Source organism: Mycoplasmopsis citelli, from assembly GCF_900660645.1.
Lineage (GTDB): Bacteria > Bacillota_I > Bacilli_A > Mycoplasmatales > Metamycoplasmataceae > Mycoplasmopsis > Mycoplasmopsis citelli.
In genome coordinates this window covers 115,343-173,013 of the sequence record NZ_LR215036.1, presented here as the reverse complement: position 1 = coordinate 173,013, position 57,671 = coordinate 115,343, and the positions used below count along the sequence as shown (strand labels likewise).

Below are 57,671 nucleotides of genomic sequence, written 5' to 3'. Positions count from 1 at the left end.
ACATTTAATTTTTCGTATGCAAAACTTACCACTTAAGCTTAAGTCAACATCAGCACATACTATTTGAGATTTAAAAACAAATAAACAACAAATAGCTAATGATATTCAATTTAATGAAAAAGAATATATTTTGGATTATAAGAGTCTTTTAAATAAAAGTGCAATTGATAAAGTAAAAAATGGTGAGTACAAAAATATTAAAATCGAATCAAATATAAAACCAAAAGAATCAAAAAAAGAAAAATTAAATGCTAATCCAAAAGATTTAGAAAAAATTAATGCTTTAAAATCGCAAAATGCACAACTGAAAAATAGTATTGATTTTTATCAAAAAAACTTAGAAGAAGAAATCAATATTGAATTAATTGATCATTTAAATAAATTAATTCAAAGTGCAAACGAAAATATTATAAAAAACCAAAAAGAAATTGATGCATTAACTAAAAACGATGAGCATTATGCAAAAAAAGACTAAAAAATTAAAAATTGTTTTTATTTTTAGTGTGTTTGCAAGTTCTGCATCTGTTGTTTCGTGTTCTTACATCCCTGATATTGCCAAAAATACTTCAAATCAAAGCCCTTTAAACTCTAAAAAAAATCCACCAATTTTAAATGATAGCGATCAATATAATGATATTTCAAAAGATTATCCAATTGAACCACAACAAGAAAGTAAAAGTATTTTAATTTATTGAAATAAATTACAAAAGCTTTTTAATGAACAATATGATGAAAATTCATTGAATGTAATTGAAGAATCTTTAAATAAAAATGAACCAAGAATTATTGAACAATATCAAAATCAAAAAAATATTGTCGATGAATATGATAAAGAATTTCAAAAATTACCTAAAAAAACACAACAACAAGCTCTTTATTATGAAGATATTGTAGATTTTTTAAATCTTAAAGAACGATTATTTATTTACAATACAGATCAAGTTCAAACAGATTCAAAAATCAAACAACTTGAGCAAATTAACTTAAAATATCCACCTTTAATAACAATTTTTATTCCCTTAACGCAACTTGTACTTCAAAATGAAATTAATTTGAAACAATTAAATTTATTTAAACAAATTATTAGTTGAATAAAAAGTCTTAATGAATTTTTTAAAGACTCAAATAAAAGCGTCGATGAACAAATAACTAACCCACAAACATCTTCACAATTAAATCAATTAAAAGAAGTTTTCAATAAACTCTTAAAAAAAATTTCTCAAATGCTAAGTCTAAATAATTATTTATCTTTAAATGAACCAGATGCTATTTTTGTTGGACAAAATTTAGCAGACTATTACAAAGCTTTTTATTTAGATTTATTTAAATGAATTTCACAAGATTTAAATGAGCTTTATTACTATATTTTTAAAGAAAAAAACTTTGAGTTTGATGATTTATGACACCAACAAGGAGATTTAATTAATAAGCATATTTTAAAAGAGAATGTTGCTTTAAAATATGTGGAATTTAATCCAAATGATTTTGAAAATAAAGCAAGAGCATATTTAGAGTTTTTAAAAACAATTAAACTCATTAAATTTGCTAATTAATAACATTTATAACTTAAATAATTACAATTCAAAATACCAATAATAAGAAATTAAATATTTCAAAAATAAACCAAAGGAATTAAATTATGGACTGAACAATTTGATTATCAATTGCATTCTTAATTTTTTGTGCAACTGGTTTAAGAAGAAAGTAATATGGAACATTCACTAGGGGAATTAATTTGATTAGTTATCTTTGTGATTATTTATTGAATTATAATGATTATTCAAATATATAAATTAAAAAAACAAAAACAAACATTTAAGTCACTGAAAAAGTGATGCAAAATATGCATTGTGTTATTTTTTATTTTATTACATAGTGCATTATTACAAAAATTAATAACTTATTAAGGAGATTTTATGATCGAAACAATTAAAGCATTATTTGCTGATAACGACGTGTTTAACAACACTCTTAATGCGATAGGAACCAAAACAACCAGTTACCTTCCGGTTATTTTTCAATGAATTGGAATAGCTTTAGGAATTTCAATTGTTTTATGAGCAATTATTAGCTTTTTTAGATACAAATGAGCTCCAGATGAGAAAAAACCATCAGTTGTATTAAGTATTAAAAAATCGGCCCTTGCGATTTTAATTATTTTTGCGTTCGCTTCTTTAGCAGGTCTTATTATTGGTGGTTCAAAAAATTTAGGAACATCAATTGGATCAAGCATCCAAATAAAACCATAATTTATGAGCTTCATAATTAATACAATATTTGCTCCACTTTTATGAGGTCTTTGAAAGGTCTTTATTGTAATTCCTTATTCAATTATTGGATTTATGTCTAATATATTTAATAAAATTGGAGTGGAATTAATTATAAGGTTACTTTTTGGAGATCAAGCATTTGAAAATGGAGTTTTTAAAGTTCACTATATTTATATTTTAATGGGAATTTTAGCTGGAATTACATTAGTTTTAGTGTTGATGATTTCACTAATAAAAACTCTTTTCGATAGCAAAAAAGGTAATGAAAAGCAGATTAGTATTTATAAAAAAATTATTCCAGTTATTATTTCTATTTTTGTTTTTCCAGCTTTAACTTTTATTTTATTACTGATTTTATTTAATGTGCAATCACTTTTATATATTGTATTTTTTGGTCCAAATGCAGCTACAAATTTTGATTTAGGAAGAAGTGTCTTTTTATCTCTTAAGCCTGCAGAACTTGATCATTCATATTGAGAATCAGTTGCAAATGATAATTATTTTGCTTATGGACTTATTTATAACTTAAATAGTTATGCAATTACAATGGTTGTTTTAGCAGTAATTGGTATTACCATTTTACTGCAACTACTTGTACTTTCAATTTCACTTGTAACTCATTTATTATCTACAGTAGCATTATTTTTCTTAAATCCAGTTGTTAGTGTTTCAAGGTTTTATGATGAAGATAAGTTGTATAACAAATGAAAAGATATGTATTATAAAAAGCTTTCGATAATCTTTTCATATAATTTTGCACTGAATATGTTTATCTTAGTGATTGGATTTTTAAATAATATTGATTTTGGAGCAAGTAGCTTTTTAACTTTAGGAATTATCAAACTAATTTTAATTGGTGGAGCCTTAGGTGGAGTTCAAGTTTTAATTGGTGATATTAGTGAACTTTTTGGAAACCGTGAATCAGTAAAATCAGGTTTTAGAGTTGCACGTGATATTGCAAACGGAGCAAAACGAACTGCTTTTGCAGTTGCTGGTGGTATCGGACTTGCAAAAGGTGCAACTCAAAGATTTGGACAACTTGCAAAAGGGGTAAAAAACTCTACTGTAGGAACAGATTTGCAAAAATCATTTTTAAAATCAGAACTTAAAAAAGGAAATATTTCAAAACTTCAGTATAACAAACAATTAGCTGAACACAAAAATAATATAAAAAGTCAAAAAGCAGAAGATCCAAATTACAACCACAGAGTAAGAACTGGAGTAGGTGGATGAATTGAAGATACAAGTAGAAGTATAACCGCAAAAGCACAGACATTATTTGCAAAAAGAGCAGATACACAATATCAAAAAGGAAAAATTTCTAAAGAAGACAGAGATAGACGTATTTCAGAATCAGTTGATGTTATTGATAGAGCAAAAGCAAGAGATAAGCACAAATATAATTTAATAAAAGGTTACAATCAAAAACAAAATTACTCAGAAAAAAATCATTTAAATAATAAAGGAAACAAAAAATAATATGAAATTACAAACTGATAAATTTAAAAAATATAAACTTTTAAGAGTTTGAAAAAACTTTAATATTTTTGATGCAGTTCTTCTAGTTGTAATTCTTTTTATTGCTGGTGCAATTGCTTATTATTCTCCAGTTTCAAATTTAATTAAAATTGTTATTTTTGCTTTAATAGTAATTGCTAGTGGTCCTTTGTTTATAGAAATTCCAAGTAAAAATGCACGTGGTTATATTGTTTTGATGTGAATTTTCTTTTATTTAGTAAGAGTTAAAAAATACAAAAAACAAAATAAAACAATGTACAACACAAAAAATTTAAATACATTAAAAAAGCTTGAAGATAATATTTTTGAAATTAATTATTTAAATGGACTTTTTAATTTAAAAACAAAAACAAAAGCAATGGTAATTGAAGTTTTTGGAAAAGATATTACTGTTAATAAAGTAGAAGAACAAGAAGTTTATTTACAAAAACTATCTGATGCTTTTACTGCTATTAATACGAAAATTTTTATTGTAAAAATTCCTAAGTTTCTTTCAATGACTGCAAATGAACAAAATTTAGCAAAGGTTAAAAACAATAAATATTTTGAAAAGATTAAATCTGAATGAGAAAACGATTTAAAAACAGTTGATAATTTTCAAAATGTTGATAAATATTATATTGTTATGATTAATGCTGATAAAGACAAATTAAAACAAGAATTATATTCAATTCAACTTAATTTACATCGAGCAGAAATTGAAAGTGAGATTTTAACTAAAAGAAAATTAATAGATTTTTTGAATGATTTATATTTATTTGGAAACGATCTTAGTGAAGAAAATATTGAAGAAATTATGAAAAGTGGAGATTTAGAAAAATTCTTTACTTATGAAAATATTACTTTTAAGGATAAATATTTTCTTACAAATAAAACATATAATTCAGTTCAAAGTATTGCATCTTTTCCTTTAAAATTGCCTCAAAATTGAATCGCTGAAACATTTAATAGCAATTCAACAATTATATGAAGTTTAAACCCTTTAGACGATAAGAAAAAAGATAAGATTTTAAATACTGTAGAAACTAATATGGCAGTTAATGCAGAAAGTATTTTTAATAAAATGTTAAAAAGAAGACAACAAAATAACCAAGAAGCTTTAGAAAATGTTTCTGAAGCAGTTGCCTCTAATAGTGAGCAACTTTTTGAAAGTTCATTAATGTTATGAAATCGTGCGTTTGATTTAGATACTTTAAAAGCACAAGAAAAACAAAATGAAATTAACATTAAAAAATGAAAAGGAGTTGTTAATAATTTAAGATATCGTCAAATTGAAGCATATTCTGCATTAGCACTTAAAAATACTGATATGCTAAAAGAATACACTGAGCAACTTAGTGGAAACATCGGTTATGGTTGAGTATTTTCAAATCAATATTTAAATGATAATAACTTTTCGTTGCTTGGATTTTCTATTTTTAATAAAAATGCTCCGGTGTTTTTTGATCCGTCAATTAAATCTGCAAAAAGAATTAACCAAAATATGTTTGTTCTTGGAACTAGTGGAAGTGGAAAAAGTACATTTTGTAAGAAATTGCTTGCTCCACGGGTTGCGATTAATGATAAAGTCATCATTTTAGATCCTCAAGGAGAATACAAGAAAACAATGAATGCTTTGGGTGGAAAAACCATTAAATTAGGGGTTGCAGAAGATTTACGTTTTAATCCACTGCAAATTATTAAGTTATTTAATCCAAAGCAAGATCCTTCGTATTACACCAATGTAGATATACAATTACAAAATGAAGAAGTTTTAACATTAAATGAAGACTTCATTAGAGAGTGATTTAGTTTGCTATATCCACACTTTGAAGCACTTGATATTCAAATTATTGTTTCATCTCTTAAAAAAGTCTGAGAAAAATTTGGTTTTTTTAATTCTCAAAGTGATATTACTAAATGAGATAATAATCAATATCCGCTTATGAGTGATTTAATTAATGAACTTAAAAAAGTTAATAAAAATGATTTATTTTTTCAAAATACAATCAGAATTCTTAAGACCTTAGAACTAGATTTTCAAGCAAATGGACGCTTCAATAAGCTTTATAATCAATATACTAATATTGATTTAAATGATAATTTAATTGTCTTTGATACTTCCGCACTAATGAATCAAAAAATCGAAGTAAAAAACAGTTCATTTTACTTGATTATTTCATTTATAAAAGGTATAATATCGGAAACATACAAGAAGGATTATAGGGTTTGATTATTAATTGATGAAGCACATAAATTTATTGATGAAAATTCCATTTCTACTTTAGATTTTATCTATCAAGTAGTTAAAGAAGGTCGTAAATATAATTGCGGAACTATTATCACAACACAAAATCCACAAGATTTTACTAAAACTGAAGCTATTAAAGCTAAAGGTCAAGCAATTTTAGAAAATTGTCAATATTCAGTATTTTTAAAACTTACTCCAACTTCAGTCGAATCGGTAAATGCTCTTTTTGAAGCTAGTGGTGGGCTTAGTGAAACAGAAAAAAATTTTCTTGTACACGCTTCAGTTGGACAAGGAATTATTTCACTTAATTCAAGTTCTCGAATTGCAATTGATACTTACTATAATGATATTGAAAAAGAACTCTTTTTTGAAAGTGGAGACTTAAGAAAATATGAGTAATGTTCAACAAGCAAAAAATACTCTTAAAAAAGTTCAACAACAAATTCAAAAACTTAAAGAAACAAAAAATAAACAAAAATTTAATCGTTATCGCTTTAGCGGCAGAATTAGCGATCAAAATGATGCACTTAAATTTGAAAAATGAAGAGAAAAATTATATTCCAACAATATTTCTCTTAATTCTGAGTTAACTAATGCTATCATTAAATATATTGATGACCAAGAATTTGATGATACTATTGATGTAGTTAAAGAACGTTTACACGATTATTTAAGGAAAGCAGTTTATGCTGGAACTAAATCAGTTCATAATAAATTAAATCGACAATTCAAATATCTAAATGCAAGATTAGATATTATTGATCAAAAACTTAATGCACTAATGAATATTTTGCTTAATAAAGTCGATATTAAAACAGTTAATGCAGAAAATATTCAATCAAATTTATATAATGAATTTTTTACTTTTATTAAAACTAAAAAAATGATTGATACAATCATTATTGAAGCAGAAAAATTAGATAAAAGTGAAGAAGAACAATTAAGTTCATATTTAAATAAAAATTATTCGATTATGTTGGATAAACACGAAAATAATTTAGATTTGAAAGGAATGCATAAAAATGAAAAAAATAAATAAATTCTTACCATTAATAGTAGCCCCCACTACTATTTTTTCTATTATTGGAGTATCAGCAATTGGAAATTCTGAAAATGGGGTTTATGAAACTACTTTTGATGAAATTATTAGTAGACAAAATAAAGAAAACACATCTTTTGATAAATGGAGTCTAAGTAATCATTTTTATGATGAACGTAATAATATAAATTGAAAAACAATTGCTAAAAATTTATTTGTAGGTACAGACTTTATTTTTAAAGGAGAAAAACATAATAAAACAAATATATTTAAGCCATCAAATTACACTAAATATTATTGAGATCCGTTTGATGCTTGATATCCTTATGGAACATACGAAGAAAGCAGAAACAATATTTTAATAGCTAATAATTTAGCAGAAAACATGGATGCTTTAGATTTTTTAAATGAGCTTAAGAAAAGCGAAATAAAATTAAATTTAGCTGTCCAAGATTATAATGGAAATTTGAGAAGCCAAAACATCAAACAAATATATTTAAATTATGATTTTAAAGAACTTGAAAATAAAATTAATAAGCTTAAAGAACAAAAGAGAAAAGATTTTAACTTTACAAATACTAATAAAGTACTTATTGATTATTTTAAGCTAAGTTATAATGTTGATTTTATACATGAAGATTATTACAGAAATCAATGAACAATAGGGAAACCAATAGGACAAGGTAATATTTTTATCAAAAATTTCTGATTTAACATTGATATTGGATTAAAAATAAAATCTACATACAAAGATAATTTAAAAAATTATGATGTACTAAAATTAAAAGAAGAATGGGATAAATCTAATTTAAAAACAATTAACTCACTTGATGTTCCAACAGATGTTGGAGCTAATTATGGGGCAACTAATTATAAGCTATCTTCTGATGATAAATCAAATAAGGAGTATTTAGAAGAAGAGTTAAATAAATTTGCTTTTTATAAGAATACAAATCAAAGATTAAATGGAGCTTTTCAAATTGAATATGAACTACTATCAGATAATCAAACATTACAATTATATGTGATTTATTACAATTTATTGTTTCTAAAAAAAGAAAAAATAGTTTTGAAGAAAATAAAACTAAATTTTCAAAATACAAGTAAATTTAAGCAAAAAGATATCGCAAGTCGTTTAAGAATTGTTCCTAATCAATTTTTAGATTTAACTAATATATACTCACGTCAATTAGTCCCAGATCAACCAATTCGTGTAGAAAATGATCAAGCAATTTCTGATACATATGGAGGAACTTGAATTTATCATGCTCCAGCTAAAATTACTTTTCAAACTACTGAACGCGAAGATGAAGAGCTATACATCAATGGAAATAAAGTTGATGTTTTAGATAAAAATTTTGAATATGATTTAAATGATCTTCGAGGAGCTAAAAAGCAAAAAGATGAAGACCAAGAGAAAACAAATCAATATACTATTGAAGTAGTTAAATATGATAAAGCAAATGCCAATGGTAACAATCAAAGAGAAATAAAAAGATATAAAGTTGTTTTAATCATTAATTCTCTTGGAGCGGATTTACAAGGGAAATGATATGCTTGAAACCCTGAAATTAACCCTGAGCAAAGAGAATTAATTGAGCCATATTTAAAAAATGAACGTGGAGAAGCTATTTTAGATTCACGTGGAAATAAACTTAAAAATCCTAAATATGATCCATTAATCAATCCTAAAACAGGAACTAAAGAAGAAATTTTATGAGTTGATTATACAGGAAATAATAAACTCCCAGATAATACTAGATTTTTACAAGATCCTTTAAATTCGAATGGAGATTTTTTAAATAATAATAGAATGTTTGGATTTATTGCTAGTGGAGCAGTTGTAAATAAAGGGATTAATATTACTTCAAATATTAAAATTGACGAAGCACAACGCTTTAGAATTAATCCATATAACAAAAGCACTTTTACTACTACTGGACAAGCTAATGTAAATATTATTAATAATGATAAAGATTATTTTAGCAGTAGCGGAATGTGACTTTATACTCTTAGAGATAAAGGGAATATTGATACATATAAACTATTTTATATTAATAATGATAATCAACCATACGCTAAGTTTAGTGATGTTTATCAAAATGCACAAGTGAAACCATTTTGAAGTACATATCACGGAAAGCACTTACAGAAATTTTTAATAGATAAAAAACTTGCAAGCGAAGATTCTGTTAAAAAATTAAGCTATGAGCAAGTTATCAATTATTGAAAATTATATATAAATTCAACTTATCGTCAAGTAATTGGAAATGAGAGAAATAACCCTACTTTAAATAATATTAAAAATACATTAGAAGCTGGACCTTTCGTTGATCATTTTTTTAAAGATAAAGATTCCAACTACACTATACCAATAAATAAAGATAAAATAAAAGAATATGCTAAAACTCATACATTTAAAGAATTTGAAAAACTAACCCCTGAAGAAAAGAAAAACATGTTTTTAAATGATAATCCTTTTTTTAAAGAATCTTTAGATAAAATTGATTTTATAGTTAATAAAAATGAAATCAAACCAATTATTGATTATAAAAATACAGGATCAGAACATGTATGAAATTATGAAAATGGAGAAGATACAACCTTTGTTAAATGAAAAGAAGATGTAGATTTTGAATCTAAAACAAACAAAGTTGCTATTACTCCTAAAATCTTAAAAGGATACTTAAACTCTTTATTTGAAAACGTTGCCTCATATGAAGAAGCTTTAAATGATATTGAAGATGATTTACTGCTTGATTTTAAAAATAAAGATAAGGTTAAATATAACATCGAAAAAACCTTTGATAATAAATTAAGATTTACCTTTAGAGTTAAGGAAGAGTTTTATAAAGATTACTATATACCACGGGACCAATCAGTTTTATATTATCAAAATGAAAAAATAGATCCTAATTATAAAAGTGATTTAATTAATGTGTTTGCAAACTTTAATCTTAAAGAAATTAATTTAAATGGAATAGCAAGTGTCAAAGAAGCTAAAGATTTTATTAAAGAACAAGTTGTTAAAGCTATGGATAAACGCTTTAGTATTGATAAAGATTACTTAATAAATAATTTAGATTCAGTTGCAAATCAAGCAACCGCTAACTTATCAATTTTAAAAGAACCGGTTTATTTTAACTTAAATTTAAGTGCTAATACCGATAAAGTAAATCAATTAATTGGATTTAAAACTATTAAAATTTTCAATAGTGTTGCAAATAATAAAATACCACGTGAAAGAGATTTAATCAATTATGCAGTAAATAATCAATCATTTTCAAGTATCAATACTTTAGAAGAAATAACTCAAAAAATTATCGAAAATCTTAATAACGATTTAAGAGTTTATGGGATAAACTTTAATGATTATTTAACTTTTGAAAACTCACAAGATATTTTGAAACTTATTACTCCTAAGAAAATCAATAAAATAAATTTAAAAATTATTCCTTTAAATAAGCTTTTAAATGGTGCCAAAACCATTGAAGTTATTAATGATAATACTAATATAAATTCGTCCCCTGACGTTGATGAAAACGGGAAACCAATTATTAAAGAAATTGATTATAAAAAGCTTGCAGAAGAGAAATTAAAGCAAGACCAGGAATATATCAATAGTCGAAATTTTCCTGAAGAAGCAGAAGATTTTAAAAATAATCAAATCAAAAATGAATGAGAAATTGGATATGTTAAACCAAAAGGCGTTGAAGAGATTTTTAAAAATCTTCCAGGATTAAATGGTGGATCTATTAGTATTGAAAATACAAATGAAAATCAAACATTCATTCAAAAACATCCAACTTGATTTATTGTAATAATGATTTTAACCGGAATTATTGTAATATTACTATTGATTGCAATTTATCAAAGATATATTCGTCCACCAATGAAATAAGAAAAAACAACATCATTTTGATGTTGTTTTTTACATCCCAAGAACAGGAACTTTTGGTTTGTGTTGTTTAATTTCTTCTTCGTTATCTTCTTGCTTTTCTACATTTTGATCTTCTAAATACTTTTGATAAAGTAAATGATTGTCTTCGCTATCTGACTCTTTTTCTTTATATCTTTGATACTGTTCTTCTATAATATCTTCATCTGTTCTATAGTCATAATATTTTCTATATCTTTGATAATTTTTCGATTCTTCTGGGGTCATTTGAGTTGTATATTCGAAATCATTATAAGCTTTTATATCAAAGTTAGGGTCCAATTTATCCTCGACAATATTATATTTTTTTGCATATTCTATTCATTCTTTTTTCATTTTGATTCATATTCGTCTGATATTTTTTTATTATTTTTTAACCAATAATCAATAACGTCTTTACTTTGTTTTCTTAAATCAACAAGCAGATTTATTAAATCTTCATTATAATATCAAGCTATTTTTGGGTCCAAAAAGTTCCCGTGGTGTTTTACTGTTGAGAAGATAATTTCACTTTTTAAAGAAGGTTCTTTAGTGTTTAATGTTATTTTCTGATATGTTGCTTTAGCATCTGCATCTTCGACAAAATTGTAGTATAACATTGAAATAATTTGTTTCACGTCTTCAAAATTCAATTGATTCAAATTATTTATTTCACTTTCATCATATAACAATTTAAATTCATCTTTTTTCATTACCATAATATTTGATGTGTCTGCTAAGCTTTTTTCTCCATCTCTATTGATAAATTCATGTTCAAAATTAAATTTAGTTCTTGCTTTTTTATCACCATTTTCCAATGTTATTTCAGATGAACGAATATTTAAAAAGTAAACATTATTTTTATGATAAAAAACAACTAAAGGACGATTATGAGGCCATTTAATTCTCTTTTTAAAATTAGAAGGTTTTAAAATTTCAATACCATCATCTTTAAAAGATACTGTGCGAATTTGATCTGAAATTTCACTGTTTATTCTTAAAAATATTTTTCACATAATAATAAAATTATATCAATTCCAACTTATCATTTTGACAAAAAAGCATTAAAAAGATGCTTTTTAAAACATTTTTGGACTATTTTTATCAAATCTTCTTATAATATCAACTATGCAAAATTCTAGTGAAAAAAATATAAATTTTATAATTAAAGCAACCGAAAAAGCTTTTTTTGAAGACGAAAAAAAGTTTCTGAATTCACAAGAACGCATTAATTTAGGATGAAATGTTCATCAAATTAAAACTAGAATAATTAAAACATCTGTGGGAATTCTACACCTAAAAAGATACTTTTATATAGATAAAAAAGGTAAATATCACTACTATCAAAATCCTAATTTTGATATTCCTTATAATAAAAATATTGATGATACAGTAATTCAAAAAACGATAAATTTGAAAAAAGAAGGCAATTCCAATCGTGCAATTTGTCAATCTGAATTTAATAATATGATTAGTTTGCAAACAGTTACTAATATTACAAAAAGCCAACAACAAATACAAAAAATTAATTTTAAATGTTCTTCTTCTCTTAATGAAACCCTTTATTTAGAAGTAGATGATACCTTTTTAAATCTCAGAAATAATCATAATAAAGTCAGTAAAAATCGTGCTAGAGTTTTAGTTTTACATAAAGGAAAAGACAAAAATAATAAAATTATTGACAAAACAACTGTAGTTAAAATTGATTTAGTCAACTCAAATAATAGCATAAATAAAGAATTTATTAATGCTATTAAAAAGGTAATTTTTACTCATTATGCTAATAATTATAAGCAAATTGTAATGTATGGTGATGGAGCTCCGTTTATGAGAAGGCTTGCTAAAGCACTCAATGCAGAGTATATTTTAGATTGATTTCATGTGGTTCGCAAGCTCTTTATACTCTGTGGATTTGACAAATATAACACCGAAAACAAACGTCTTTTTATGAGTTTTTTGATTAAAAATCACCAAAGTTTATTTCAATTATTAAGAAAATTATTAATTAAAGGAGAGTGAAAACAAGTGATAAATTTACTTGAAATTGAGTTCAAAAATAATTGAGACAAAGTATCAAGTAAGAAGAAAAAACTCTTTGAAGATTATAAAAAATACCTTAAAAATAACGGTGAATTTATTACAAAGTATGAAGAAAAATATCATATTGGTTCTCACACAGAAGCATTTATTTCTCATCAAATTAAAAAACACGGAACGAAAAAATTTTCTATTTATGGAATAAATTTTTTTAAAACAATTTTAATTTCTAACCTTAAAGATAATGAAAATTTGATTTTTCTTTAATTAATTTTTGGGAAATTTTAAATGTTAAAATTGCTATTTTTTAAAATTAAATTAATCAAAAATAACGATTTTTTGAAATTTCATTGAATTTACTATTAATTGTCAAAAAATATCTATAAATAAAAAGTGGGCATTTTTTTAATAAAAGATTTTTCAGTTTCAATATACATAGTATATTGGATTTTTTAAAAATTACGTTTTGCATAACAATTTTATGCACATTGAATTTTTTGCATAAAAAATATTTTGATTTTATGACAAAAACAATTACTAAAGTAATTGAATTTATATTTGCTCTGTGCGGTAAGCACTTTTTAAGCACCTTTTCCTGCTTTAAAGCATGGCGTGCACGCGCGCGTACGCCATAGGGGGCTCAAACCATTATTTTATGCAAGACAAAATTTTATGAAAAAAAGAACAATTTTTTAGATTGTTCTGTTTTGAAGTTGTATAATTAGATTGCTTAAAGAGATGTATGTACGCTCTTACCAACTGAAAATATTTATCTATCAAAAATTTTATTAAACATAAAAAATCTAAAAACTCAAACTAGTTTTTGCATAAATTAAAAAGCCTCAAAAAATTTTGAGGTTAAAAATTATATTTAACAATTTTTCTAACAAAATTAAACTTTTTTACTTAAAATATGCTTTTATTTGAGCTTTTTCTACAATTAAAGGATCTAAATTTAAATCAGGGTTTTCATAAACAATTTTAATGCCATTTTTTTGGGCCAAACTAACAATGTTAATACAATCATAAAATACATTAGTTTCATTTAACCGAGAAGAAATAACTTCTCCAATAACAATTACTTTTAATTTGGTGTAATTGATGACATTAATTAATGGTTTATCAATTTGATTAACATATAAAGCTGTTGGAATGTTAAATTGGTAATTGGATTTAATTTTTTTACGTAATTTCTTATAATCAAATAAATTTTTATACGCATATACTAAATACGTTGGTGAAGTAGTTGAATCCACAATGGGTGATTTTAAAAATACTTCTTGGGAGATTTTAACCATATTAGAGCTAATAGGAATTTTAGAAGGTTGATAATTTAACGAATTTTTGATATTTTGGTACCAAGAATCTTCAAAAAGATAATTTAGATATGGGATTTTTTGAAATAATTTTAGATATTTTGGATCAAAGTCTCCAAAATCAATTTCTTTAACTGATAAAATCGAATCACGATTACTTTTGTATACTTTGATTTTTCGCTGGGTGAACCTAAAATTTTCATTATTATTAATCCGGATGTATTGATTATAATGAAAAAGAAAATCCTTAAATTCATCACTTAAAAACACTCCAGGTTTTAAGTTGATATATTGATCTGATTGGTTTCGATTATTTAAAATATTAAATAATGAATAACGAATTTTATCTAGTAATTCTAAATTTGTATGTTTTGGATTATAGGGTTCTTCTAAAACAAAAATAGTTCCAGCAATAAAGTATTTTGTTAGTAAAAAATTTTTATTAAGTTGCTTAACTCGCTCAAGGAGTGATAAATATGCTGAATTACTTTTTTTATTAAAAACAAAATAAATAAACCCATCTTGAATGTTAATATAAGAATTTTTATACGGAATTCCAAAATGTTTATAAATAGAAATAATTTCTAAAGGTTGAATTTCATTAACATAAAAATATGGTTTAAGTGCTAGTGCTAAAATAACCTTTTTTTGAATCATGTTATTAAGTTTCTTTTGATTATTAATAAGTTGGCTAGCATCTTCATTGCGATATACCCGATTTCGATTTCAAATAATTGAACAGCGAAAATATCCATCATTTTTCGCTGTTATTTTTAATACATAAACTGTTTTATAATTTAACAGCTTATCAAGTCACAAGATTTGTTTTTCAAAAAAAGTTAAATTCAGTGCATTAATCATCTCTTTGTTTTGATCAAAGCGAATAACTAAATCGCGTTGAAATTCAGGGCTAAGCGATAAATAATCACTCAATTCTTTAGCGGCTTTTTGGTTTAAAAAGCTTAAAAAAGTCTCAGTAGAAATATATTTATAAGTGGTAAATTCACTTCTTTTACTATCAAAAATAGTGGACATAAATAAATATTTACCCGAAAAACGCAATACCCGCTTATTGATATTGTCAATTTTAAATAAAATCACTCCTGAAAAAGATCTAAAGTAATATAACACTAAAATTAAAAATGCAATAATAGCCCCTAAAATAAAAAATAAAAAACCGAAAATTGAAATTAAAATAATTGCCATTATGATGAAATAACTTGAATTGAAGGGTGATCTTTATTGAGCGTTTTTTCTTTTTTATCTTTAACAAATCGCACTACAATTTCACTTCCTTTAACTTCAAGCACCTCTCCTTCTCCAAAAGTAACATGTGAGATAATATCTCCAACAATAACTTTATTTTGTTTTTTCTTATCTGGTTCATTATTACTTGAAATTGCGATATCAAAATTTTTATGTAAAATGGTTTCATCTAAATCAATTCCCATTTCTTTAATAAATCGAGATGGAGCTTTAGGGGTATCGCTTCCAATTAAATGTCCACGAGAATCGCTAATAAAAAGATTTTTTCTGGCTCGAGTAATAGCTACATACGCAAGTCGACGCTCTTCTTCAATTGGAGAATTATCGTTATTTAAATAACTAAGTCCTTGTTCTTTATTGTCAATAACTTTAATACTTGGAAAAATTCCTTCAGTAAGCCCAACGACAAAAACATTATCAAATTCAAGTCCTTTAGCTGAGTGAATGGTCATTAACGAAACATAATTATTACTATTATCTCCTTCATCAGTAGCTGAAAGCAGTGAGACCATATTTAAATAATCACCCAAAGTTCCTTTAGGATTGTGACTTTCTCAGTTTTTAATTGATTCAATTAGCTCTTTAACATTATCAAGGGCAGAGCCACGGATGTTTTTATTATTTTCAATGTGTTCATAATAATTAATTTCTCGTAAAAATCAGTTTAAAATATCGCTGATTTTTTTAGTTTTAAGCCCATTTTTTGCGGTGATAATGGTTTTTAAAAATGGATATAATTTTTCTTTAATGAGTTTTTTAGAAATAGGTAAATTAGCAAAATCTTTAACAAAAGTTTCAAAAATTGTTTCTCCCCGATTAAGAGCGTATTTTTTAATGGTATTTAAAGTAGTTTCTCCAATTCCGCGAACTGGAACATTAATAATACGCTCAAGGGCAATATCTGAACCATCATGAATAACTCTTAAAAAAGCAATGGCATCCTTAATTTCACTTCGTTGAAAAAATTTCACTCCATTAAAGATTTTATGATTGATATTTTCTTGAATGAGAGCCTCTTCAAAAGGACGAGAATAATAATTAGCTCGATATAAAATAGCAATATTTTTAAGCTGATTTTTTTGTTTTTTAAGTTCGTTAATTTTTTGAACTACCCAACGAGCTTCAGCTTCAACGTTAAATCCATGATAAAACTCAATATCTTGTCCTTCGTCATTTTGAGTAATTAAATTTTTATTATAACGCATTTTGTTATGTTGAATTAACTTATTAGCTGCATCAAGAATTTTCTTAGTTGAACGATAGTTTAAATCAAGAACCACAGTTTTTGATTTAGGATATTCTTTTTCAAAATCTAAAATTAAATTAACTTCAGCTCCCCGTCAATTATAAATAGTCTGGTCTGGATCTCCAACAATAGTTAAATGGGTTCCATCTCCTACAATTTTTTTGATAATATCATATTGCATTTTTGAAGTATCTTGAAACTCATCAATTAAAATATACGAAAATTGTTTTTTATAATGTTCAGCAACATTAGGGTGAGCAATTAATAATTGGTGGGCTTTAATGATTAAATCATCAAAATCCAGTGCCCCTTTTAGTGCTAATTCATCTAAATATCCTTGATAAACTTTCACAATTGGTTCATCAATTTTAAAATTTAAATTTTCTGCAAACTGATAAATATCATAATTTTTATTTTTAGCTCAACTAATGTATTGAACCATATTTTTATAACTTACTACTTGAGTAGTGATTCCAAAACGCTTATATAATGATGATAAAATTTGATTTTTATCTACTTCATCTAAAATTAAAAAGTCATTATGATACCCCAAAAGGTGAATAAAACGACGTAAAATATTGCTACAAAGTGAATGGAAAGTAAAGATTTTTAAATCTTTATCATCGTATAAATATTTACTAATACGCTCTTTCATCTCATTACATGCTTTATTAGTAAAAGTTACTGCCAAAATATTGCTTGGAGAAATTCCTAAATCATTAATTAAATAAGTAACTTTTCGAGTTAAAACCTTAGTTTTTCCACTTCCAGCACCAGCAATAATCCGCAAATGCGAATCAAAATACTCAACTGCCTCTCGTTGAAATTTATTTAAATCACTTAATACATCATTTTTCTTTATGTTCATATCTGTTACCTTTCATCACTTTTAAAGTATTCAAATTTGGGTAATTCACAATAATAAGGAATTAATTTTAACTCTTGGGGTTTAATGACAGCTTTATATTTATTAATTACTACTCGAGTGTGAGTTATTTTATCGATAATGCTTAAGCGTTTTTTATTGATAATAATGGAAATATTAGTAATAAAATGCAATAAAAATCAATAACTAATTAAAACCGCAACAATATTTTGTTTAATTTGGTTTCCAAAAGTATTTTTTAAATTCGGAAGCTTGTTTAAATCAAAATCATTAACTTGAATCAAAATCATAAATGTACTAAAAACAATAATTCAAAAACCACCGTTAAATAAATTACGAATTAAAAAGGTTTTTAAGCTAATGTTTTGATTATTCAAATTAATCATCTTTAAATTAAAAATGCTTTGAAATAAGGTTTGCTTATTAAAATATAGTGGAATAAATATAAAATAAAGGGCTATTCAAACAAGACAAAGGAGAAAACTTCCATAAAAACGAAAAGATATTTTTTGAAGTTTTTCCACATTTAACGGAGCAAGAAAATAAAAAATAAAAATAATAACTGCCAATGAGATTAAAAAATCAAGTAAGTTGCAAATAAATCTTCGTCAAAAACCTGAATTTTCAAACATTTTATTCTAACTCACTTAAAATTTTAGCTTTTACTTTTTTTAATTGCGAAATTTCACTTCGCAGCAAGTTTGTTTCAATTGATGCTTTGAGCATATAAACATTAGATTTTTCAAATTGCTCAAATTCATTGGTATTTTGAAGTTTCTGGAGCGTTGCTTCATGTTTTTGGACTAACAACATACTCCTTTTTTCTTTAATTTGTTCTTTAGATTTAAAATTTCGATACACAAAGGTCGTTGAATTAAGCAGTCCATACATGATGATTTTAAAATAATAATATTTAGCATACATGATTTCTTGAATAACTTTAAGATTATGAAATTTGATATGGTTTTCAATTTTTTGAAAACTTTGTAGTTCATTTTTAATGTTAAGCCAAACATTAGCTCCATAATATTCACGAATAATTCGTTCATTAATGTATTTATAAGTATTAGCACTAAGGAGCAACATATAAGTAACTTCCACACATAATTTTGAATCATTATGAATAATTGGTTTATATTTAATTAATTGATCAGTTAGAGATTTTTTAAAAATTTTATTAAAAATAAAGGGGAATGAATACGCAAGTGCTTGCTTATTTTCATTTAAGTTCACCACTTCATTAGTACTTAAACGATGGGCCGGTTTTCAATTAATTGACCCAATAATTCGGGGTTGAAATTCAATTACATCAGCATCATTTTTAAGCGTAAGTTTAATTAAGCTATCAACATAATAGCGTTTAATAGTTGCATCTGAATTTAATACATAAAGATAATTTCCCTGGGCAATCCGAAAAGCACTAATTAAATTATGTTGATAAGATTTTAATTTACTATTAAAAATAACAACCAGTCGCTGCTTAAAAAAGCTTTTATGTTTAGCAATAACTTCAAAAACCTGCGGTGTTTGCGAGTCTTTATTAAGACACAAAATTACTTCAAAATCTTGATTATCTTGCTGGGTAAGTCCTTGTAAATACCAATCAACAGCTTTAGCAGATTCACTAACAAGCGAAATAAGTGATATTCTCATTTTACCCCCCTTTTTAGCTGTATTATTATATACATATAATAATTTTACCACATTAGCAATATTTACTTGGTAAAGCAAAACAAAAGCAATCAAAATGATTGCTTAATTTTTTAAGTTTTACTTGCGGCTTTTTTAGATCTGAATTTAAAGTTATTTTGTCCAGGGATGCTACGAGTGTAGCGACACTGAGGAAAATTCTTACATCCAATAAATTTTTGACCTTTTTTATTACGACGTTCAATTAAAATTCCATTATCTTCAGGACAAGGTTCTTCTAAAATTACTTCTTCAATTTTAGAAGCTTCCATACTTTGTTGAGCTTGTTCAAATTCTAAGGTAAATTTATCCCAAAAATCTTGCATAACAGAATCTTTTTTAAGCTTATCTTCAGCAATTTCATCAAGTTGCTCTTCAACACTAGCGGTATAAGATTCATTAATAATTTTTGGAAAAGAACCAATTAGTTTATCTAAAACTAAAATTCCAAATTCAGTTGGTTTTAAAGTATTTTCAAAAGTTTCAACATATTCACGATCTTTAATGAGTTTAACTGTTGAAGCAAATGTTGAAGGTCTTCCTACTTTAATATTATCAAGCTTTTCAATTAACGAACCCTCATTGTATCGTGGAGCTGGATTTGTTTGGTGTTCTTCAAAAACAAATTCTTTAATCTCAATAACATCTCCTTCTTGATATTGTGGATCAACATCACTAATCGGAGGTTCATTATCAATAATGTAATATCCATCAAAGTCAACTTTTGAAAAGGAATTTTTAAAAACATACTCACTATTTTCATAAGTATATGAAAAAACTTTACGAACCGGTTGTTTAATTAAACTACGCATGGTAATTTCTCAAATAAGTTGATAAATTTTAACTTCTTGATCGCTCATTTGTGGGTATAAAGCTTTTGCTTTTTCAGCAGTAACGCTAATATCTGTGGGTCTAATTGCTTCGTGAGCATCTTGATCGCCACTAAAACCTTTAATTTCGCTAGCTAAATAATTTTCTCCATATTTAGCTAAAATATATCCTTGTGCTGCACTGACAAAAGTTGCACTTAAACGGGTTGAATCAGTTCTTGGGTAGCTAATTAATCCACCGTCTCCATATCCTTCGTAAAGCTTTTGTAAAGCAACTTGAGTACTTTGAGCTGAATATGGACTTTTTTTGTAAAGTACTGATTGCTTGAGCGGTTCAACTTTAGCAAGTTTTCTTTGAGAATACTTAACTTCAACAACATTAAGGGTTTTTGGAGCTGTTTCAAAATGTTTTTTTATTGTTTCTAATTCTTCATTAAAAATTCACTCACGTTTTTCTGAAGGATTATTTAAATTAACATAAGTGGCTTCATTAACATTATCAGCAAAAAGAGCACGCAATTTACTGTAATATTCAGGAATAAAGGCTTCAATTTCTCGTTCACGATCAACAACTAATTTTAAGGCAATTGATTGAACTCTTCCAGCACTAGGATTAGTTGGTGAGTTAAAAATTTTGTTTTTCATTAATGAACTAAGTCTAAAACCAATGATCCGATCAAGCATGCGGCGAGCTTTTTGAGCTTCTACAAGTGGTTGATTTAACTTTTCTGGATGCTCAAAAGCTTTTAAAATGGCATCTTTAGTAATTTCGTTATATTTAACACGAAAATACTGATCTTCAATTTTAAAGTAGCGAACAAGATGTTCACCAATAGCTTCCCCTTCGCGATCAGGGTCAGTTGCAATATACACTGTTGCAGAGTTTTTAATAGCTGCTTTTAGTTTTTTAGCAACTTCTCTTTTGCTTGAATCAAGTGAATATTCAGGTTCTCAACTTTCTAAGTTAATTCCTAGTGAAAAACGACCTGATGTTTTTAATTTTAAAATGTGTCCTACACTAGCAATTACTTCAAAATTATCTCCAAGGTACTTTTTAATAGTAGCAACCTTGTTTGGAGATTCGACAATAACTAAATTACTTTTTTCCATCGCTTAAAATATTACATTAATTTTTAATTAAGCAAAAAATAAAAAACAATATCAAAATTAAACTAAGCTTAATTAAATAAAATATATTAGCAATTATATTGTTTAATATTGTTTAATTTCGTTCGTCATTTGGTTGTTTATTAAATCTTAAATATTCTAATTTTTATGTTCATTTATTTATCTTATTTAGGACAAATTAACGTTTCTACTTTTAAAGGAAAATGATAAAATAAATAAAGAGTATTTTTTATATACTCCTTGGCTAATTAGCCCAATTTAAGACCATAAGGAGAAAACATGTCAAAATATGAAATTATGATCATTGTTGACCCTAAAGCTGATTTGGCACTAGCACAAAAACTTCTTAAAGAAGTTTTTGGAAAAAATGTTGAGAAAGCACAAAAGCTAGAACGCACTGAATTGGCATATAAAATCAACAATGCTCAACACGCTCAATACTTACTTGCTGAAGTTCAATCAGAACCTTCATTAATTGCTGAATTCACTCGTAAAGCTAATATTGTTAAAGAAATTTGAAGATATTTAGTATTAAACCTTGATACCGAAAGAGGTTATGGTAAAGAGTTTAAAAACGTTGGAAAAAACAAAGTTGATCCGCGTGTTACCAAAAACCCAAAAGGCGATATTCCATTAAGCGAAGAACCTAAAAAACGTGTATATAAAACCGTTAAAACACCAACAAGCAAAGAATAATTTTTCATTTTTAAGGATCGTATATGTATAATAAAGTTATTTTAATTGGACGTATTTCAAGTATTAATGAACTCAGACAAGGAAACAGTGGAAATAACTTTTTATCCTTTCGTATTGCTGTAAATAAAAACACCAGAACCAATACTAATGATGGTGGTACAAATTTTATTCCTTGTGTAGCTTTTAAAGCTAATGCAGATTTTATTAACAAATATTTAACTAAAGGTTCATTAGTTATGATTGATGGTTCAATTAATGTAAATGATTATCAGGATCGTAACGGAAACAAAAACACCAGCTTTGATGTGATTGTCAATTCAATTTCACCACTAGAATCTAAAGCACGACGGGAAGAATTAGCACAAAAGAATTTTAATACTAATTCATCTCCAAGTAAAAATGAAATTCCAGTTCAAACGCCTGAACAATACCATGAATTTAACAAAGATAACAATTATGCATTAGATCAAATATTAGATAAACCCGCTTCATCATCAACTATTTTTGGTGATGATGAAGATTGAGAATAGGAGAAAAGGTATGGCTTTTAACCCAAAACGTAAAAAAGGATTCGCTCCAAGAAAAAAATTCTGTGAATTTTGCACCGAAAAAATGCCTTATTTAGATTATAAAAACGTTGAGCTTTTATCTAAATATGTTTCAGCTAATGGACAAATCAAATCTAAATCAAACACTGGTGCATGTGCAAAACACCAACGTAAATTAGCAACAGCAATTAAAAGAGCAAGATTTATGGCTTTAATGCCTTACACAGTTGTTAGAGTAAGAATGCAAAAAAGTGTATAAGAAAATTCAGCTAATGCTGAATTTTTATTTTTCTTATTTAATATAAAAATGTAGATAAAAAACACTTACTAAAAATTAGTAAGTGTTTTTGTATGAAAAATTAACGAATTTTAAAGAAGAATTTATTAATTATTGCCGAGTAAAGAATATCGCGAGCTGAATCTTTTGCTATTTTCCCACTTGCTGTATCTAATTTAAAGTTCTGATTTTCAACTTGAGCTAATTTTGCACTTGTAGGATCAGCTACTGCTGTTCTATTAACAATACTTTGTCCGCCAGAGATAGGGAATAAAGGCAATCCTCCAAAAGCACCATTACTACTAATATTTAATCAAAGAGTATTTTTAAAACGACCGTTTTTATTAAAGATGTTTTCATCTATTGTTGAATAAATTTGGTAAACTCTACTTAATTCTGATGGAGTAGGTGTATAATTTGCTACATTTGAAGGGAATTTTGCAACTAATTCTCTTACAAAGTTTGCATCAGCAACTTTTAAATTTGTATTATTTCTCAAAGTTTGTAAATTGGTTTTAAAATTACCTTTTTTAATTGTATATAAACCATTTTCAGTTCATGAATTATAAAGATAAACTTTTCGTAAAACAGGATCATAATCAAAATTAAATGAATATAAATTAAAGTTAACTCCGGTAGGAAGGCGATCATTTGGTGTTGCAAATCAATTTCTACCATCATTTCAAATGTTTGATTTACCAGTATCTGAAGATCTTAAATCATTATCATAACGTTCTGGCGTAACTAAAGATGATTCTTTTCTTCCTTTGCTAGGAAATCCAGTAACAATTCCACCTTGCAATTGTAAAAATGAAAATCCTTTTTCATTATCATCAGGGAAAATAATTAATCGTTCATTATCTTTTGAGGTAGTTAGCGAAATATTATAAGTAATTGGGATTGATGTTTGATTGTCAAAATCAAATCCATATTTAGTGGTAGTGTCACGATTATCATTATCTAAAACTGCAGTTAGTCTATTATTAGTTACTTGTTGTCTATTAACAGTTTTAGTGGTGCTGGTGTAATTTAAATTTGCTAAATTTGGATCAGTTGTAGTTTTAAATGAAGTTAAATAAGCATCATTTGGAGTAATTACATTTGTATTTAAATTGGTGCTTACATTAGTACTATTGTTAGCATTTAAATCAAAAATAGCGGCTTTCATTTTGTTATACACTTTAGTGATAACTTGAGTTTTAATGGTTTGATAATTAGCATCTTGAGCATTAGCTACTTGCGGGATATTTCAACCAGCTTCATCTACATCAATAACCTCTACTTTAGCATTAATTCCAACTTGATTTTGAGCATTAGTAAAAATGCTTGAAGTTCCGCTAGTAACTGCTACAGTATCAAGTGTTTTAAAAGTCATTACCACTTCTTTTTCAACTTGTAATTCTCCTATATCAGTAGAATTTGATTCATATGAATACACAATTTTAGCCTTTAATGATTGACGATCAACTTCATTTTCAGTTGGAGCAACTAAATTAAATCATCCATTTTGATCATATTTTTTAATGTAAACCTTAAATTTAATTGGTGAATAAATTGATTTTAAATCATTTTGATCTTTAACATCTTTTTTGGTGTAAGCAAATTGCTCAAACATTGCTAAAAAAGCATCATTATTATCTATTTGCACTAAATCGTTATTATTTCCAGTTGCATGAGAAGTAAATCCATTAAAAGTTTGTGTAAACTTTTTGCGGGTAATTTCATCTTTAGCAATAACAACTTTATATTTATGATCAAAATTTCCATCAAGAGCAGTATCAAGCGGAAGCAATGGATTGGTTTTGTTTGGATTATTATTTAATTGATTAAGCAATAGTTGCTTATTAGCAGGTTGCTTAATTCAATCCTTGTATTCAGTAATTTTATTTAATAAAGTTTTTAAGGTTTCATCTAAATTATTGGTTTTATTTAAGGTAGAAAAAGACACACTAGTATCAACACTATTTAAAATAGTTTCAATTCCTTGTTTAAAGGTATTAAAAGCATTTTTAATAGCATCAGTATCAGAAGAACTATCGTCATAACGAATGGTTTCGAAAATATCTGCAAAGACATCTTTAAGCGGATTTTTTAATAATGCATTGCTTACTGCTAATTTAATACTATCTTCTAATTGAACAAAAGTGTGGTTAAATTCCTCTAGTGATGTAGCAAAGCTTGCTATTGATCCAGAATCATTTTTTGTAGCTAAAGCAGTGTAAATTGTATTTAAAGTATCGAATTTATTTTTGAAAGCATCATACTCATTTTCAAGTCCTTCAATTTCGTTATATTTAAATAAATTAACGTTTTGGCCTGCAACGTTTTGCTTAAGTTCGTCTAATTTTTGAATTAATTTTACGTAAAATCCTGCTTGTCCAGCTTGACCTGCTTGCGGAGCAGGAGCAAATTTTTGGGCAAATTTTTCTTTAATAGTATTAACAAAAGTATCAATAACACTTTGATAATTTCCGTTAATTATTCCAACTAAAGCATTGATTTTACTTGAATAATTTTCAATACTATTAAAATCAACATTTAAAGCAGTTTCAATGGTATTTTTAAGGGTTAAAATTGGAGCATATTCAGTATTTGTGATTTCTGAGCCAGCACGCACAGTAGTTTTTGACGCAGCAAAATCATTAAAGTAATCTAAAACGCTAGTTTGGATATTTTCGACAGTATTGGTTGCTTTGGTATATAAATCAAAAATTTGCAAAGAAGCTACTGATTTTGCATTTGCTAAATACACATTAACTTCTGAATATGAAAGATTATCTTTAGTTTGAATTGCATTATTTAAATCAGTAATAGCTTTTTGTTCAAAGTTATCAACATAAGTAGGAGCTACTTGATTAACTGCAAAGTTATTTTTAGTGCTATCAAAGAAGGTTTTAATTTCATTATCAGCAGTTAATTGTTCTTGGAGTTGATCTTTTTTAGCAGTAATTAAAGCATTAATGTTATCTTTAATTGCGCTGATAAGTTGTAATTTAAATGTTTCGTCATTATCAACTTTATTTAAGGTTGCTTCAGCACCACTTTGGGCATTATTTATTAAATTAGTTATTTCAGTAAATTTGCTAGTTACTGCATTATTATCTAAATTTGAATCTTGTAAAGCAATAAAACTTTGAGCACGTGTAAATTCTTTTTGTAAATTAATTGCGTTTTCTAAAGCGTATTTAATGAGTGAATTTTTTATGCTAGCAGGTTCTCCAGCTGGAACATCGCTAGCTTTTCTAAAGTATTTATTAAATAAATCTTGAGGGGTAATTTGATTAGAATTATATTCATTTAAAAAAGCATCTAATTTAGTTTTAATTACATTTTTAGCTAAAGTTGGTAATGATAATTCACTATCATACTCATTTTTAATCTCTTCATAATTAGTTAATAAAGTCAATCTAAATTTTTGAGCTTCTAATTCTAAAGCAAGATTTTCAATTGATTCACTTCCGCTAAGAGACATTTTTGAACTATCTCCAAAATAAGTTTTGGCTTTATCTATAAGTGCTTGAGCTTGAGTTTTAGCATCGCGAAGCAATGGTTCATTACTTATGATTTTATTATTAAATACATTTAAATCGTAAGCTTTAGTAGCAAGTTCTTTAAGTAAATTGATTTTTTCTTCAACAATATTAACTTTAGCTCGAATAGCATTAAGCTCTCCACTTTGATCTGGTGCAGTAGTTAAAGTATTTTGAGTATTGTTTAAATTGTCCAAAGTATTTAAAAAATTGGTTAGTTCATTTTTTAAATCATTATGAACAAGTGGAGTAAATGTTTGATTTTTTAAAGTTTCAATTTTATTATGAGTAGCTACCCGATAAGTATTTTTAGTTAAAATATGAGCCTTTAAATCTCCTATTTCTTGAATAATTTTATCGCTAAGTTGCGAATATTGATCCACATTTTTAGCATTTGCAGAAGTAAGATCAAATAAATCATTAACATTGTAAGGATTTCCTTGAGAACGTCCAAGAGTAGAGTTATTATATGCATTTGCTCGAGGAACGCTGTCTCAAACTAATAATAAAAGCGATTTTAAATCATTAGCAGAAGTTAAAACGTTATTATTAGCTAAATTATTTGCATCTATAAGCACATCTAAATTAGCACTAGTAATATTTTTGTACAAGTTTGCTTTTTGTGTTAAATTATTGATTTTTTGTACTGATTCTTGTGAATATTCATCATTTTGAGCTGCGGTCTCAAAGTTATTTAAGTAAGTATTTATTTCATTTAATTTAGTTAATCCAAGTTGGCCATCAACACTACGTAAATTAAAGTTATTATTACTCAAAATATCTCTAATTTCTTGTAATTTACCTGCAAGTTGATCTGAGGCACTTAATTTTAAGGTTGAAAAGTGAATTTTATTACTTAAATCATTGTAAAAATCAATATTATTTGCTGATCCTGAAGGTGTTTCTCTAAAATAACTACTTTTAGCTTCTGTTATAAAGTTATTAATTTTTTGCGAATAACTATTGATTAAATTTGAATTATTGTTAGTTAAAGCATCAAGAGTATTTTTTGCATTAGCCACATTTTTAGCTAGAGAAGCAATTGCAGGGACTTCATTTTTAACTTCATTAACTTTATTTAAAAGTGCTATTAAGTCATCTCGAGATGTGCTTGTTGTTGCTGAAGTTTTAGTAGTTGATACAAAGTTATTTAACTTGGTATTAACTTCACTATCATAAGTTGCACCTAAAGCATTTTCAAGCGATTTTACAATCCCTAATTGTCCATTTGAAAGATCGTCATTTTCTAAAGTAGCAACAATATTTTCACGAATTTCTTGAATTTCTACTTCTTTAAGGTAAACCTTATTTAATTCTTCATATTTAGTATTAATTTCGCTAAAACCATCTGAAGCAATTGGTAGCGAAGCATCAACGGCGTTTTTTAATTGTTCAATTGATAAAGTTTGTGAATTTGCACGAGTTGGGTCTTTAGCAATATAATCCGCTACACGTTTTTGTAAGGTAAATAAATCACTAAAGCGTTCAATTTTCCGATTTATATCCATTACATCTTCAAGTGATAAAATCGCTAAATTTAAATTATTTTTAATGCTACTATCAAAAGAATTTGATGAATTTTTAGCTTTAATGTGAAGATCAGAGGTTCCAAAATTAGCTGAATTAGCAGTAGTTGATACGTCTTTAAGCTTATTTAAAGCTAAATCCTTTTGATATGCAATCTCAAGTTTAGTTAAATAAGCGTTAATATCATCAGTATCAACATTTACTTTTTGAGCATCAGTTTTATCTCTTGCGTATGCTTCTTTAGCTGGAGCAAAGTAAGTATTAAAATCATAACTTGGATTTGAAGTTATAAGAGCATCTGCATCAGCTTGCAATGCAACTTGCTTAGCATCAACAGAAGTAATTGCTTGATTAAACAAATTGAACAAGTTGGCTTTTTTATCTTTATAAAGTTTAATTTTAGTAACAAATTCAGCTTTTTTAGCTTGAATTTGTTCAATGGTTAAATCATTATTAAAAATAATTGCATTGCTCTCTTGGAAAATTAAATTAATTTCATTTTTAAGTGGAGCATAAATTTTTCAATCTTTATTTTGATCTAAAACATCTTTTAATTGTTGATAAACATCTAAAAACTCTTTTTTAGCTACTATAATCTCTTTAGCTTTATTTAAAGTTTGGATTTTAGCAACAATTTGTTCATTACTATCTGAAGATAATAATTCATTATTTAATAATAAATTAGAAATATAATCAGCTAAAGCTTGTGTTGGAGCTTGGTTATATAAATTATATGAATTTAACAATTCTCCTGAAACATTAGCTAAATTAAGTAATAACTCCATTTTATTTGCTGCTTCAGTTGCTTTTTGGAAGTTTAATTGCGATTTTTGAACCGTTGCATAATTATTGACTTTTACTAACGAACGAGCATAATTTTCATTTGCTCCACCAGCAGTGGTATTTTTAGTAGCTTGAATAAGTTGATTTAATTTTTCAACTTTCTCTTGCTCATAAGCAAGCAAAATTTCATCTCCTCGTTGAAGTAGTTGTAATTTTGCATTTTCAAAAGCTTCTAAGTTTGGAATATTACTTGGATTGTTTAATCTTTTTATTAAATCATCAATATTTTTAATTTCTTCATTTGCACGTTTTATTGAAGTATTTGTTTTATCACCAGTAAAAGGTGCTGAAGTTTTTTCTCCAATAATTGCAAGTAAACGCTTTTTATTTATTTCCGCTTCAAATAAATAAGGGGTAATGCTAATGAGATCATCAGCTTTAGCAATAGAAGCATTTGAATTTTGTTGATTTGAAACATCTTTAGCTTCTTGGAGTAAATCGTTGTAATTTTTTAACAGTGCTTGAGCTCCTGGAGAAGATAAATCATTTTGATAATTAGCCGCAATTTCGTTTTTAAGTTGAGCAATTTTTTGTTCAAGTAAAATTTTAGTATCTGCTTCATTTAACTCTTTAAGTGCCTTTTGTAACGCTTTTTGAGCATCAATAATTTGATCTGGAGTTGCATCTGGATTGTTAAAAAGTGGTTCAAGAGCAGCACGAGCTTTTTCAACAGAATCAATATAAGGTTTAAGTACTAATGAATTTAATCCTTTTTGCTTTTCTAATAAAGTTGTTTGAGCTTGTTTATCAAGTAATGAAAGTTTTCTAAAATCATTTCCAGTATCACTTAAGTTTTTTAATTTTTTAGAAATAGTTTCAATATCTTCTTCTAATTTTGCATTTCCACTTCCGGAATTAATTTCGCTACGCATTTGGTCAAGTTTGCTTTTATATTCGTTATATAAATCAATCCGTTTTTGTTCTTTATCTGTTGGAAGATAATTGTCATTATTATCCGAAAAAACAACTTTTAAATAATTGAAAGTAAAATTAGAATCATTTTCAGCTTGAGTTTGCTTGTTTGCATTAACTAAGTTTTGTAACTTAATATCATATATTTTAATTTGCTTTACTAAATTTGCACTTGGAATAGGATTAAAATCTTTTGTCATTGGAAGAGATTCTTCATTTAATTTTTCAGCTTCATCAATAACAGCACTATTAACTAAATCATGTAAATTATTAACTGTTTTTATTTTTTGGTCCATTAATTCAATTAAGATTTTTAAATCCTCTTTCAGTAAAGTTCTTAAAGTTTCATTTAAAGTATTTTTAACTGAATTTAAAAATGATACTGTTACTGAATTTGAATAAGTTTTAGTGACTTGATTGTGTAATTCTAACAACTTAGTTTTAATACCTTCACTAGTAAAGCTTAAATTATTAACTTCATTAATTTGGGTTTCTAAAAGTTTTAATTCATTATTTAAGTAAGTTAAATCTTCAAGTTCTTTAACTTGATTTTTGTAATAATTAAATAACTCATTGGCTAAGCTTTTAGCTGGTAAATTTTTATTAATAATTGTATCAATTTGTGATTTAACATGAGTTGCTTTAGTTGGAGTAACGATGTTATTTGTTTTAGCGTTGTTAACTTTTGTTTTAAGGTCACTAATAATTTCGTTAGCAAATTTTAAAGCATAAAATTCACTAAATAAGTTTGCTTTAGCACTAATTAACTCTTTTTTATTGCTTAAAGCAAGTACTTGAGTAATTAATTGTGAAACCATTTCTTTGTTAAATCTAAGCGAAGAATCAAATTTATCCACATAAGTATTTAACTCAGAAATAACTTGCTTAATTTCAGCAACAGTTTTTTGAGTATCAGAAATTTGTTGATAAAAGGTAACTACACTATTGTGAATTTGGTTAATATCAGCCTTAGAAAGAGCAATATTTAAATTAATTTGAGTTGAACTAATGAACTTTTTAACATTTTCTTTTTCAGCTTGAGAGTAAGCTGCATTATTTTCATAAGGTTTTATTAGTTTTAAATATTGCTGAATTTCGTTAATTTCACTTTGAGAATTTTGTAAAACTTCTTGAAGTTTTGAGACTTCTTTTGTAGTATCTTGAGAAGCAATTTGTACTTCATTAAGTCGAATATTATCACTAATAATACGCGAATAAAGTGGAGTTAAGGAGCTTGAAACATCTTTTTTAAGTCCTTCAAAAGGTAATGAATCAAGCTGAGCAGATGTTCCTTCTAAAAGTTTAATAAATGGAGCTAAAATTTGATTTTGTAAAACTACCAGTTTGGAAATTTCTTGAGAAACATTTTTTAAATATTCTTGTTTTTGTTTACTGGTTGCAGAATAAAGATCTTCAAGAAATTTAATTGACTGATCTTTTTTAAGTTGAGTTAGTTGATTTTTTAAATCAAGTTCTCTAATCCGACCTTCTTGATTGGCAAGAATTTTATTTCAAAAAACACTCGGTTCTTCATCTTGAGCTTGAACTTTATCAAGATTTTGAATGTAAAAATCAAATGCACTTGCTTGAGCTTGATCTAAAGCCACTAATTTTGCTTCTAAATTCATCTTTTTGCTAGTTCATGAATCTTTTGCTTGATTATAAGCTTGAAAAACTTTGTCTTTTTCATTTTGGGGAGCATCAATATATGGAGCATATAGTTTAAATAGATTTTCTCCTTCAAGGAAATTTCCAAATACTGTTGAATTATTTACTGATTCATTTGAATGAATTAGAAATAAAGTTGCACCCAAACCAATAACAGCAGGAACTGCTAAAGTTGATGATAAAACAAAAGCTTTAGCTAATTTTGTATTTTTAATTTTAAGCATGATTTCTCCTTATCTTAGTGTAGTTTGAATTTGATATCAAATTTTTCAACAACATTCATAAAATCTTGATATCCAACTCCACCTTTTCCTGAATTAGCTGTATCTTTTTCAACATTTGCATCAGCGGCTCATAATGAAGAACCTCTTAAATTATCAAAAGTTAAACTTGCAAGATCTCTAATTCGAATTTTACTCATTACATAATCTCAAAATTGCGGTTCATTAGCTGTTGGTGCTCCGGCAGCTTTTCCAGCTGTAGTACGCTTATAAATATCAACATGCCTAAGAACATCAGCGCTTCCAAGCGAAATATTTTGCACCGTAGATGAAGGGTCTTTATCAAAGCGATTTAAAATCTGCCAGGTAATAACCATAAGTCCAGCTTCTCTAGTGCTTCCGGTAGTGCTAAAGACAGGAATTCCGATAACTATTGGTAAAAATAATAAGTTTTTACCTTGATCGACGTTTTGTTGATATTGGTATTGATAATCAGTTGTATAGTGATGAGTATTTCGATCATTTGAAGAAAGTAAACCATCTAAATAATTATTTCCATTTTGATGCTGTAATCCAGTATCTGAAGTAAAGTTTGGATTTAAGGTTTTTCAGAAAATAGTACTTCCAGCTTGACTTCAACCTTTATAAGGTCCTGATAATTTAACTTTAACTCTAAAATTAGGTGAAGAATTGGTAGTATTTGAAGCAGGTGCATCAATTGGATCATTAACTCCTTCAGTAAAGTAATATTTATTATCTCTAATTAATTTTAATGTTGAATATTTGTTAAATACACCAAATAAACGTACTGGAGCTTGCAAGTTGTTTCATCCAGCTTGATCAGCAGTAAATAAAGTTTCATTTAGTTTATTAGTATCTTGAATATTTTCTTTATGAATAATAAATTGATCTAAAGTTTTAAAGTTAATTCCGACATTTTCAAACTTGATTCCAAAGTTAGTTACAGTTCCAAAAGCACTATCATTATTATTTAATGAAGTTGGCTTAGTAAATCTAAAGTATAAATTTACAAATCCACGTTTTATAGACGGATCAGCAGTTAAACGACTACGTACATACTCAGAATTTGGAGCTGTATCTTTGTAAAGGAACACCTCAACATTACTTGTATTAAAGAAATTATTTGTTCCTTTAAGAATGTTAAATTTATCAAATAAATCCCCTAGCATTCCGCCACCATTAGCATTAATTTGCGGATTAATTTTTTTAGCTGAATGCATAGTTCCATCAATTTCAATGTTTTCTTCAGTGATTTGTGGATCTTCAAGTTTTTGTTTAAAGCTTTCTAGCGAAGTATCGTCCTTAGGAGCAATATCTTCATAATTTAATGTTCCATTTTCTGATTTGGTTAAATAATCAAAGAATAAGTTAGTATTATTTATATCTTTAGTTCAATCAAATAACTGTAATGCAAATGAAAAGCCACGACTTATAGCACTATAAATATCAATATCACTAGCATTTTTTGGTAAATTAGCGAGTGTATTTTCACTTTCAATTGAAGGATTTGCAATTTTTGCATATTCATTTTTAACGGCACTAAATTTATCATCTGCAGCAGGTAAATTAGGAGCTAGTTGAGTTTGTGAAGCAATAAATTGTAAAATATTGGCAATATTTGCTCTACCAGCAAATCCAGTGACTCCTTCAATAAATTTATGAAGAACTTTTTGTAAGGTATCATTATCATTTGCACTTGTTCCAAAAACAATTTGATCTAGTTTTTCTTTGGCTTTAGCTATTGCTACAACAATTTCTTTATATTTATTAAAATAATCAGTTCTTTGAGTTGTTATATTAGTTGGGGTTCCGTTAGCAAAGGAAACACTTCCTTCACTTGTTTCGTTTCGAATATCATTTGAAGAATTATTACTAATATTTACAAGATCATTTAAATAATCAGTAATTTTAGTAGTTAAACCAGCAGTTTCGGAGTTTGTATTTTTTAAAGCAAAACGAACATTATGATCTTGTTGAGAATCAGTAAGTTCATTTTTAATTCTTGTAAAGTTACTAATTCCTAGTAAAATCGAAGGAATCGATTTAATTGAAATAAGATTTTGATAATAATTAAAGAATTCATTAGCCACATTAGTAAGCTTGTTAATAATATCATCTGCGTTATTTTGAGCAAGGAATGTTTTAATATTTGCATCAGATTCATTTGCTTTTTGAGCATAACTTTGAGCGTTAGTATGTAAAGCATCAGCTGCGTTAGGGTTAGCTGCGTTATTAAAATTATCAAGTTCTGCTTGAGTTATTCCAGTGACTTTAAGAACAAATTCTTTAGAAGCTCCATTAGTATTTGCGGCATTTAAAAAAGTGTAAAACTCATTGAATTTATCTTTGTATGAGTTATAACGATTAGCTTCTCATTTAAATAAGGCTAACTGTTGGTCGGTAAATTTAGTTTGAGCTGTTGCTAAAGTATCGTTAAAAGTTTCTAGTTTTTGTGCTGTAGAAATATCAACATTTTTAATTGAGTTTATTGCTATATTCTCGTAATCTTGTAATTTCGGATTGCTATTTGGATTTGGATAGTTATTAGCTAAATATTTATCAAGCTGTAAGTGTAATGCTAAAGCTACTTTTGCTTTATCACTTTCAGCTTTTAAAATCTCATCTAAAGCTCCATTATTTGAATTATAAAGTTCTGAAGCAAGTCTTAATTTAGTTTCTTCGTTGTGATTATTATCATTAAGAGCAACTGTAGCTTCATTTATTTTTGTTTCTAAAGCAGTATATAAATTCTTAATATTTTGTGGTTCATAATTTGAATTTGAGGCAATTTTCGCTTTATATGAAGTTAAATATTCTTGAGCTTTATGAATATTTGCTTGGAGAATTTTTGAATTAATAAACCCAATATTAAATGAACTATTTGAAGAACCAGTAATATATTTTTCAAGTAAATTAGCATAATTTTCTTTAGTTTCAAGTGAATTATTAGCATTTAACTCATTAAATGGGGTATTTAAAATAGCTGTAAGCGGAGCTTTTGCTTGAGCGGTTAAATAATCATTATTTGATGGAGTGGTAGTTAAATTATCAAGCTCATTTTGCTTGGTTGCTACTTGGGTTGCAAAATTTAATCTTGCAATATATGTGTCTAAAAGGAAAATATTATTATCTAAAAGCGAAGAATCTTTTTGAGTGTAATAATATCCAGTTGCTTTGGTTATTTCAGCATCTAATTTAGCTATTGATCCAGTAACATTAACATTATTTGCGATATTAGTCATTGCATTAACTGTGTTTTTGGCAGTTGTTGCTTGAGCTACTAATTCAGCTAATTTTTTGTATTTTTCAAAGAAAACATCAATTTCAATTGCATTTCGGATTGCTTCATCAATTGTTGCTACATTATTAGCGTTTTTAATTTGCTCAGCTTGGGTGTGGAAAAAGTCATCTGCTTTTTCTTTTAATGCTGTAAATTGCGAATCAACATTAGTGGTATTAGTGGTAAATAACTGCTCAACTTCAGTAACTTTAATCCCCTTATCGTTAGCATTATTTTTATAAAGTGTCTCTAAGGCATTTTTACGAGCTAAATATAAATCATAAGCATTTTGAAACTCATTAACTAAAGTAGGAATAAGTTCAGTTTCAAGTTCGGTAGCAGTTTTATTATTATCCGGAATGCTTTTTAAAATCGCATCAGCAAGTTCTTTAGCATCACTCTCAAATCCATAATTAGCTCGCATTCCGGTTTTATATTCAAAATTATTGTAATTATTAGTACTATCATTTAGAACTTGATTTTGAATGTTTAATTTATCTTTTTGGAGATTAATTAATTTTTCAAGCGAATTGAGTGTATTTTCAACATTAAATATTTTTCCTTGAGTTACTGGAGTTTGGTTTAACAAATCAATTAAATGATCAAAATACCCTTCCATTTTTGACTTACCATCTTGTGGAGTTCCATGCGTTCCAGTTCCTGTTGCATATCCATGAGTTGAAGTTGTAGCATCAGGAATATTTGCTTTATCACTTTGAACTTTTGCATAAACGACATTGAATTTATTAAATAGAGCGATTTTATCTTCAAGTTCTTTTTCTTTAGAAATTAATTCTACTGGAGCAATGGTTAAATATGAGTCTTTATAAGCACTATAAGTATCTGAAATTGAATTAATTAACGCCTGTTTTCCAGTATCGCTAGCAGGAATGTTAGAATTTGCGGCAACTAAATCTTGAGCTACTTTAGTTTTAATTGCTAGATTTTTAAGATTTTCTTCTTTAAATTCAATTTCACTTAAAGCATTATCAATAGCTACTAAATCTGCTTTTTGAGTGACTGCACTTGTTTGACTTAATAATTGCTGTAATTTTGCATCGATTTGATCTTTTAATCCTGAATCAACACTAGCTAAAGCATCAAGTTTTGCGTCAATAGCAGTTTTATATTTTTGGATTTTATCACTTTCAGAAGCTTTTGCATCCTCAAGGGAAACTACATCAAAATATAAATCTCTAAGTTCATTTCGAAGTGAAATAATACTTTCAGAACTTTTGCTATATAAAGTAGCTTCATCAGCATTTTGATATTGCGAAACTTGTTGTAATTTGTTAAATAAAGCATTATTTGGATGAGTATTCATTAATATTTGAATATTTTTTTGGTTTGGATTACTTTTTGAAGTAGTATCAAAATAATCAAAAATAATTTTAAATTGTCCAATTAATGAAGTAAGTGAAGAAACTTTTTGGTAATCTCTACGAATTTTAAGTAAATCAGCTGGTAAATTATAAGAATTAACAGTATTTTTCAGTGCGTCTTTTCACGAAATTAAAATTCCTTTTCATGAGTTGCTGTAATTATTTTGAATCTCAGTTGAATAATTATCAAAAACATTAATTTTGCTAGTTAATTCTTCAGCACTTTGAATAAAACTATCTTTTGTATATGCTAGTGGGAGTTCATCTAATTTTGCGAGCAATTGAGCTGTTAAAGTGGTCTTTTTACCGCTGTTATCAATAATATCTTTTAAATTCTCAAACTCAGCAAAAACATTATCTGTGTGAGTTGAATTTCTTAATCCATCAGCAGTTTTACTAGCGTTATAATCATTTTGTAAGGAGCTTTTAAGAGTAAGGGCATCATTTCATGCTGTATCAATAGCATTTTTAATTTGCTGCTCTTTTTGAGTGGCAAAATCAATATCATCTCTAAGAGTTGCTAAATTAGCATTTGTAGCGTAAAACTGTGCAATTTTAACTTTATAATCAGCTATTTTGGTTTCAAAAACTCTAATTGCATCATCAAAAATAGCACGATTACGTTCATTTGCTCCATATACTGCTTCTAAAGTTTTGATATTATTTTCAGCTTGAAGACGAGTTGGGGTTTTAGATAGTTCAGCTCCTAAAATTCGAGTTTTAAAATCAATTACACTAATACTATCTCCAAAATGAATTAAAGTATTATTTGGTTCATTTGCAGTACCACTATTTGGTTTATCTAAAAGAGCTTTGCGTAATGTTTCATAAGCAATTGGATTATTAGTTTGATTAAGTGTTTGTAATTTATCCGCACTAGCTTTAAGACTTTTAGCTAATTTTAAATAGTTTTTAATGTTATTTTCAAGTTCATCTACTTGAGCTTGGGTTTTGTTATTATCATTTATTAAATTTTGTGTTACTGTATTAATACTTTCAATTGAAGCGTTAATTTCTGTGTAAGGACTTTGCGAAATATTGGCTCCAGTAACTTTATTATCTTGAATTTCTTGATTAGTTTTTCTTAAAAGGGCCACCGAAATAGCCAAGGCTAATTCTTGATGTTTTTGCTCTAAATCATTTGCTTTTTGAGCAATTTGGCTTTTATCAAAATTAGGATTAAATAAAGTGTTTAAGAAAGTATCAACTTCAGTATTTAAATTTTTAGCACTATTAAATTGATTTTCAGGTTTGAAAGTTCCATAATCATTATTTTGTGTTTCATTAATTAAGTTTTTAAGAGCATTATTTTTAACTTCTAAATCTTTTGCATCTTCAACTACATCCATTAATTTAGCAATTTCACTATTGATATTATCTCTTTGTTCGTTAGTTAAATTTGTATCTGTAAGTTGTTGCTGATAAGTAGATAGTTTATCTAAAATTTTCTTTTGCATTGGAGTTGGAACTCCATTTAATGAATATGGTGCAAAAATTTGGTTAATTAAATTAAAATTGTCTTTTAAAGCTTGAGTACTTTGGTATTCAGCTTGCTTTTCTTTATAAGCAGCAATTGCATTATCCATTTGGCTAATTAAATTAGCAACATCAACATTACTTGAAGCATTATCTAAAGCTTCCAAAGCAGCTACTTTAACTTGATTAATTCTAAGAGCTTCTTTTTCTAAGAAAGTTTGCTCCGCTTTTTTCCCTGATGAAGAAGCTATTGTTATTTCTCCAGAGGCAATTTTTGCTTCTAATTGTTTAAATGCTTGAGCATTTTTAGCGAGATTATCTAATCCTTTAGCTATTTGTAAAAATTTATCTTTTTTCTGATCATCAGTTAAATTAGGGTTTTGAGCAGTAATTTGAGCTTGTTTTCTTAATTCTAAAGCTTGTTCTTGTAGCTTTTTCCCAAATGCTGAGGTAATTTCTCCACTATCAGTGACAAAAATTGCATTAATTGCTTCTTTAGTTTGAGTAAATTTATCTAAAGTGTCTTGCAACCCTTCGCTAATATTAGCTTTTTGGAGTTCTTGTTGATATTGATCAATTAAAAATTGTAAATCTTCCCTAATAGCAGTAGAATCTGAAGGAATTAATAATATAGCTTTAGAATTTAAAAACCTTAATTTATCTTTAATTTTTGCATCAAGATTATTTTCTTCTTCAACTAAAGGTTTGGAAATGTTATATCAATTTCTAAGTTCGATTCGATTAATTTCTCTAAGTTCATTTGACTTAGTTCGTAAAGTTTCGTTTAACTCTTTAACTGAAACATTGCCATTTAACACTGTTGTTACTTGATTTAACATTTGAGTTAAATCACTTTTATTAACATTTTTTCCTTTGTTAATCGAATTTAAAATTTGTTCGCTTAATTTTTTAAGAGAATTTTTAAATACACTTCCAAGTAAGACATTATCGTAAATATTGTTATAAAGATTATTTAATTTTTCTAAATATTGATTAATACTTTCAAAACTACTTTCTAAAATATCACTTAATTGTGTTTGGAAGTTTTGAGCATCTTCTGGACTTAAATTTCGCTCAGCAACATAAGTGATAGTTTGATCTTTAATAGTTGTAGCTAAATTATCAATATTTTTAATAGCAGTAGTTAAATTAGTTGCTTGAGCAATGCTATTTAAAAGATCTCCTTCACTTTCAGAAGGATTTTCTTGGATTTTTTTAACTTGCTGATTAACTAATTTTTTAACATTATTATCAAAAGAGGACGCTTTTAAGACACTTAATACTTGTGATAAGTTTACAAGTAATTTATTTTTATCGGGAGTTTCATCAATTAAAGTTTTTAGTTCATTATTGACTAAATCATTTAAATATTCAATTTCTTTAGCTTTAGTCACTGCTAAAGTTGGAGCTGAATTTAATGCAATACTTTTATAATTATCAATTCGGTTTAAAGAGTTATCTTTTAAATGATTATTAAGATCTAAAATATTAATCTCATTACGTACCCGAATGACATTTTCTAAGAAATTATTTAAAATTTTAGTTTCTTCAACTTTGCTTTTTGCAAGTTTATTAATCATTTTATCGTATACTTGTTCATATTCGACAATAGCATCACGTGAATATTGTGGTTGAGCTAGTAAAGATAAAATTTGATCAATGGTTGAAAGTAGTACACTTTTTTCTTGAGTACTAAATAAATTTGGAGTGTTTTTAACAAGTTGTTCGTGGTTGGTTCAAATTTTAGTTTCAAGTTCAAGAGAAAATTGATTTTGCTTTTCAATAAGAGGATCAACAATCTCATAAAACTTTTGCAAAGCAGCTGCTTTATTTTCGGGATTTTTTAAAGCACTCAGAACTTGATTTTTTGCTGAGCTAACTGCATCTTGGAAATCAACATCCTTAACTAAAGAATAGTATTCTTCAATAAGATTCTTTTCTTCGTCCGAGTCTTTAGCAATATTAAGCAGTGCCTTAGGCCTAGAGTGCCTTAGTTCATTTCTTTGTTCAATCATTTTTGAAATACTTGAATTTGGATTTAATAGTAATCGTTTAGCAAAATCCACTTCTAAAGAAAGCTTTTTAATTTGTTCATTTTTTAAATCTTCTTGTGAAAGATTGCTTAAAAGATTTTGAGTTTTAATTACTTGATTTTGAAGTTCCATAAAAAAGTAACTTTGTTCACGAGAAACTGGTTGCGATTTATGCAATGATAATAAAGTACCCACAGACACAAGAGCTGCGGCTGCTGTTACACCACTAGCAATCGCTAATGTAGCGATTGCTTTTTTTGGATTTTTCATAATACACCTCAAAAATTATTTATATAATGATTTAATTAGCACTTTTTAGTGCTTAAATATTAAAAATATTATTTTTATAATGATACCACATTTAATATAAAATGGTGTTATATCTGCCCTAAAAACCTTGTTTAAATTAGTTTTTTATATTTTTTACAAAAAAAAAAAAAAAAACAGTCATTATTATTTGAAATTAATAGACTTAAAATTACAATAAATAAAATGATTTTTAATTAAAAAAGTAAAAAAATTATCATAGAGTTATAGAAGATGTATATTATTTGAAATAATGATGTTGTATTGATTAAAATCAAGAAATTAAAATAGCAAGTAACTTTCTTATTTTTGATTAATATAAGATATTTTTGTTCATTTAATTTTCAATATCAATAATTTCAGGTTTAAGATAAAGTTTAGGTCTTATTTTATCTAAATTATTAATAGATTTAGTAAAATCTTTAAGATTTTTATCAACACTTTGGAATTTATACCAATGATTTCTTTATTATCATTAACTCCTAATAAAATAAGATGTCCGCCGATGCGATTATTAAAAGCACACACCGTATCATAAACATCTTTACCAATTTGATTGTAAGTACTTTTAAATTCCATATCAATTTTTTCACCATTTTTAATAAGCTCTATTAATTCTTCTTTAGTTATGATATTTTCTTCTTTGGCTGTTTATTTTAATTTAGTTACTCTAGCTTTCTTATTTGCATACTAAAAACTAAAGAAAAAAACAAAAAATGGAAAAATTTAAAATTTTCCATTTTTTAATTAGTAAAAAATTTTATTAACGATTTCTAATTTTAAATCAAAATTTATTAATTGAAGCAGAATAAAGGGGACTGCGAGCTGAATCTTTAACAAGTAAAATATTTGACATTCTGCTTGTAAAAGGATTGGAACTATCTACTCCTCTAAGTTCAGTACTTCTAGAATCGCTAGAATTGCTTCTATATATTGGACTTTGTCCACCATTTAAAGGGAAAATAGGAGCAGTTCCTAGTGATTCATCTTGAGTTAATGGTAAATTATGTGAAGTAATATCATATGAATTACCTAAAAAGAATTGTCGAGGATTAGCGGCTGTAATTGCTATAATCCGAGCTAAATCTTTTGGTGTGGGAATATAATTAGGAATAACTTTGTAATTATTAGCTATTTGTTGCAAGAAATCTTTATCAGTTTTTCGACCTGCACTATTAAATTGTTGTGCAAATTGTTCTATTTTATTACCGAAGGAATTTGGATTAGGTAATAAAACAGTATTTTCTAATCACGAATTATAAAAATAAACTTTTCTTAAAACTGGATCATAATCAATGTTAAAGTTATAAAGATATAAGTTAATTCCGGTAGGAAGCTGATTTTGTTCAATATTTCAATAATCTGCACGTCCACCGTAAACAAAATAATCTCCACCTTTAATTTTTGAATCGTATGCTTGGGGGGTAAAATCGTTACCCTGTCCGTTACCCTGTGTGACTAATCCTGTTAAGTATCCACCTTGAATTTGCAAGAATGCAAATCCTTTTTCATTATCAACTGGATAAATCCGTAAGTATTCATCTTGTTTAATAGTACTCAATGAAGTGTTAAATGTAACAGCGATATTATCTTGATTTTGGAAATCAAAGGAATATTTGCTTCGTTTGTTTTTTAAATCATTATTTAAAAAGGCACTAATACGATTCGAAAGTCCTCCTCCAAGCGAATCAACATTATCTAAATCAGGATTGTGAGATCCATTAGTATAAATTTCACTACTATATTCAGTTGCTTTTTCTTTTAAAACTCCATCAGCATTAGTTTCTGTATAAACAGAATTTCCTAAATCAAAAATAGCTTCTTTCATTTTGTTATACACTTTAGTAATAACTTCATTTCGAATTTGTTCATAGTTAGCTGCTTGTTTATTAGCTACTGTAGCAATATTTCAACCCGCTTCATCAACATCTAAAGCTTCGACTTTAGCTTTATATCCAAACTTTGAATCAACTCCAGTTGCTGGAGTAAAGAAAACACTAGAAGTTCCATCTGGAATTTGGGCTATATCTAAAGTTTTAAAGGTTAAAATAACATCTCTTTCGGTTTTTAGTTCACCGATATTGGTTACATTAGATTTATATTCATAAACAAGTTTAGCTTTTAATGAACGACGATCAACTTCGGCTTTATTTGGTTCATCAACATTTTCAAATCAATTATTTGGATCAATTTTTTTAAGGTAAACTTTAAAAGTTACCGGTGAAAAAATTGATTTAACATCACTATTATTATGAATATCTTTTTTAGTGAAAGCAAATTGATTAAACATCTCTAAAAAGTTATCATTATTATCAATACGGACTAAATCTGCACTTGTTGGGTTTGCAGTGGCATTTAGGTTAGCAATTTCGTTGAATCTATCGATAAATTGTTTGCGAGTAAATCCATCTGCAGCAGTAATTACTTTATATTTTTTGTTAAATTGACTTTGAGCAATAATGCTATTTTCAGTTGCTGGAAGAGGGTTAGTTTGGTTAGGGTTTGTATCAAGCTGAGTAAGAAGCATATTTTTATGGTTTTGATCTAAAATTCAATCTTTCAATTCATATAAATGACTTAAAATCTCAAACATCTCATTTGCGTTATTAGAATTTTGATTTAAATTAGCAAAATTAAACCCTGAAGTAGGAATTTGAGTTACAGCAATTACTTTTTGATTTAAAGATGCTCTAAACATTGAAAAAGCATCTTTAATTTGCTGAGTATATTGATTATTTTCATCATAAGAAACAGTATATAAATCAGCAAAAATATCTCTAAGTGGATTTTGATCTAAAATAGCTCTAGTAGTGGTGCGAACATTATTTTGAAATGCTACATATTTTTGGTTTAAATCATCCAATTGAGTTGCAAAAGTTGATAGCGAAGTAGAATCATCTTTGTCTTTAATGGCATTATAAAGAGCATTTAAACTTTCAAATTCACTTTTAAGCACATTATATTGGGCTTCTAAACTTTCGATATTATTGTATTTAAAGTGATTATCAGTTTTTCCATTTATTGCACGTTTTAAGGGGTCTAAAGTATCAAATAATTTTACATAAAATCCAGGTTTATTATTAGCTGAAACACTTGCAGGTTTAGGATTGAATTTTTGCAAATAATTTTGCTTAATAGCACTAACAAAATTATTAATTACTTGTGGTGCATTAGCATTAATAGCTTCAATCATAGTATTAATTTTAGTAGTGTAATTATCAACAGTAGTTAAATTTTGACTTAAAGCAGTAGTTACTAGAGCATCCAGATTTAAAAATGGTGCATATTGAGCTTGAGAAATTCCCGATCCGTTTCTAACGGTGACATTAGTTGGGTTAAAGTCATTAAAATAATCAATATAAGTATTTTTAATTTTTAAAACTTCATTTTTAGCTTTATCATATAAATCAAAAATTTGATCATCAAAAACTGATTTTGCATTTTGAAGAACAATATTTACTTCTGAATAAGTTAAATTAGCTTTATTATTTTTAGCTTCAGTGACCTTAGTAATTGCTAAATCTAAGAAATTAGGAACATATGGGTCTGCAGAGTTATTTTTATTAAAGTTATTATCCACATAATCTTTAAGTTGATTATCCAATACTAATTGACGATCAAGCTGATCGCGTTTGGCACTAATAAGTGCTTCAATTTCATTATTAACTTGATTATAAAGTTGAATTTTAGTAGCTTCATCATTATTAGTTACTTTATTGACATTAATTGGACCATTGACATTTGCTAAAGTATTAGTAATTTGTTCAAGCTTACTTTTTACTTCAGTATCATCAATATTATCATCTTTTAAATCTAAGTAAGCTTGCGCTTCAGTGTAAGCTTTTTTAAGATTGATCGCATTTTCTAAAACGTACTTAATTAAAGTGTTTTTAGCACTTGCAGGCTCACTTGCTTGAACTTCATTAGGTTCTCTAAAATAAGTTCTAAAGAGTTCTTGAGGAGTTTTAGTGTTATTATCATAAGCATTTTTAAACTCAGTTAATTTTCCTTGAATAACTGCTTTTTCATCAACACTTAAACTTTTATCATTTTGGAATAAATTATTAACAATTTGATATTTTGATAATAAAGTTAATCTGAAAAATTGGTCTTCAAGATCTTGGGTAATTTTTGCAATTGATTCATCTCCGCTAGCAGACATTTTAGTAGTGTCGTTATAATAACCTTCAGCTTTGGTAATTAAAGCTTGAGCTGCTTGTTTAGCTTGAGTAACGGTATTATCATTAGAAATAATTTGACTATTTAACACACTTAATTCATAAGCTTTAGTTGCAAGAGTTTTTAAATCATTAAATTTAGTTGTAATAATGTCAACTTGAGCTTTAATTTTATTTAATTCTCCAGTTTCATCTGGGGTAATAGTAAAGCTAGTTTGAGCGTTGTTTTGAGTTTCTAAAGTAGCTATAAATGTGAGTAAAGAATCTTTAAAAGTGTTATGAACTAATGGAGTAAAGGTTTGGTTTTTGATTGCTCGAATTTTAACATCAGTAGCTTTACGATAAATGTTTTTAGTTTCAATTTCTGCTTGTTTTTGAGTAATTTCACGAACGATTTTTTCACTTAAAGTATTATATTCTTGATCAGTTTTAGTGCTTTGTGAAGCTAAATCAAATAAATCACTAACGTTATATTCATTTCCTTGAGTTTTCCCTAAAGAAGCATTAGCTTGAGCATTAGCAGTTGGAATACTATCTCACACAAGTTGAAGTAGTGATTTAATGTCAGTGGTATTTGTTGCTTGGGAAGCATTAACTCACTCAGTTACTTTTGCTAATACAGTATTATCAATGTCGATAATAGTTTTAAAAGAGGTGGCTTTTTGTACTAAAGTGGCTATTTTATCGGTTGCTTCTTGAGAAAAATCATCATTTTGTGCGGTTGTTTCAAAAGAAGTTAGGTAATTATTTAGTTCATTTAGTTTATCAATCCCGCTTTGATTGTCAATATTTCTTAAATTAAATTCTGTAGCGTTAGTAATTTCACGAATTTCTTTTAATTTAGAAACAAGTAAATTTGCTTGAACAAGTTTTGCGGTAGTAAAAGTGATTTTGTTTTTTAAATCATTATATATTGGATTATTATCTTCATTACTATCACGTAAATAAACACTTTGAGCTACGTTAATAAATCCTCTAAGTTTTGCTGAATAATAATTAATAATTGGCGAATCATCATTATCTAAGGCATTATTAAGCTCTTCTTCGGCATTAAATTGTGCTTGAGCTAATTGTGCAAAAGCAGTTACTTCTCTTTTTGCTTTTTGAACTTTTGCTAGTAGCTCATTTAAATTATTTTGATCAGGAGAAATTATTGTTTCTCTTTTAATAGTATCAACAAAAGTATCAAGCTTCTCTTTAGCAACTTGATCGTAATTATTTCCCAATCCATCATTAGTGAGTTTTACTAGTCCATATTGCCCTTTGGTTAAATCAGTGTTTTCTAAAGCTAAAATAATTTGATCTCTAAGTGTTTCAATATCAAGTTTTTCTTTATTAAAAACACCAAGTAATTCATCGTGTTTAGAAACTAAATCATCATAATTAGTATCAGAAGAAGGAATGGTACTATTAAAAGTTTCGGTTAAAAAAGATGTTGAAAGAATTTGTAAATCACTACGAGGTCCATCATTTTGAACTTGATCAATGTGAGATGCTACTCGCTTTTCAAGTTCAAATAAATCAAAAAAGCGTGCAATCTTACCAACAAGATTTTCCGATTCTTCCAAAGTTAAATTCGGATTATTGAGTTTATTTTTAATAAAATTGTCAAAACTTGTTCGTGCAACTTTTGCTTTATTATGTAAATCAGTATTTCCAAAATCTGCTGCAGTTGCAAAAGTTTCTAAATCTTTAAGTTTATTTAGAGCTAAATCTTTTTGGTATGCAGTTTTAAGTTTTGCTTCGTAAGCATTAATATCACTAGTATCAACATTTTCTCGTTGAAGTTCACTTTTATCGGTATTAAAATTAGTTTTGGCCACTTGATAATAAGTATCAAAGCTATATGTTGGATTGCTTTGTTTGATTTTAGCAACATCCGCATCTAAAAGGGCTAATTGTTTTTCAATTTTACTTACCGCTTGATTAAAATCTTCTAATAACCTTGCTTTAGTTCGAGTAAAAGTATTAATATTTGCACTTAATTCAACTTTTTTAGCACGAATTTGTTCAACAGTTAAATCATTATCAAAAATAATTGAATTAGTTTGTTCTTTAATTGATGAAATTTGACGATTTAATTGAGCATAAATTTTTCAATTACTATCGCTAGATAAAATTGAAGCAAGAGAATTGTATTCATCTAAATATTCTTTTTTAGCCGCAATAACTTCTTTTGCTTTAGTTAAAGTAGTAGTTTTATTCTCAATTTCTTCTAAAGTATCAGTAGCTAATAATTGATTATTTAATAATAAATTATTAATATAACCAGCTAAAGATGTGGTTGGATCTTGATTGTAAAGGTTATAAAAATCAAGCAATTGTGAACTAATGCTAGCTAAAGGAAGTAGTTTTTCTAATTTTTCTGATGCTTCGGTTGCTTTTTCCAAAATTAATTCTGATTTTTTAACAGTAGCATAATCATTAAGATGCTCTAATTGTTCTTTATAACGAGTGTTTGCTTCAGTAGTTTGATTTTTTGCTGTTACTTGAATTGCTTGATTAAGATTTTGGATTTTATCTTGCTCATAAGCAAGTAAAATTTCATTTCCCCGAAGTAAAAGTTGAGTTTTTTCATTTTCAAATGCTTCTAAATTAGGAATATTATTTAAATCATTTAACCTTGCAACTACTTCATCAGCATTTTTAATTTGTGCATGTCCTGCGTTAATTGCATCTTTAGTTTTAATTCCGCTATATTGAGTAGAATTTTTCTCTCCAATAATTGTAAGTAAACGTTTTTTGTCTGCTTCTAAATCAAACAAAACAGGGGTAATTTTAATTAGTTCATTAGCTACATCAATTGTTTTGTTACTTTTTTCAGGATTTGAAACATCTTTAGCATCTTCAATAAGCTGTTTTAAGTGTTTATTTAACGCTTCGGAACCTGGTGTATTAATTCCGTTAGGGAATTTTTCTTCAATTACATTTTTTAAATCATTAATTTTTTGATTAATAATAATTTTTGTATCAGCTTCATTTAACTCTTTAAGAGCTTGATTAAGTTGATTAATTAAATCTTGAATTTGATTATTGGTTGCATTTGGATTTTCAAAAAGTCCCTGTAATTGTGAACGAACTTTTTCAACTGCATCAATATAAGGTTTAAGTGCAGCGGAGTTTTCGCTTTGTAATTTTCGATTAATAGTTTCTTGAGCTTGTTTATCTAAATTTGAAAGTTCTCTAAATTTTCCGGCTGTATTGGTTAAATTTTTTAATTTAGCAGTTATTTCTTCCAATTTTTTTTCAATTTCTGGATTTCCATTCCCTCTATTAATTGCGTCTCTAAATTCGTCAAGACGTTTTTTGAGATCGTTATATAAATCATTTCTCTTTTGCTCATTTGGAGTTAGAACGTAATTATCATTATTATCCGAAAAAACGGTTTTTAAATAATCATAAGTAAAATCAGAAGTTCCTTCAGTTAGAGTTTGATGATAAGCATTAATTAAATTTTGTAATTTTAAATCATATTGCTTAATTTGCTTAATAATTGTAGCTGTAGGAGTTGGATCAAAATCAACTGTCATTGGGAGAGAAACTTCATTGAGTTTTTTTGCTTCAACTAAAACTGCTTCATTGGCTTTATTATCTAAGTTTCTAAGCAATTTCATTTGCTCATCCATTTGGTCAATAAGTTGTTTTAAATCATCTTTTAAAATTAGTCGTAATGATTCGTTAAGCTTATGGTTAATTGGTGCTAAAAATGTTGAAGTAACATTATTTGAATAGGTTTTAATTATTTGATTTTCTAAATCATTTAATTTTTTTATAACATCATCATTGGTAAAATTTAGTTCCTTAATTACTTTACTTTGATTTTGAATGAGTTTTAATTCATTATTTAAGTATTTTAATGCATCTAATTCTTTACTTTCGGAGTTATAGTAGGCAAAAAATTCATTTGCTAATTCTTTGTTTGGGATTTTTTTAGATAAAATTAAGTCAATTTGCGAATTAGCAATAACTGCTTTACTTTCAGAAATTAAATCATCTTTTTGTGCATTAGTAATTTTTTCTTTAAGTTCAAGTAATAATTCATCGACAAATTTAAGTGAATAAAATTCACTAAAAAGATTCGCTTTAGCACTAATTAAAGCATTTTTATCACTAATATTAAGAGTTGTGTTAATTAATTGAACAATTTTTTGTTTATTAAAATCAAGTGAATTTGAAAATTCATTAACATATTGAGTTAATCCACGAATAACATCTTTAATTTCGCTAATGCTTCTTTGTTGGTCTGAAATTTGTTGATAAAAGGTCACTAAATTATTACGAATTGAATTAATATCAGCTTTAGTTAAAGCAATATTTAAATTAATTTTTGTTGATTCAAGAAATTTTTTGACATTATTTTTTTGTGTGTCGCTATATGTGACACTTTCAGTGTATGGTTGAATTAGTTTTAAATACTGATTAATTTCGTTTATTTCCACTTGTGAAGAATCTAAAACTTCTTGCAATTTATCCACTTCTTTATTTGTATCTTGCGAAGCAATTTGAACTTCATTTAACCGGATATTACTGCTAATAATTCTGGAATATAGGGGTCTTAAGGAACTAACAACATCTTTTTTAAGTCCATCAAATAAAATATTATCTACTTTAGTTGATGTTCCTTGTAATAAGTTAATAAATGGATCTAAAATTTGATTTTGATTAACCACTAATTTAGAAATTTCATTTGAAAGCATTTTAAGATATTGTTCTTTTTGTTCATTTGTTGCAGTATAAAGAACATCAAAGAATTTTAGTGACTGATCTTCTTTAAGTTGAGTAAGCTGATCTTTAAGATCTAATTCACGAATACGACCTTCTTGGTTATTTAGAATTTTATTTCAAAATAATGTGGGTTCTTGCTCATCAAAATTAGTTTTGTCTAAATGATTAATATAAAAATCAAAGGCTTGAGCTTGAGCTTTATCTAAAGAAGCTAATTTTTCCTGGAGAGACTTATCTTTGCTTTTTCAATCTTCTTTAGCTTGATTGTAGCTTTGGGCAATTGCCTCTTTTTCTTGATCTGAAACCTCAAAATATGGAGAATAAATTTTAAAAAGATTTTCTCCTTGCAGTAAATTTCCATATACAGTGTTAGTGTTAACTACTTCATTTGAGTGAATTGCAAATAATGTCACACCTAAGCCTACTGCAAGCGGAGCAGTAGCTATTGAAGTAATAATAAATGATTTTTTAGCTGTTTTTTTAAGCATGATATGTCTCCATTAATGTAATTTGAATTGGATTTCAAAACGACCATCAGTTCCAATGGCATTTGCAAATTCTGCTGTTCCAATTCCTTGATCAAATGAATTTTGTGTATCAGTAGTAATAAGTGGGTCATGTTCTCATAAGCCTGAAGATTGTAAATTTATAAATGTTAGTCCAACTAAGTCGCGATATTTAATTTTGCTCATAATATGGTCATAAAAATTAGTCGTACTTTGAGTTTGAGTTGCAATACTTCCTGCTGAAGTGCGTTTAAAAATAAACTCTTTACTTAAAACAGCATCATTTCCAAGTGAGAAAGTTTCGTTTTGACTTGATGTATCTGTTGAGAAACGGTTAAATATTTGTCAAGAAAGCACTAATAAGGCGTCTTCTCCAGCTGTATTTCTTACTGGAATTCCGATAACAAGTGGTAAAAAAACTAATGTTTTACCTACATCATCATTTGAATTATTATTTGTCCCATCTTTAACTTTATATAGATATCTTTGTTCGTATTGATTTGAGTTTCGATCCGCATTTGAAATAACTGAACTAAGATAAGGATCGTTTTGTTTATATTTAATATCTGAAACAGTTCCAACAAGTGGATTTAAAGTTTTTCAAAAGATTGCGTTTCCTACTTGTCTATAACCTTTATAAGTTCTATTGGTTCCGAATTTGACTTTAACTCTAAAATCAGGTCCTGATGTAAATTGTTGAGTTGTTGGATCTGTATCAGGACCAAAAAGATCACTATTAACATTTTCCGTAAAGTAGTTTTTTGAATTTCCTTGTTCACGAGCTTTAAGAGTTGAATATTTTGTAAAAGCTGCCGATAAATAATAAGGAGCTTGCAAATTATTTCATCCAACATCATCTAAAGTAAAAATTGGTTGCGTTAAAGCTTGTGAATTTGTAATATTTTTTTCACTAATAACAAAACGATCTAAGGTTTTAAAGTTAATTCCTACATTTTCAAACTTAACTCCAAAATCCTCAACATCTCCAAAAGCATTATTAGCATCATTTAAACTTGCTGGCTTTTTAAATTTAAAGTATAAATTAACAAATCCCCGTTTAATTGAAGTGTCATTGGTATCTTTTTGAACAACATATGGAACATTTGCGTTATCTGATTTGTAAATATACACTTCAACATTATCTTTATTAAAAGTAATTCCATTTCCTTTTAGAGCATTAAATTTTTCAAATAAACCACCAATAAAAGAATCAACTTGAGTAAAACTAAAAGCTGAATCAATTCTTCTGGCTTTATAATCAATTCCATCAATTCTAAGAGTACTTTCAGGAATATTATTACCAGTGAGATATTCAACAAATCCTCTAATTTGAGTTCGATCTTTTGCAATAATATTTTGATAATTGAAAATTCCATTAGTTACTTGAGATAAATAATCAAAAAATAAATCTCTATTACTTGGGGTATTCATTCACTCATGTAAAGCTAATGCCCTTGAAAAAGCTTTTGTAATAGCGTTATAAATATCAAAATCGCTTGAACGATTTTTAGTTAGATTATCTAATAATTTTTCATTTTCAATAGCGGGGGTTGCTAGTTTTTGATACTCATCTTTAACTAATTTAAATTTATCATTATTCCCACTTTGGTTAAGTTGACTTGCATCAGCAATAAATTTTAAAAAATTCTCAATATTAGCTCGACCAACAAATCCAGTGTCTCCTAAAATATACTTATGCAAAATATCTTTTAAATTAGCACTATCATTGGCATTTTCTCCATAGACTAAACTATCAAGTCTTTGTTTAACTTTAGCAATTGAAACAACAATAGATTTAAAATCGTCAAAATAATTTTTTCTTAAATTATTAACGTTAGTTAGGTTAGTAACACTACTGAAATTATCTTGAGATTCATCAACATCAGCACGTAATTTGTCGTTTAATTGTGGATCGATATTATTTAAACCACTGTTAATAGGTTGAATTTTTCCTACCACTGTATCTCTTTGGTTTATTTGTTGTAAAGTATAACCTGCTGTTCCTTTATCTTGATCTACTTGTAATTGTTCATTAATTTTTTCATATTCACTTTTAGCAAGTAAAACATTTGGAACTGAAGTAATTAAAATTAGATTTTGAAAATCACTTAAAAATTCACTTCCAATTTCATGAAGTTCTTTAACGATATTATTTGAATTAATTCCTTTTAAAAACTCCCTAATTTGATCATCATCCTTAGTTACTTCTAAGGCATAATTTAAAACTCTTTGATAAATGCTATTGCTATTACTTGGATCAAGTAAATTTGCTCCAGCAACACTTAATTTATTTAATATTGAATCTAAAGTTCCTTGAGTTATTCCTGTTACTTTTAAAATAAATTCTTTATCAACTCCATTGTTAGTATCGCTAAAAAAGTTAGTATATACCTGAATTTTGGATCTAAAAGAATTATAACGATTAGCTTCTCATTTAAATACATCTAAAGATTGTTGCTCGTATTTATCAATAGCATTTTGATATTTAGTATTTAATTCTTCAAGTTTTTGCGGAGTGCTAATGTCAGTGGTTTCAATGTCAGTAAGAGCTACTTGATCATAATCTTGTAATTTTGGAGTTACATTTCCATTAACATAAGCTCCAACCATAAATTTACTTAATTCTAAGTTTTTATTGTATTGTGCTTTGATTTTTGCATCAATAGCTTTAAAGATTTTATCTAAAGCTCCATCATTAGAGTTAAATAATTCTGAAGTAACTCTAACTTTAGCCACTTCATTGTGATTAGCTGCTTTTAAAATAGTTGTTGCTTCAGTAATTTTACTTTCAAGAGCATTGTATAAAGCTTGGATGCTTTGTGGTTCATAATTAGCATTATTGGCTAATTTAGCTTTATAAGAATTTAAATATTGCTGAGCTTTATAAATAGTTGCTTGCAATTCTTTAGAATTTAAAAAGGCCACGTTAAATGATTGTGGAGATGAACTAGTAATATAAGTTTCTAATAATCGTTCGTAATTTTGTTGAGTTTCAAGCGATGGAGTTGCTTTTAAATCAGTAAATGGTTTATTAATAATGCTTTCAAGCGGAATTTTAGCATCAGCACTTAAAAACTCAGCAGTTCCTTCAGCAGTATTAAATGAAGTTAAATTATTAAGTAAATTAGCTACTTGAGTAGCAAGTTTTAAACGTGCAATATATGTGTTTAAAAAGAAAATATTATTATCTAGCATTACTACATCTTTTTGAGTGTAGTAATAGCTTTTTCCTTTATTTATTTCTTCATTAATTTTTTGGAGCGATTCAGTGACATTTGGATTTGCTTGAATATTAGCATTAACTAAAGCTTTTGCTGCATTAGCTTTTGCAATTAACTCAGCAATTTGTTTATATTTATCAAAGAAAACATCACTTTCGCTAACAGTTTGAATTGAATTATCAATGGTAGTAGTATCATTGGCATTTTGGATTTTTTCAGCTTCAGTATGGAAAAAATCATTCATTTTAGCTTTTAAATCATCATACATAGAATCAATTTGATTATTTACAGTGATTTTTTCAATTTGTTTAACTTTAATACCTTTATCTGCATCAACATTACCATTTTTATAAATAAGATCTAAACCATTTTTACGAGCTAAATATAAATGATATTGATTGTCAAATTCACTTACAAGTTGTGGATATAAAGTATTTTCAATATCTAAAGCACTCTTAGAATTATCAGGAATGCTTTTTAAAATTGCGTCAGCAAGTTTTTTAGCATCAGTATCAAATCCATAATTGGCATTAGTTCCAGTTTTATATTCAACGCTACTGTATTCGCTATCATTAACTACTTGTGTTTGAGTGTTAATTTTATCTGCTTGAAGGGTAATTAATTTACTTAAAGTATTTAAAATTGCTCTTACTGAGATAATTTTATCTTGAGTTACTGGGGTAGTGTTAAGCATTGTGAGTAAATTATCATAATACCCATTCATTTTATTTAGTCCATCATTACCAGTTCCTTGAGCTCCAGTTCCATCTGGATAGCTCATTGGAACTGATTGTTTATCTTGTTGAACTTGATTGTAAACTTGTTCAAAGTCATTAAATAAAATTCCTAAATTTTCTAGTTGTTGTTTTTTAGAAACAAGTTCTTGTTCAGTTAATGTTAAATAAGAATTTTTATAAGAATTGTAGGTATTTTCAATTGCATGAATAATAGATATTTTACCTGTTTGATCTGGAGTTGTATTATTGTCTCAGTTTCGAATTAAATCTTCAGAGGTTTGAGTTTGTGTTGCTAAATCTAACAGAGCTTTTTGTTTAATTTTTATATCACTAAGTTGATTATGAAAATTTACCAATTCATTTTTAGAAGTAGCATTGGTAGTGCTATCAATTAATTCATTTAGTTTATTTTCAATTTGTGTTTGTAAGGTAATGTCAATACTAGGCGAAATAAGAATTTTTTGACTAATGATTCCTCTATAAAGACGAATTTGTTCTACTTGAACTTCTTTAGCACCTTGAAAATCAGCAACATCTAAATAAGTATTACGAAGTTCATTTCTTAATAAAATAATTGTTTGTCGTGTCTTATTATATAAGGTTGCATCATCAGCAGTTGTATAAGTGTTTGTATTTTGTAATTTAGCAAATAAAGCATTATTTGGATTTTCTCTTTGTAATGTTGCAAAAGTTCTTTCTCCAGCTCTAGATTTAGTAGAATTTAAATATCTAAAAATAGTATCAAATTGATCGGCTAATTGATTAAGAGCAAAAACTTTCGAATAATCATTTTGAATTTTTAAAATATCATCAACTGAAGAATAACTTTTAATAGTTGTTTTAAGTACTTCAATTCATTTATTAATAGCATTTTTTCAATTATTTGCATAGGTATTTTTTACTTCGGGAGAATAATTATCAAATAATTGAGTTATCCGATTAGTGATTCGGTCTGCTAATTGAATAAATAAATCTTTAGCATACCCTAACGGTACTTCTTTGAGTTTATCTAGAAGTTGAGGAGTTAAAGTGATAAATTTATTATTTGCATCCTTTTTATCTTTAAGAGTCTCAAAAGCAGCAAAAGCTTCATCAGTAAAAGTGACTGTTGTTAAATTATCATTTTGTTTACGAGCATCAAATTGTGCTTGGGTTTGATTTTTAAGTGCAAGAGCATCATTTCAAGCTTTTTCAATAGCATTTTTAGTGTTTGTTTGAGTGGTGTGATAAAAATCAATATCATCTCTAAGGGTTGCTAAATTATTTCGAGAAACATAAAATTGTTTTAATAAATCAGTATAAGTATTAATTTTGGTATTTCATGCAGCAATCGCTTCATCAAAAATAGCACGATTTTGCTCATTTTGTCCATAAACCATTTTTAAAGTGTTAATATTATTTTCAACTTGTACCCGAGTATCAGTTTTAGCAAGTTCAGCATTTAAAATTCGAGTTTTAAAATTGATAATGCTAATGCTATCACCAAAATTAATTAGCGAATTGCTTGGTTCATCAACTCCTCCACCATTGGGTTTATTTGTAATTGAATCTAACAGCGCTTGATATGCAAGTGGATTGGTGCTTTGACTTAAAGAGGCAAGTTTATCAGCACTTGCTTTAAGTGATCTTGCTAAATTTGCATATCCTTTTAAACTATCATTTAATGAATTTACTTGTGCTGCCGTTTTACTGGTATTACTAATTAAGTCGTTAACTTTAATATTAAGAGATTCAATTGAAGTATTAATGACATTATATGGAGCTTGTGAAACTAAAGATGCATTAGTAATTTTATTAGCTTGAATTTCACTGTTGGTTTTTCGAAGCATTGCAACTGCAATTGCAAGCTCTAAAGTTTTACTTTGAACTTGAACAAGTTTGATTTTTTCTTCTATTTCAGCACGATTAAAAGGTGCGTTAAAAGCATCAATTAGGTATTGATCAATTTCTTTGGTTAAGTTTTTAGCATTAGTGTAATCTTGCTCAGGTTTAAAGGATGCAAAATCCAAAATTTCAGTATCCTTGATTAATTCTTTTAAAGCATTGTTAGCAACTTCTAATTCTTTAAAGTTTCCAACCACTTCAACTAAATGAGCAATTTTTTCGTTAACTTTGTCTCGTTCTTCATTTGATAATGTAGGATTAGTTAGTTCTTTTTGATAATCTTTTAATTTATTGGTTAAATTTTCTTGAGTTGGAGTTTTGCTTCCTGCGGGTGCATAAGGAGCAAAAGTATCTTCAATTTCTTTAAATTTATCCTCTAAAGCTTTAGTTGATTGATAAACTGATTGTTTTTCCTTATAATCACTAATTGCGTTTTTTAATTTATCAACAATTTCATTAACATCTTTTGAAGTTGGAGCATTATTTAAAGCCTCGAACCCTTCATTTTGCAACTGTTTAATTGCTAAAGCTTCTTTTTCTAAGGAAGCTTGCTCAGAAGTTTTTCCTTTTGAAGATTCTAATGCTATATCTCCATTAGCAATTTCTTGTTCTAAATCTTTGTAATTTTGTGCATTATTGAAGATATTATCAAGTTTGTTTTGAATTTGAGCAAGGAGTTGTTTTTTAGTTTCTTCATCTAAATCAGGATTAGGGTCTAGTTCAATGATTTTAGCTTGTTTTTTAAGTTCATCAATATGTTCAAGTAATTTTTTCCCAAATGGTGATTTTAAAATTTCCTCTGGGCCACCAAAAACTTTTTCAATATGCTCTTTGGTTTGAAAGTGTTTAAGCAATGTTTTTTGTAATTCATCACTAATGTTAGCACGTTGAAGTTGCTTTTTATATTCGCCAATTAAAAATTGTAAATCATCTCTAATAGCGGCAGAGCTATCTTCAATTAATGGTTTAGTTTTGGTATTTAATTCAATAAGGCGATCTTTAATTTCTTCACTTACAATACTATCTTTAGTTAAAAACGAAACAGTAGCTTTATATAAGTTTTTTAACTCAATACGATTAATTTCCCGAAGACCATTACTTAAAGTTCGTAGACCATCATTTAGATCTTTTAGCGAAGTTCCATTATTAACTAAAGAATTAATTTTATCTAAAATTGTAGTTAAAGCATTTTTATCAACTCCAAATCCTTTATATAATGATTCCTCAACTTGCAGTTTAAGTTTTGTTAACGAATCTTTAAAAACACCGCTTAATAAACTATTGTCATAAATTTTATTATATAAAGCATTTAAATTTATTAAATATTCGTTAATGTCTTTATGTTCAGCTAAAATAATTGCATTTAATTGATCATTAAAACCTTTAGCGTCTGTCTCACTAATGTCTTTTATATTAAGATATTTGTTGATTTTATCTTTAATGTCACTAATTAGTTTTTCAATATTTTCAATAGCGGTTTTTAAGTTATTAGCTTGTGAAATATAATTTAAAACATTTTCTGGGTGTTCATTAACATCTTTTTGAATTAAATCAACTTGTTTATTGATAAGAGCTTTGATTTTCTCATCAACATTTAAAGCGTTTAAAGCTTGTAAATTTTGACTTAATAAAGTTAAATTCTTGTTTTGATTTATATCTTCACTAGTAATAGTTGCTAGTTGATTATTAACTAATTTATTTAAGTAATCAATCTCATGAGCTTTATCAACTGCTAAAGTTGGAATTGGAGCTAAAGCCATTTCTTTGTAATTATCAATACGCTTAAAAAAGTCCTTTTTGACATCTTCTTTGATTTTTAAAAGACCAATTTCATTTCTTACCCGAATAACATTTTTTAAGAAATTATGTAAATTTTTGCTCTCTTGGGCTTTATTGATGCTTAGTTTTTTGACAATTTCATCATAAACTTTATTATATTCAAGAATTGCATCTCTTGAATATTGAGGTTCAGCAAGTAAATTTAAAATTTGTTCAATACTTGAAATTAAGGCGCTTTTTTCTTGAGCTGTTAATGAAACTGAATTATCTTTTGATAGTTTATCATAATCAGTTCAAATCTTAGTTTCAAGTGAAAATGAAAACTCATTTTGTCGAACAATTAGTGGATCAACAACATTATAAAAAGCATTTAAGGATGCAATATTATTTGAAGTATTAAGTGAACTAACAACAGTATTTTTAGCATTTTCAATGACTTTTTGAAAGTCAACATCTTTGACTAATGAGTAATACTGTTCAATTAATTTTTTAGATTCATCTGGTTTATTAGCAATAGTAGTTACACTTAGTAGTGCTTTAGGCGCTAAGT

At 27.0% G+C, this 57,671-nt stretch carries 23 protein-coding genes (2 of these 23 running past the window's edge); 11 read left to right on the top strand and 12 right to left on the bottom strand.

Translation table 4 applies throughout. The features are described from left to right. From EXC58_RS00570 to EXC58_RS00540, 7 genes are all read left to right on the top strand, one after another. Nucleotides 1–475, top strand: the end of a protein-coding gene (locus EXC58_RS00570) for a type IV secretory system conjugative DNA transfer family protein (protein WP_129725126.1). The gene continues 2,135 nt to the left of window position 1, outside the view; only the last 475 of its 2,610 coding nucleotides appear in the window; the start codon falls outside the window, past its left edge; its stop codon occupies nt 473–475. Continuing rightward, the gene (locus EXC58_RS00565) at nt 459–1,553 is read left to right on the top strand and encodes a hypothetical protein (RefSeq protein WP_129725125.1); all 1,095 of its coding nucleotides are present in this window, start codon (nt 459–461) and stop codon (nt 1,551–1,553) included. Before EXC58_RS00570 ends, EXC58_RS00565 begins: the two co-directional genes overlap by 17 nt. Before the next feature lie 363 nt (nt 1,554–1,916). Then, complete coding sequence (locus EXC58_RS00560; RefSeq protein WP_129725124.1) at nt 1,917–2,249, top strand: hypothetical protein; 333 nt, start codon at nt 1,917–1,919, stop codon at nt 2,247–2,249. A 3-nt stretch (nt 2,250–2,252) separates the two neighbouring features. Next, nucleotides 2,253–3,749 carry an Mbov_0396 family ICE element transmembrane protein gene (locus tag EXC58_RS00555; protein WP_408634436.1) on the top strand — a complete coding sequence of 499 codons (1,497 nt, stop codon included), beginning with the start codon at nt 2,253–2,255 and terminating at the stop codon, nt 3,747–3,749. A gap of 1 nt (nt 3,750) precedes the next feature. Then, nucleotides 3,751–6,417, top strand: a complete 2,667-nt coding sequence (locus EXC58_RS00550; protein WP_129725122.1) for an Mbov_0397 family ICE element conjugal transfer ATPase — start codon at nt 3,751–3,753, stop codon at nt 6,415–6,417. Then, nucleotides 6,410–7,057: an Mbov_0398 family ICE element protein gene (locus tag EXC58_RS00545; protein WP_129725121.1), complete on the top strand. Its 648-nt coding sequence runs from the start codon at nt 6,410–6,412 to the stop codon at nt 7,055–7,057. The genes EXC58_RS00550 and EXC58_RS00545 overlap by 8 nt, the downstream gene beginning before the upstream one ends. Next, complete coding sequence (locus tag EXC58_RS00540) at nt 7,041–10,958, top strand: Mbov_0399 family ICE element protein (protein ID WP_129725120.1); 3,918 nt, start codon at nt 7,041–7,043, stop codon at nt 10,956–10,958. The genes EXC58_RS00545 and EXC58_RS00540 overlap by 17 nt, the downstream gene beginning before the upstream one ends. A 30-nt stretch (nt 10,959–10,988) precedes the next feature. Here the strand turns inward: EXC58_RS00540 and EXC58_RS00535 are convergent, their stop codons facing one another. Both EXC58_RS00535 and EXC58_RS00530 read right to left on the bottom strand, forming a co-directional pair. Then, on the bottom strand, nt 10,989–11,330 hold the full coding sequence (locus EXC58_RS00535; RefSeq protein WP_129725119.1) for a hypothetical protein: 342 nt from the start codon (nt 11,328–11,330) through the stop codon (nt 10,989–10,991). Further along, nucleotides 11,312–11,989 carry an Mbov_0400 family ICE element protein gene (locus tag EXC58_RS00530; RefSeq protein WP_129725118.1) on the bottom strand — a complete coding sequence of 226 codons (678 nt, stop codon included), beginning with the start codon at nt 11,987–11,989 and terminating at the stop codon, nt 11,312–11,314. The genes EXC58_RS00535 and EXC58_RS00530 overlap by 19 nt, the downstream gene beginning before the upstream one ends. A gap of 112 nt (nt 11,990–12,101) precedes the next feature. Here EXC58_RS00530 and EXC58_RS00525 point away from each other — a divergent pair, with 112 nt between their 5' ends. Further along, nucleotides 12,102–13,277, top strand: coding sequence for an Mbov_0401 family ICE element transposase-like protein (locus EXC58_RS00525; protein WP_129725117.1), 1,176 nt, complete (start codon nt 12,102–12,104; stop codon nt 13,275–13,277). Nucleotides 13,278–13,912: 635 nt separating this feature from the next. Here EXC58_RS00525 and EXC58_RS00520 read toward each other — a convergent pair. From EXC58_RS00520 to topA, 5 genes are all read right to left on the bottom strand, one after another. Further along, nucleotides 13,913–15,532, bottom strand: coding sequence for an MHO_4530 family protein (locus EXC58_RS00520; RefSeq protein WP_129725116.1), 1,620 nt, complete (start codon nt 15,530–15,532; stop codon nt 13,913–13,915). After that, nucleotides 15,532–17,706, bottom strand: a complete 2,175-nt coding sequence (locus EXC58_RS00515) for an ATP-dependent helicase (protein WP_129725115.1) — start codon at nt 17,704–17,706, stop codon at nt 15,532–15,534. Before EXC58_RS00515 ends, EXC58_RS00520 begins: the two co-directional genes overlap by 1 nt. 5 nt (nt 17,707–17,711) lie before the next feature. Further along, nucleotides 17,712–18,356, bottom strand: coding sequence for an RDD family protein (locus EXC58_RS00510; protein ID WP_129725114.1), 645 nt, complete (start codon nt 18,354–18,356; stop codon nt 17,712–17,714). Nucleotide 18,357: 1 nt separating this feature from the next. Further along, nucleotides 18,358–19,377: a glycosyltransferase gene (locus EXC58_RS00505; RefSeq protein ID WP_129725113.1), complete on the bottom strand. Its 1,020-nt coding sequence runs from the start codon at nt 19,375–19,377 to the stop codon at nt 18,358–18,360. 110 nt (nt 19,378–19,487) lie between these two features. Further along, nucleotides 19,488–21,353 carry a type I DNA topoisomerase gene (gene topA, locus EXC58_RS00500; protein WP_129725112.1) on the bottom strand — a complete coding sequence of 622 codons (1,866 nt, stop codon included), beginning with the start codon at nt 21,351–21,353 and terminating at the stop codon, nt 19,488–19,490. A 297-nt stretch (nt 21,354–21,650) separates the two neighbouring features. Between topA and rpsF the strand changes: the two genes are divergently transcribed. From rpsF to rpsR, 3 genes are read left to right on the top strand one after another with little or no spacing between them, the layout of a single operon-like run. Continuing rightward, a complete protein-coding gene (rpsF, locus tag EXC58_RS00495) occupies nt 21,651–22,067 on the top strand; it encodes a 30S ribosomal protein S6 (RefSeq protein WP_129725111.1) in 417 nt (138 codons plus the stop codon). A 23-nt stretch (nt 22,068–22,090) separates the two neighbouring features. Beyond that, nucleotides 22,091–22,597 carry a single-stranded DNA-binding protein gene (locus EXC58_RS00490; protein ID WP_129725110.1) on the top strand — a complete coding sequence of 169 codons (507 nt, stop codon included), beginning with the start codon at nt 22,091–22,093 and terminating at the stop codon, nt 22,595–22,597. A 10-nt stretch (nt 22,598–22,607) separates the two neighbouring features. Beyond that, nucleotides 22,608–22,874 (top strand): 30S ribosomal protein S18, encoded by a 267-nt coding sequence (gene rpsR / locus EXC58_RS00485; protein WP_129725109.1) that lies wholly within the window; start codon nt 22,608–22,610, stop codon nt 22,872–22,874. 100 nt (nt 22,875–22,974) lie between these two features. Here rpsR and EXC58_RS00480 read toward each other — a convergent pair whose 3' ends face one another. The 5 genes from EXC58_RS00480 to EXC58_RS00460 all read right to left on the bottom strand — a co-directional run. Further along, a complete protein-coding gene (locus EXC58_RS00480; protein ID WP_129725108.1) occupies nt 22,975–31,596 on the bottom strand; it encodes a hypothetical protein in 8,622 nt (2,873 codons plus the stop codon). Between the two features lie 14 nt (nt 31,597–31,610). Continuing rightward, on the bottom strand, nt 31,611–40,055 hold the full coding sequence (locus EXC58_RS00475; RefSeq protein WP_129725107.1) for a synaptonemal complex protein 1: 8,445 nt from the start codon (nt 40,053–40,055) through the stop codon (nt 31,611–31,613). A gap of 429 nt (nt 40,056–40,484) precedes the next feature. Beyond that, a complete protein-coding gene (locus tag EXC58_RS00470) occupies nt 40,485–40,670 on the bottom strand; it encodes an AlbA family DNA-binding domain-containing protein (RefSeq protein WP_129725106.1) in 186 nt (61 codons plus the stop codon). Nucleotides 40,671–40,854: 184 nt separating this feature from the next. Continuing rightward, on the bottom strand, nt 40,855–49,482 hold the full coding sequence (locus tag EXC58_RS00465; protein ID WP_129725105.1) for a hypothetical protein: 8,628 nt from the start codon (nt 49,480–49,482) through the stop codon (nt 40,855–40,857). 12 nt (nt 49,483–49,494) lie between these two features. Further along, nucleotides 49,495–57,671 carry the 3' portion of a hypothetical protein gene (locus EXC58_RS00460; protein ID WP_129725104.1) on the bottom strand. It continues 325 nt past the right edge of the window, so only the last 8,177 of its 8,502 coding nucleotides appear in the window; its start codon lies beyond the right edge, outside the window — the gene reads right to left on this strand; its stop codon occupies nt 49,495–49,497.